The following is a 56,242-nucleotide window of genomic DNA, read 5'->3' as shown; positions in this document are numbered from 1 at the left end:
GGGCCCGCCAGCGCCACCCCCCCAAACCCCCCCCGCCGGGGGGGGGGGGGGCGGGGGCGGGGGGGGGGGGGGCTCCCGGGGGGGGGCCCCCCACCCCGCCCACGAGCGCGCAGACGAGTCGACGGATCATGATGATGGTGCCCCCTGACGTAGACATCCTCGATTTACGCCCAATAGTCGCACTCGGTCAACGTCACGACGCCCAGGCGAGCAGATCGCGACGTTCCCGCAACCGTTTGAGCGCCTGCTTCTCCAGCTGGCGGATCCGCTCCCGGGTCAGCCCCAGGCACTCGGCGATCTCCCGGTAGGTCTGCGTCTCCCGCCCCGCCAGCCCGTAGCGGGCCCGCAGGATGAACGACTCCCGCGGCGGCAGCAGCTCGATCATCCGGCGGAGCTGGTCGCCGAAGACCTGCCGCTCCAGGAACTCCTGCACCCGCAGGCCCTCGTCCTCGACGATCAGGTCGCCGATCCGGCCCTCGCCGTTCGCCCCGACGGGCAGGTCGAGGCTGATCGTCTCCTGGCCCACCGCCCGCAGGTCGGCGATCTGCTCGACGGTACGGCCGGCCGCCTCGGCGAGTTCCTCGACCTCGGGCTCGCGTCCCAGGTCCACCAGCAGCCGCCGCTCCAGCCGGGTGAGCCGGGCGACCTCCTCGGCCACGTGCACCGGCAGCCGCACGGTCCGGGCCTTGTCGTTGACCCCGCGCTCGATGGCCTGCCGGATCCACCACATCGCGTAGGTCGAGAACTTGTAGCCGCGGGCGTAGTCGAACTTCTCCACCGCCCGCATGAGCCCCAGGTTGCCTTCCTGGATCAGGTCCAGCAGGGGCAGCCCGCGGTGCACGTATCGTTTGGCGGCCGCGACGACCAGCCGCAGGTTGGCGCGGATGAGCTGCTCCTTGGCCTCTGCTCCGTCGAGCGCCACGCGGTGCAGTTCGGCGCTCTGCTTCCCGGCGGCCAGCAGATGCCGGGCGTAGAGCCCGGCCTCGATCCGGCGGGCGAGGTCGACCTCGTCGCCGGCGGTGAGCAGGCGCGTCCGGCCGATCTCCCGGAGGTAGGCACCCAGCGCGTCGGACATGCCTCGCCGCTACCCGGCAAATGGCGGAGAATGCCCCGAATCGCTAAGTTCTGCGATCGCCAGTTCGGCGGTCGGCCGCAGGTCGAAGAAACGGTCGAGCGCGGTCAGCTCGAACAGGTGCTTGACCCGTCCGTGCAGCCCGGCCAGCAGCAGCCGCCCGCCCGAGGCGGTGACGGCCTTGTGCAGGTAGACCAGCACGGACAGGCCCGAGGAGTCGCAGACGTCGACGGCCTGCAGGTCGACGACGAGCAGCGGCGGCTGGGTGAGGTCGAGCGCCTGGGTGACGCGCTCACGCACTTCCGCGGCCGAGGTGAAGTCGAAGTCTCCGGAGAGTCTGACGATCACGCTGGGTCCCTGCAGACCCAGACTGATCGACAAGGTCTGTTGCTCCGAAGTCACCGGCCCCTCCAGGAAAACGTCGGTCAGGCGAAGTAGCGTCTCGGGGTGGCCACCAGCATCTGCTCGATCTGCGCGTCGCTCACGCCCGCGACGCGAAGTGCGGGTAGCACGTCGTCGTGTATGTGATCGTAGCGCCAGTTCGGCGCCGCGGTCTGGACTGCCTGGTCCCAGGCGCCACCGAAGTAGTCCATGAAGCAGGCCGAGTCATGACTCAGCACCATACGGTCTGCGTACCCGCGCTCGCAAAGGGCGGCGACGGTCTCGACCCGCTGCGCCATGGGGTTGTAGAGGTCCAGGCCGAAGCGGTCCATGCCCAGGATCGCGCCCTGGTCTGCCAGTCGCATCAGGTAGTCGAGATCGTTGCTGTCCCCGGCGTGTCCCACCACGACCTTGGTCAGATCGACGCCCTCCTTGGCGAACAGGTCGAGCGCGAGCAGCCCGCTGCGGGTGCCGGAGTTGGTGTGCACGGTGATCGGCGCGCCGGTGAGCACGTGCGCGCGGGCCGCCGCGCGGCAGATGCGCTCGACGCCCGGCGTCAGGCCCTTCTGCTCGACGACGCACTTGATGAACGCGGCCTTGACCCCGGTGTCGGCGATGCCCTCGGTCAGGTCGCGCACGAAGTCGTCCACGATCGGGTCGGGGATGTCGAAGAGCAGGCCGGGGCCGCGGTGCTCGTACTGGTGCGGGATCTCGTCGTAGCTGTAGAGCCCGGTGGCGGGGATGATGTTCAGCCCGGGCACCTGCTCGGCGATCCGCTGGATGCGCGGGATGTAGCGGCCCAGGCCCCAGACGGTCGGGTCGGCGATCGTGCTCACCCCCTTGGCCACCAGCGCGTTCAGCTTGGTGATCGCGTCGGCGACCCGGTGCTCCTCGTCCCACCAGGAGCCCCGGCCGTAGTTGTCCAGGTGCTCGGTGGCCAGGACGAAGACGTGTTCGTGCATCAGGGTCTGGCCCAGGTCCTCGACGTCCACGGGGCCGCGGATGGTGTTCACGGTGGGCATGGCAACCTCCATACCGGCTGGTCGGCTCGTCACACCGTACGCCCGCCGACCAGCCTCGGGAAGAGCGGTTCGGGCCGCGCCAGCCGTACCCCGTGCACCTGAGCGGCCACCCGCGCCGCCGCGCCCGGCAGGAACGGCGCCAACTGCTCGGCGAGCGTACGGCAGGCGTGCAGCAGAGTTCCGAGGGAGGCGGCCGGGTCGGCCTGCTTCCACGGCTGCGTCCGCTCGATGTAGGCGTTGGCCTCGGTCACGATCTCCCAGACCGCCCCCGCCGCCCGCCGGAAGTCGAAGGCGTCCAGCGCCTCCCCCACCCGCTCGGCGACCGTCAGGCAGGCCGGCAGCACCTCGGCCGGTTCGGGCGCGTGCCCGTCGAGCCGGCGGCCGATCAGCGTGAGCACGCGGCTGACCAGGTTGCCCAGCCCGTTGGCGAGGTCCTCGTCGTGCCGCGCGGCCAGCCGTTCCTCGGTGAAGTCCACGTCGCCCACCCGCGGCACCTCGCGCAGCAGCCACCAGCGCAGCGCGTCGCCGCCGTAGACCGCGGCCAGCTCGGCGGGGTCGGCCGTGGCGCCGCCCGACTTGCTGATCTTGCGCCCGCCGATGGTGAGGTAGTCGTGCACGAACAGCTCGGTGGGCAGCGGCCGGCCCGCCGACAGCAGCATGGCCGGCCAGTAGACGGCGTGGAAGCGGATGACGCCCTTGCCCAGCAGGTGCGTACGGCGGGGCTCGCGCACCCACCAGCGCTCGTAGTCCTCCAGCGCGGTGACGTAGTTGGCCAGCGCGTCCCACCACACGTAGATCACCTGCGTGGGGTCGCCGGGCACCGGGATGCCCCAGCCCCTGGCCCGCTCGGCGCTGCGCGAGATCGAGATGTCCTCGACGCCCGCGCGCAGGAAGGCGAGCACCTCGTTGCGCCGGGCGGCCGGTTCGATCCGCAGCTCGCCGCGCTCGATGAGCTCGATCAGCCGGTCCTGGTAGCGCGAGAGCCGGAAGAACCAGTTGCGCTCGGCGACCCGCTGGAGCGGCCCCGCGTGCCCGTCGGGACAGTGGTCGTCGGGGTAGAACTGCTCGCAGCCCACGCAGTACAGGCCCTCATAGTGCTTCTGGTAGACGTCGTGCGCGGTCGCCGCCCACAGCTCCTCGACCCCGGCGCGGTGGCCCGGGTCGGCGCTGGTGCGGACGAAGGCGTCGAAGGACAGCTCCAGCGGCCCGCGCAGGGCGTGGAAGGCCTCGGAGTTGCGGGCCACCAGGTCGCGCACCGGCACCCCGGCGGCCTCGGCGGCCAGCACGTTCTTCAGCGAGTTGTCGTCGGTCCCGGTCTGGAAGCGCACCTGCTCGCCGAGCCGCCGGTGGTGGCGGGCCAGCACGTCGGCCTGCACGATCTCCAGCGCGAAGCCGAGGTGCGGGCGCGCGTTGACGTAGGGGATGGTGGTGGTGATGTACATCGGGTGCCTCCCGTGGGGCCCCGGACATGACAAGAGGCCCCGGTTCGCAGGGCCTCTTCAGCGGACGACGCGGTGAGCCCCTAGGAGGCCATCATCACCACGGTCGTCGTCATGGGAGAAACATACCTCACGACTCGGGGCCGGGCACCACCAGCACCGGCCGCTTGGCGTGGTGCAGCACGCGGTCGGAGGTGCTGCCCAGCAGCAGCGAGCGCATCCCGCCCAGGCCGCGGGTCCCGGTGACGATCAGCTCGGCGTCGATCTCCTCGGCCACGTCCACGATCGTCGACCAGACCGCCACCGAGTTGTCGTCGTAGCGCGCGCTCGCCTCCAGCCCGGCCTGCCGGGCCAGTTCCGCGCCCCGCTCCGCCAGCTCGCGCATCGCCTCCCGCACCGCCTCGTCCTCGACGGTGGTGTCGGGCATCGGCATCATCCCGATCGCGGTGCGCATCGAGGCGGCCGACAGCCGCTCCCACACCGTCAGGACCACCACCGAGCTGCCCTTGGCCAATCGGCCGAGAAAGGTAATGGCCGCCTGGGAATCTTCTGAACCGTCATAAGCCACGAGGATCGTCATAGCCCTCCCCTACCCGGGCAGGAACCCGGCATGACTGTCGTTCCGTTTCAAGATCTGCCCTTGGCCGACCGCGACCGCGCCTGGGACCGCGACGAGGCCGACCGCCGGGTCCGCGAGTGGGCGGGCACCGACGGCCGGCCGAACACCAAGTACAAGGAGGCCCACGTCTGGTACGACTCCGACGAGGGCGACGAGTGGGGCGCCTACAAGCTCCCCATCGCCGACGTCGTCGACGGCAGGTTGATGGCCGTGCCGCACGCGATCTTCGCGGCCGGCGGGGTCATGGACGGCGCCAGGGGCGGGGTCAAGATCCCCGACGACGAGCGTGAGCGGGTCAAGAAGCACCTGGCCAAGTACTACGCCAAGCTCGGCGAGACGCCGCCCTGGGAGCGCTGAGAGCCGCGCAGCAGGGACAGGCCGGCCAGCGCCAGCACGCCGAGCTCGGTCACCACGACCACCCGCTGGGTCACCCCGGCCGGGATGTCGGCGTTGGTGAGCGGCACCCCGAACATCCTGATCACGTACGGGAGCACGACCGCCACCAGCGCGACCAGGGCCACCGTGCTCAGCAGGCGTACGGCTCGCGCGTACCGGATGCGCGCCCGGGCGAGCAGGAATCCGGCCACCGGCATCACCAGGAAGGCCACGAAGGCCGCGTAGCGGTGGATGCCGCCGGACAACGACAGCGGCACGCCCGGGCGGTCGGTCGGGAAGGCGCCGATGAGGAACATCGACACGCCCCACGCCACCACCAGCAGCACCACCCGCCGGTCGGCGCCGGCCCGCCCCAATGCCCCCGCGATCAGGGCGGAACCGACGGCGAACAGCGTGAGGGAGGCCGGCAACAACCATCCGACCGACTGGAAGGCGTACTCACTGATGACGCTGTGCACGGGGTCGAGTCCCGCCCCCGCGTGCAGGGCGAGCATCGCGCCGCTTCCGAGACCGATGGTGGTGAATCCGCTGACGAGCAATCCCTTCATGCTTCAAAGCTCGGGCAAACCGGGCTTCGGCAGTATCGGAGATCAGCCCTGAAAGTCCCCGGTCGAACCCCTACGACCTTCGTCGGACGCACCGCCATGACCTGCGCGAAGACCGACCCTGGTAGGGCGCTCCCCCTCAGGGTCGGGGGGCCTCCAGGGGACGGCCGGCCCCACCGTCGGCGCGCTCGATTCCGGCGGGCAGCAGGCCCAGCGGGAGGTCGAAGTAGGTGCGGATGGTGGTCAGGCCCTCACGGGTGTGGATGCGGACCAGGTCGCTCAGCAGGTTCACGATCAGCAGGCCGCGCGAGCCCGCCTTGCGCGGGTCCACGGGCCGGCGGCCGGCCAGCGGGTCGCTGATGTGGCCGGTGTCGGCGATCTCGCAGACCAGCCGGCCGTCCTCGGTCCAGACGCGCAGCTCGCCCGAGCCGCCGCCGTGGTCGATGCTGTTGGCGCCCAGCTCGGTGACGACCAGCCGCAGGTCGTCGAGGCGCGCGGCGGCGAAGCCGAACCCCGCGGCCTGCTCGGAGGCCAGCACGCGCACCTCGCCGAGGTTCGTGCGGTCGAAGCGCAGGCGGACGGCGTGCGCCGGGATGTCCAGCGGGCGGTTGTGCCCGCTGACCACCTCCCCGGGGGCGTAGGCGTGCGTCCGGTCGCGGCCCTGCAGCACTGGGTGGGTGCGTTCGGCCTCGGCCAGCACCTCCGGGGTCAGCGCCTCGGCGTCGTAGGGGCACAGGATGGTGACCCGGCGGCCGTCGAAGGCGAAGTTGATCAGCGCTTCGTGCTGGGCGCAGGCCGGGTACTCCGACGCGCTGCGCCCGGCCCAGATGGGTTCGCCGATGATGCGCACGTGCCGGTCGGGGTGCCGGTCGGCGAAATCGCGCAGCACCGCCGGGATGATCCGGCCGGGATTGCGCCCGGCCAGCGTCATGTCCAGCATGTGCACCGCGTCGGCGTCCGCGCCCAGCTCGGCGCGGATCAGCTTGAGGTTGCCCGGCGGCACCGCGACGGCGACCGGCTCGCCGGCTTCCAGCCCGTCCCGGAGGAACCGGGTCATGGTAAGCGCGTAGTCCCGGTCGTCTCGGTAGAAGTACGCCGGGTGAACAAACGGATTCGCCGCCATCACTGCCACGTTACCCGTCCTGACCGTTGGAAAGGGTGTGACATTCATCGAATGTGCCCGGGTATACAGGTCTTAGTCCCTCGAGCGGATCCACCAGAAAGGATCCAAGCGTGAAAAAAGTTCAGGTCGTCCAGCGCCCCCGCCCTCCGCGGCGGCCGGTACCGCTCGACTTGCGCACCCCCTCGGGGAAAGCACTTCCCTTCTAGCCCGCCAGCCGTTCGCCGACCCACCGATGGAAGGCCGAGATGTGGTGCTCGCTCGGCACCAGCACGCCTCCGCCGTCGTAGGCGCGTGAGGACATGCCGGGCTGCGTGCGTTCGCAGGCCTCGAAGTCCTGTTCGTTGACCAGGTGGAAGAGCTCCACCGACTTGGAGATGTCCGCCCCGCCCGCGACCACGTCCGGGTGGTACAACCAGTCGCACTCCACCACGGTGCGATCCGCGGCCAGCGGGAACATGCGGTGCAGGATCACGTGGTCGGGCACCAGGTTGATGAAGACCTGCGGCTTGACGGTGATCGCGTAGTAGCGCCGGTCCTGCTCGGCCGAGACGTCCGGCAGCTTGGCGAAGCCCTTCGACCCGTCCACCGTGAACCCCTCCGCCCGCTCGGCGAACAGCGCCCCGTGGCCCACGTAGTACTGCGCCGCGTATCCCCCGGCGAACTCCGGCAGCACGGCCGTGAGCTCCGGGTGGATGGTCGCGCAGTGGTAGCACTCCATGAAGTTCTCGACGATCAGCTTCCAGTTCGCCCGGACGTCGTAGACGATGCGCCGGCCGAGGGCGAGCTTGTCCACGTGGTAGCGGTCGATCGAGGCCAGGTCGCCCAGCCGCTCGGTCGCCGCGCCCATCACCGTCTCCTCGAAGCTGGGCGGCTCCCGTTCCAGGCACAACCACGCGTATCCCAGCCATTCCCGCAGGTGTACGGCCAGCATGCCGTACTCCTCGCGGTCCACGTCGGGCATCTTGACCAGGTTCGGCGCGGCGGCCAGCCGCCCGTCCAGGTCGTAGGCCCACGCGTGGTAGGAGCACTTGATCGTGCGCTTGACCCGCCCCTCCGGCTCGACGCACAGCCGCGCGCCGCGGTGCCGGCAGACGTTGAGGAAGGCGCGCAGCATCCTGTCGCGCCCGCGCACGACGATCACGCTCTCGCGGCCGATCTGGACGGTCTTGAAGGCTCCCGGCTCGGCCAGCTCGTCGCTGCGGACGGCACAGTGCCACAGGGATTCGAAGATCTTGCGTTGTTCCTCGGCGAAGATCGCGGGGTCGGTGTAGGAGCGGCCAGGGAGGGTGGGGATCAGGCTCGGCACAGGCACCCCAAGCGTCAGTTTGTTGCGCAATGCGCATTGTGTTGCTCTATATGCGACTTTCTGGAACGTTGCCCAATATGCGGCGCTGCTCCGGCGTCGTCAAGAGGTAGCCGCTGAACGCCCGCAGCAGCCGGGCGAACAGGCCGGTCACCAGCGCGCTCGGCATCGGGGGCTGCGGGCGGCTGGTCATCTCGAACCCGGCCAGCACCGCCGGCCGGCGCACGACCTTGGCCCTGCCGCGCTCGTAGGCCCGCAGGTCCTCCAGCGAGCCCCGCAGCGCCCAGGCGTCCTCGATCCCCTGGTTGGCGCCCTGGGCCAGCGCCGGAGGCATGGTGTGCGCGGAGTCCCCGGCCAGCGTGACCGCGCCCCGGCCCCAGACCTCGGGCACCGCGTGCCGGTAGTGCGGGAAGAACTGGGCGTCGCCGAGCTGGGGCCACAACCACTGCAGGGGCCCCGCCCGCCAGCTCCCGAACCGCTCACGCAACGCCGCGACGGGGTCGGGCTCGTCCTCCCAGAGCCGGCTGCCGGGCGCGGCGCGCGTGTCGAACCACCACAACAGCCGGTCGCCGCCGGCGGGGGCGAGGCTGAACAGGCCCTGGCGGCCGGTGGCCATCCGGATGACGCCGGAATCGGGCTCGGAGACGAAGCCCTGCCAGGTCACCCAGCCGCTGAGCCGGGCCGGGTCCTGCTCCCACAGCGCGCCCCGCACGACCGAGCGGCGGCCGTCGGCGCCCACCAGCACGTCGCCGCCGATCGTCCGGCCGTCGGCGAGCGTGGCCTCCGCCCGGTCGGGATCGACCGCCGCCACCTCGGCGCCGTAGGTGATCGGGACGCCCTCGGCGAGCAGTTCCACCAGGTCGCGGCGGACGATGTGCACCGACGGGCGGCCGAGGCGGCGCTCGATGTCGGCCAGGTCCACGGTGAACAGCCGGCGCCCTCGCGTGGTGTAGGACTCCATCGCGCTCAACCGGCTGCCGCGGGCGGCCGGGTCGACGCCCAGCTCCCGCAGGATCCCGGTGGCGCCGGGCCAGAGGGTGACCGAACCGCCCGTGGCGCGCAGCTCGGGGGCCGCCTCGTAGACCTCGACCTCGTGGCCGTCGGCGAGCAGGGCCCGCGCCGTGGCGAGTCCCGCGATTCCGGCGCCGATGACGACTACCCTCTTCTTTCTGATACGCATGGTATCTGATACTAGGAGTCTCACATCGTGCCCCGTCATCCGGACCCCACCGTCGACCTCCGCATCCGGGAGGCGACCACGTCCTTGCTGCTCACCAAGGGCTTCGACTTCACGATGGACGAGGTCGCCGCCGCAGCGGGGGTCGGGCGGGCCAGCGTCTTCCGCCGCCACGCCAGCAAGCGCGAGCTCCTGCTCGACACGCTGGCCACCTTCATCGACGCCGGCGTCGCCATCCCCGACACCGGCTCGCTCCGCGGCGACCTTCAGGTCGTCGTCACCGAGACGATCGGCTTCTGGACGCACATGCGGCTGATCGCCAAGCAGACCTTCGCCGAGGCGGGGCGTGACCCCGGCCTCGGCGAGATCATCAGGACCGCGATGCGCAAGCGCATCGACCGCTCGTGGGCCATCTTCGACCGCGCCGTCGCCCGGGGCGAACTGCGCGCCGACCGCGACCCGCGGCTGCTCGCCGACCTGCTCAGCGGCCTGGTCACCTATCGCGGGCTGCTGGACCTCGACTTCCCGCCCGCCGAGGAGATCGTCGAGGTGCTCCTGCACGGCTACGCGCCCCGCTGAGGCATCAGTCCGTGATCCGGGTCGGGTCGATCTTGGTGACCTTGCCCACGAAGAACCAGTTGATCAGCCACAACACCACCCCGACGCCGACCAGGATGGCCGCCCGCAGGTAGACGTCGGCCGAGCGGCCGGTGATCGGCAGGGCCAGGAACAGGCAGACCACCACGCCCAGCACCGGAGCCCAGGTCGGCGCCCGGTAGTGCTCCTGCTCGACCTGCTCCCGGCGCAACACCAGCACGCAGACGTTGACCAGCGCGAACACGCACAGCAGGAGCAGCACCGTGGTGTCGGCCAGCGGGGCGATGTCGTCGGTCGTCGAGACCAGCACCGCCGCGATGCCGATGGTGAACAGGATCGCGATCCACGGCGTGGAGCGGGTGGGATGCACCGCGCCGAAGACCGGCGGGATGATCTTCTGGCGGGCCATGCCGTACACCAGCCTGGAGGCCATCAACATGTTGATCAGGGCCGTGTTGCCGACGGCGAGCAGCGCGATGGCGGCGAAGATCTTCGGCGGGAAGGCCAGGCCCGCCACCTTGACCACCTCCAGCAGCGGGCCGGTGGAACTGACCAGCGTCTTGGTGTCGACCAGCATCGTGGCGGTGAAGGCGACCGCCATGTAGATCAGCGCGGCGACGATCAGGCCGCCGAACAGCGCCCGGGGGTAGTCGCGCTGCGGGTCCTTGGCCTCCTCGGCGAGGTTGACCGAGTCCTCGAAACCGAGCAGCGCGTAGAAGGCCAGCGCGGTGCCGCCCAGCACGCCCATGAAGGCGCCGGTGGCCGGGTTGAACTCGATCGCGCGGGCCGGCTCGCCGTCGCCGGTGATCAGCGCCCAGATCCCGATGGCGACGATGACCAGCAGGCCGAACGCCTCGATGACGGTCAGCACCACGTTGACCTTGACCGACTCGGAGATGCCGAGGAAGTTCACCAGGGTCACCAGGCCGAGGAAGATGAACGCGCCGACCAGCACCGGCAGCGTCACGAACTCGGCGAGGTAGCGGCCGCCGAAGGCACGGGCGGCGGCCGAGGCGGAGGTGATCCCGCTCATCATGACGGTGAACGCCACGATAAAGGTAAGAAATGGGATGTTGAACGCTTTATTCGTATAAAGCGCAGCACCCGCGGCGTGGGGGTATTTACCGACCAGTTCGGCGTAGGAGGTCGCGGTGAGCGCGGCCAGCACGAAAGCCACCAGGAAGGGCAGCCACAACATGCCGCCCACATGCCCGGCCACCTTGCCCACCAGCGCGTAGATACCGGCTCCGAGGATGTCGCCGACCACGAAGAGGAGCAGCACCCTCCGGCCGATGACCCGCTTCAATGACGGCTGCTGTGTCTGCTCATGTACCATGCCCCGCTTGTACCCATCAGGGTCATGGCCAATGTTGGTGAGGTGAAAGCGGGCATCAAGTGATGCTCCATACTGTCCATTCGACACAAATCACTACCAAGGACTCACTCCCTATGAGAACCAAGATCGGCTTCGGCTTCGCCACCCTGGCCCTCATCGGCGCCACCGCCGCCTGTGGCGCCGTCGGCCAGGCCGTCGACTGCAACGCGGTGGGCAACGAGGTCACCCAGATCATGACCACGTACTCCAACTCCCTCACCGGCGCGATGAGCAAGCCGGAGGAGATCGCCGCCACCATGGAGAAGAGCGGCCAGGAGGCCGCCGGCAAGCTCAAGGCGCTCGCCGCCAAGCACGACGGCGACCTCGCGGCGGCCGTCAACGACCTGGCCGGCGCGATGGAGTCGATGAAGGTCGACGCCGCCAACCCGACCGCCATGACCGACGGCATGACCAAGATGCAGAGCTTCCAGACGAAGATCGTGAGCGCCTGCTCCTGATGAGCCTGCGGCCGTCGTACCGCCTGCGGGGGGCAGTGCGGTGCGGCGGCCGTGCACTTCGGGGGAAGACCGGGCACGGAAGCCCTGCCTGACAGGGGGCTGTACGGCGGGGCAGCCGTGCTCGCGGGGGAACCAGGCGTGGGGGGGGGGGGGGGGGGGGGGGGGGGGGGGGGGGGGGCGCCCCCCCCCCCCCCCCCCCACGACGTGGTCACGGCTGTGGATACGGCTGCGGCGATGCTGGACGCGCGGCCGGCTCGAAGCCCCGCGCCAGGAGGATGATGCCCGCGGCCAGCACCAGCGGTACGGCGAAGGCCACCCGCAGGCTGGTCAGCTCGGCGACCAGGCCGAGCATCGCGCCCAGGATGAAACCGACGTAGTTGAACAGGTTGACCACCGCGATGGCCACCCCGCTGCCGGTCGGGTCGAGCCGGCCGGCCGCGGAGAACGACTGCGGGGCGACCACGGCCAGGCCGATGCCGGTCAGGCCGAAGGCCACGATGCCGAGGGGCTGGTTCTGGGCCAGGACGATGCCCGCGAAGCCGAGCGTGGCGACCGCGCCGCCGACGCGCACGATCGCCGCCGGGCCGTAGCGCCGCACCGCCAGGTCGCCGCCGAGCCGTACGAGCAGGGTGGTGGCCTGGTAGGCGGCGTAGGCGAGCGGGACGACGGCGGGGGAGGCGAGCAGGACGTCTTCCATGTAGACGGAGTTGAAGTTGGAGATCACCGCGTCGCCGACGTACAGGAAGGCCATGGCCAGGCAGAGCGGGACGATCGCCCGCCACGGGAAGGTGCGCGGGCCGGCGGCGGCCGGCACGGTCTCCTCCTCCGGCGGGCACAGCCGCGGGCCGGCGTAGAGGGAGCCGGCGACGGCCAGGACCATGGGCGCGGCCATGATCACGCCCATCGGCAGGGACTCGGCGGTGGCCGAGACCCACAGCGCGCCGAGCACGCTGGCCAGGCTCCACAGGCAGTGGAAACCGTTGAGCACGGGCCGGGCGTAGCGGCGTTCGACCGCGACGCCCTGCATGTTCATGCCCGCGTCCACCGCGCCGACGCCGAGGCCGAACAGCACCAGGGCGGGCAGCAGGAGCGGGACGTTCGGGGCGAAGCCGGCGCCGGCCACCGCGACGGCGACCAGCGGCTGGGCCAGGCGCAGCACCCGGCGGCTGCCGAGGCGGCCGGCGAGCGAGCCGGCCAGCACGCTGCCCACGCCGGCCAGCACCGGCACGATGAGCAGGAGCAGGGTCAGCTCGCCCTCGGACAGGCCGTGGCGGTTCTGCAGGTTGGCCACCTGGACCAGCAGGGTGGCGAAGGACAGTCCCTGGACGGCGTAGACGACGAAGGTGGCGATACGGGCCTGACGGTCACGCGGAGTCGGCACGGCGGCCTCCTGTGGGGGGAACGTGAGCCCTCGTCAGGTTAGTGCCCGGGCCTCCCGCTTGGCCAGATCCCGCTCCAGGAGCGGCGCGAAGCCCCACCACAGCAAAAGCGTCGTGCCCCCGCCGAGCAGCACGCTCTCGACGGTGTCGGAGAACCAGTGCGCGCCGACGTAGGTGCGGTCCCAGATCATCAGCACGGTGATCACGCCGGTGGCGATGAGCCCCGCCCGGAGCCGGGTGGAGACCAGGACGGCCACGACGACCAGGCAGAAGGCGACGGTCGTGACCACGTGGCCGGAGGGGAAGGAACCGGTGTCCACGGTGACCATCGGGTTCTCCGGCCGGGCGCGGAGCACCAGGTGCTTGACGCCCTGCGCCACCACGGTCGTCGCCAGCGTGGCGGTGAACAGCAGCAGCGCGCCCCAGCGGCGGCCGGTCGGGATCCACCAGGCCAGCAGGGCGAGCATGATGACCAGGCTGGCCGGGCCGCCGGCGAGGTTCAGCACGTGGGAGACGGCGGTGAGGGCCTCGTTGCGCGTGCCGAGCATGGCCTCGCTCCAGGCGGAGTCGAAGCCCTGGGTGATCGGGGCGACCGGGTCGGCGAGCATGAGGGCGGCGAAGGCGGCTCCGGCGGCGAGCAGGCCCAGGCCGTAGAGGAGCATCCATCTCGGGCGGTTCATGGGCCGGAATTTATACGTATAACCAACCGAATGATAGGTATGTGGCCATTCTGTTAGGGTGACCCCCGTGAGTCGCAGGGGATACGCGCGGCGCGAGCGGATCCTCGCCGTCGCGCTGCAGGAGTTCGCCGAGAACGGCTACCGCGGCGCGTCCCTCGCCCGCATCGCCGAGCGCGTCGAGCTGTCCCAGGCCGGGCTGCTGCACCACTTCAAGAGCAAGGAACGGCTGCTCGTGGCCGTGCTCGAATACCGCGACGAGATGGACACCCGGCGCTTCGACCTGGCCTCGCTGCGCGGCGCCGAGGCGCTGCGGCGGCTGGCGGACGTGGTCGACTACAACGCCCGGATGCCCGGTCTGGTGCAGCTCTTCTCCGTGATCAGCGGCGAGGCGGTCACCGGCGACCACCCCGGGCACGCCTGGGCGCTGGAGCGCTACCGGCGGCTGCGGGCGAGCATGGCCGACGCCTTCCGCAGCGGGGTCGAGGCGGGCGAGTTCAGGGCCGGGCTCGACGCGGAGGCGCTGGCCGACCGGCTCATCGCGATGATGGACGGCCTGCAGACGCAGTGGCTGATCGACCCCGAGCAGGTGGACATGGCGACGATCTTCCGCGGCTACGTGGACGACCTGATCGCCGGGCTGCGTCCCTGACTCCGTCCCCGATCGGCTCGCGCCGCGGACCACAGGCCGAGGGCGATCACCGTCGCCACCTCGACCGCCGCGAGCACCCGCTCCACCAGCCCGAGCGGCATCACCTGCCACCACGCCAGCCCGTTGCCCCAGCCGACCGTCATCACCGCCGCGATGCCGAGCACGGTCACGACCGACCCGATGCCCAGCCCGTAGGCCACCGCGGCCCGCCGCCGCCACTCCGGATGCCGCCACGGCCGGGCGATGATCAGCGCGGCCACCGGCAGGCTCAGGAACGCCACGATGCTGCCCCAGCGGTGCACGGTCCCGCTCAGGCTCGGCCCCACGGCCCAGTTGTGCTTGGGAAAGGTGGCCGCGACCAGCAGCCCCGCACTCCAGGCGAGCAGCGCCAGCGTGCCGACCGGCCCCGCGAGCCGCCGCCTGGCCAGGCACGCCGCGATCGCCGCCGACCCCAGCGCGAGCAACGCGACCGCGACCGCGAAGATCCAGCCCTGCGGGCCCAGCCCGTGCTCGGAGATCGTCCGGCGGATCGGGCTCATCTCGTCGAGCCGGGCCAGATCGAGCCCCACCACCACGGCCGACCCCACCCCGACGGCCGCCAGGCCGGCCTGTCCCGCTCGCTGCATGGACTGTTCAACGGAGTGGCAAAGAGGAAGATTCCACCGCCCCACGCGGTACGGCGAAGCCGCCTCGCCTGCTTACCATCACCAGTGAGCGCCCATTCGCGATCTTGGGCGTCGTATGCCGATAAATCGCCGTGGACCGGTTATCGTCAAGAGTGTGAACGACTGGCTCCCACGCCTGTCCGAGGTCGGTGAGCGGCTAGCCGAGGAGTGGAACGCGGCGCGCAACCCACGCAAGGACGGACTACCGCAACCGCACGAGCTCCGAGCCTCCGACGAGGATCGCGAGCGCATCGCCCAGGTCCTGCAAGAGGCCCACGCCGACGGCCGGATCGGTCTCGACGAGCTGGAGGAGCGGCTCGGAGTGCTCTACTCCGCCCGCACCCTCGGCCAGCTCGCCGAGCTCACCGGCGACCTCCTGCCGCCCGAGGAGCAACCACTGGTCCTCGACGGGCGGCCGGTCTCGGCCGTCTTCCGCAAGGAGGCCAGGGGCGGACGCTGGGTGGTGCCCGCCGAACTGGGCGTCAACGCCATGTTCGGCACGACCAAGCTCGACTTCCGCGACGCGATCCTGCAGAACCGGCGCATCGTGATCAACGCCACGCTGGTCTTCGGCGGGCTGGAGATCCACGTGCCGGAGGGCGTCGAGGTCATCCGGGTGGCCAAGGACCGCACCGCACGGCTCACCAAGCAGCCGACCGAGCCGGACGCGCCGGTCATCGAGGTGCGCACGACCAACTTCGTCGGCGAGATCAAGGTGAAGGAGCCACCCCGGCGCAAGCGCCGCAGGTAGCCCCCTCACCCCGGAAGCCGCTGCGGGGGTCAGCCCGCGGTGTCGAAGTTGATGGCGCTGTAGGCGCGCAGCTTCCAGAGCTGGTGCTCCGACTCCACCTTGCGGATCGTTCCCGACCGCCCGCGCATCACCAGCGAGTGCGTCACCGCCACCCCGCTGCGGAACCGCACGCCCTGCATGAGCTCGCCCTGCGTGATGCCGGTGGCGGCGAAGAAGACGTCGTCGGACCGCACCAGGTCGTGCGTGGTGAGCACCCGGTTGAGGTCGTGGCCCGCGTCCAGGGCCTTGCGGCGCTCGGCCTCGTCCCGCGGCCAGAGCTTGCCCTGGATGACGCCGCCCAGGCACTTGAGCGCGCACGCGGCGATGATGCCCTCGGGGGTGCCGCCGATGCCGAGCATCAGGTCGATGCCGGTGCCCTGGCGGGCCGCCATGATCGCGCCGGCCACGTCGCCGTCGGTGATGAACTTGATCCGCGCCCCGGTCTCCCGGATCTCCTTGACGATCTGCTCGTGCCGGGGCCGGTCGAGGACGACCACGGTGACGTCGGCTGGGGAGCAGCCCTTGGAGCGCGCCACGGCCTGGATGTTGGCGGCGACGGGCGCGTTGATGTCCACCACGTCGGCCGCGTCCGGCCCGGTGACCAGCTTCTCCATGTAGAACACGGCCGACGGGTCGTACATCGAGCCGCGCTCGCTCACCGCGATGACGGAGATCGCGTCCGGCATGCCCATCGCGGTCAGCCGGGTGCCGTCGATCGGGTCGACCGCCACGTCGCACTCGGCGCCGGTGCCGTCACCGACCTGCTCGCCGTTGAAGAGCATCGGCGCGTGGTCCTTCTCGCCCTCGCCGATCACCACCACGCCGTTCATCGACACCGTGTTGATCAACTGGCGCATCGCGTTCACCGCGGCGCCGTCGGCGCCGTTCTTGTCGCCGCGACCGACCCAGCGGGCCGCGGACATCGCGGCGGCCTCCGTGACGCGGACCAGCTCCATCGCCAGGTTGCGATCAGGGGCGTGCTCGCCGGTGACGAGCGGCGCGGGAACGGACGACTGATCGGACATGTTGGTGAGCCTTCCCTGTGGGACACGGTCCTCGACATCGATTCCGCCGCTTCCGGGGTGTCCGGGTTCGGCGTCCTCTACGCCCTCGATGGTAGTTGTCCTCCTTTCCCCGGTCAGCGGAGGATAATGTGCGTTGCTATGAGCAGCGAGGCGATGACCCAGGCGACCCCCCGTGGCGCGGCCACCCGGACCGCTCTGCTGGTGGCCGCACGTGACGTGTTCGTCGCCAAGGGATTCGCCGAGGCGGGCGTCACGGACGTGGTGGCCAAGGCCGAGGCGAGCGTCGGCAGCCTCTACCACCACTTCTCCGGCAAGGCCGACCTCTACCTGACCCTCTTCGAGGAGTTCCAGTCCCGCCAGGCGCACCGCACCAAACAGGCCGCGCGGGCGGCGCGGGACGCGGGCGAAAGCGACCCGATGCGCGTCTTCATCAGCTCGGCCCGCGCCTACTTCGACGGCTGCCTCGAAGAGCGCGAGCTCGCCGCGCTCTTCCTGCGCGGCGACGGGCCGCCCGGCTTCGAGGTCGTGATGCGCGAGCGGCTGCGCACCTGGACCAAGCGGAACGCCGCCCTGTTCGAGGGCGACGAGGGCGCGCTGGTGGTCGTCATCACCGGGGCGCTGGCGGCGGCGGTCAACGAGGTCGTCATCACCGGCGACCGCGATCTGGCCGAGGAGGCGCTCGCTCTGATCGGCCAGATCCGCCCGGCCGTTTCGTAGGGCGGGGGCCGGAGCGGGTAACCTCGCGACGTGCGACGGTTCACAGAGGGTTTCTACGGCTACGCGGTGGCCGTGTTCGTCAGCCTCGGTCTGGTGGGGGTGTTCTTCCTCGTCTCGCCGCCGAGTCGCGAGGAGCACATCCCCAAGCGCGAGTACGGCATCACCGTCGCCAACTTCAACCGGGCCGTGCCGTACAAGGTCTGGGCGCCGAGCCAGGACCCGGCCGGCTGGATCAGCAACAGCAACCGCGTCGCCAAGGGCGAGGGCGGGGCGCAGGTGCTGTCGATCGGCTATGCGACGGCGACCCGCGAGCACGCGATGTTCCTGCAGAGCGATGAGCGCCCGGCGGCGGAGTTCGCCAACCGGCTGGCCAACTCCAACCAGGTCGTCGGCAGCCAGGACGTGGCCGGCACGACCTGGGAGCGGCGCTTCCGCGAGGACAAGAAGCAGCGCACGCTCGTGCGCATGTTGCCCGACGTGACCCTGGTGGTCACCGGTACGGCGAGCTGGGAGGAGCTGGGCCAGCTCGCGGCGGCGCTCAAGGAGCTGCCCAAGCCGGCGGCCTAGCCTCGCGGGGTCAGCCGGCGCACGAGATCGTCGAGCCCCGCCTTGACCCGCGCGGTGTCGTACCCGCGCAGGCACAGCAGGTTGGCGTTGAGCGGCGCGAGCAGCACGTCGGCCAGGAAGTGCGCGTCCGCGCCGGGCACGAGCTCGGCCAGCAGGACCGCCAGGTGCGTGTGGTGCACCGAGTACGGGCTGGTGTAGCGCCCGCTGCGCTCCAGCAGGAGGAAGAGCTTCTCCTGCTCGGTGATGCGGTCCACGAGCGCGTGCAGGAACGCCGTGACGCGCTCGGCCGCGCTCGCGCCGCCGCCGGGCCCGAGGGGCGGCGGGCCGGACAGGAAGGACTCCTGGAACCGGCGCTCGCGCTCGTCGATCAGGGCCAGCAGCAGCCCCGAGCGGTCGCCGAAGCGCCGGTAGACCGTGCCGACCCCGACCCCGGCCGCCCGCGCGACCTCGTCGAGGGAGAGCTGCTCGGCGCCGTGCTCGGCCAGCAGGCGGACGGCGGCGTCGATGATCTTCAACCGGTTGCGCGCGGCGTCGGAACGCTCGGGCGGCGCCTGCCCGAGCACCGGTAGGTCGCGACGGTTGCTCACGGGTCGAGCATACGGGCGCTTGTAAACGGAGACTTCTCCGGTTAGGTTGAAAGCGGAGAGTTTTCCGGTTGACTGGGAGCGGATTGATGAGCGACTTCAACGCCAACGTGATCGCCGAGTTCAGGGCCAACGAGGGCCGCGTCGGCGGCATGTTCGAGGGATCGAACCTGGTGCTGCTCACCACCGTGGGGGCGAAGAGCGGGCGCGAGGTCACCTCGCCGGTCATGTACCTGCCGGACGGCGAGCGCATCGTGATCATCGCCTCCAACGCGGGGGCCGACCACCACCCGGCCTGGTACCACAACGCGACCGCCAACCCCACGGTCACCGTCGAGCAGGGCTCCGAGACCTACCGGGCCAAGGCCGTGGAGATCACCGGCCAGGAGCGGGACGAGCTCTACGCCCGGATGGTCGCGGTCGCCCCCGGCTTCGCCGAGTACGAGGCGCGCACCAGCCGCCGCATCCCGGTCGTCGCGCTCTACCGCGACTGATCCCGCGGCCGCTCGTTCGCCAGCCGGGCGGCGAGCGCCGCGCCGAGGCGCTGCACGTGCGCGTCGTCGGCCGGGTCGAGCCCGGTCAGCGCCGCGACCCGCCGCAACCGGTAGTCCACGGTGTTCGGGTGCAGGTGCAACCGCTCGGCGGTGACCCGGCGCGAGCGGCCGTGCCGCAGGTGGGTGCGGAGCGTGCGCAGCAGGTCGGGGTGCGGCTCCAGCGGGTCGAGCAGCGCCGCCAGCTCCGCCGAGGCCGCGGTCGGCCGGGTGAGCTGGTACTCCAGCAGCACGTCGGCGAGCCGGTAGAGCCCCGGGCCGAGCCCGAACCAGCCCACCACCTCCAGGACCTCGCGCGTCTGGCGCACCTGCGCCGGCACCTCCTCGGGCGCCGCGTGGGCCGCCGCCGCGGCGACCGGGGTGCGGGCCGCCTCGGCCAGCCGTACCATCAGGGCTTCGAGCTGCGCCCACGGCCCCGACCAGGGCAGCAGCGCGATCGAGCCGCCGTGGTCGAACAGCGCCCCCGCGGCGAAGGACTCCAGCTCCCGCTCCATCCGGTGTGTCCGCCGCCTGGTCGCGACCGCCGGGCCGTCCTCGATCGCCAGCGACACCACCGTGTACCCAGGGGCGAGCCCGTCCACCCGCACCCCGTTGAGCAGCGCCGACAGCAGCCGGTGCCGCTCGTCGCGCTCCTCGGCCGAGCGGCGGTGCGCCTCCTCGAAGTAGGCGTCGGTGACCACCTCGCTCACCCGCCGCGTGTACGCCATGATCAGCCGGCTGCACTCCAGCACGTCGGCCAGCTCCTCCGGCCGCGCCTGCGCGGTCATCGCCCGCCACGTCTCGGCGAAGGCCAGGTGGTAGGCGTCGATCAGCGCGCTCGGCGGCATCCCCTGCTCCGCGCCCCTGACCGCGGTCTCCACCACCCGCCCGCCGACGTCGGCCGGCACCCGCCGCTCGCGCAGCGCCTCCGCCAGCGCGACCAGGTTCTCCTCGACCACCCGCAGGATGTCGTGCGCCAGCTCGCCGGCCGGCAGGCTGCGGTACTGCTCGTTCTCCGCCAGCAGCCGCGCCACGAGCGCATCGGCCAGCCGCGAACGCTCGTGCAGGAGCCGCCGATGCACGGGCTGCCCGCCGATTTTGAGATCCGTCACAAGAAAACCTGCGAATCTGTCCAATGGATTCCGCTAGAACGTCGTTCAATTATGTAGCGCATGACAACCGCCAGGGTCACGCTCCCCGAGAAGGCGGGCTTCTTCGCCGGGAACGTGGGCAACATCGTCTTCAGCACGACCATCAACTCGTTCCTGCTCATCTACCTGACCGACGAGATCGGCCTGGCCGCCGGAGCCGTCGGCACGCTCTTCCTCGTCGCGCGCATCGTGGACGGCGTCAGCGACCCGGTCATGGGCTACGTCGTGGACCACCTGCCGGTCACCCGCTGGGGCCGCTTCCGCACCTACCTCGCCCTCGGCGGCGTCCTGGGAGCGGTCAGCTTCGTCCTGCTCTTCCTCGCCCCCGCCTGGACACCGGCCCCGCTGGTCACGGTCTGGGTTGTCTACCTGCTGTGGGGCTTCGCCTTCGACCTCATGGACATCCCGCTCAACTCGCTCATCCCGGCGATGGCCACCGACCCGCGCGACCGGCGCGTCCTGTCCGGGCTGAAGGCCTTCTCCTACCTGTTCGGCGGCGCATTGCTCACCGCCGCCGCGCTGCCGCTCGCCGACCGGGTCGGCTGGCCCGTCTTCATCGTCGGCGTCGCCGTCCTGTCGTTGGTGCTCACCGTCTTCGCCGCCACCCGCGTGCGCGAGCGCGTCACCCCGGTGTCCGGCATCCGGTACGGCTGGCGCGACCTGGCCCGGATGGTCTTCACGACCCCCGCGGTCGTCGTGCTCGCCGCCACCGTCGTCGCCCTCACCGCCGCGAACGGCGCCCGCAGCGCGGGCATGGCCTACTACTTCACCTACTACGCCGGCGACCGCTCGCTCATCGGCGTCGCCGCGCTCGCCACGGTGATCCCCACCGCGCTCGGCACGATCGCCTTCCCCTGGCTGGCGCGCTTCCTCAGCTACAAGGCCACCTTCGTCGGGGCGCTCGTCCTGGAGGCGGCGGCCATGGCCACGCTGCTCGCCGTACCGGCCGACTCCGCGCACCTGGCCCTGGTCGCCCTGTCGGTGACCGCCTTCGGGGGCGGCGGCGCGCTCACCATGATCTACGTGGTGGTGGCCGAGCTCGTCGACTTCGTGGAGTGGCGGCACGGCTTCCGCATCGAGGGCGCCATGGCCTCGCTCGGCTCCTTCGCCGCCAAGGCCGGCGGCGGGCTCGGCGCCGCACTGACCGGCTACACCCTCGCGGCCACCGGCTACCTCGCCGGCCAGGCCCAGACCGCCGAGAGCCTGCGCGGCATCGTCCTCGCCCAGTCCCTGCTGCCCGCCGGGCTCGCCCTGCTCGGCGCCCTGTTGTTCGCCTGCTACCCGATCAGCCGCCGGCTCGCCGCCCAGGTCGCCGGCGACCTCGCCGCCCGAAGGGACACCGATGTCGTTCCCGCCCGCTGACCCCTTCCGCCCCGGCCGGTGGACCGGCCACTGGATCTGGGCCCCACGGTTGGAGGGCTCCGACCGCCGGGTGTTGTTCCGCCGGACCCTCACCCTGACCGAGGTGCCGGAACGGGTCCCCTTCCGGATCACCACCGACTCCCGGCACGTCCTGTGCGTCAACGGCGTCGAACTGGCCCGGGGCCCGGTACGGCACGGCCCGCGCTCGCTCTCCTACGACCACGGCGACGCCGCCCCCGCGCTGCGGCCCGGCCTGAACGTGATCACCGTCCTGGCCCGCTTCTACGGCCACCCCACCCCCTGGTGGGAGCCCTCCCCGGCCACCTTCACCCTCGGCCGCGGCAGCATGGCGGCCGAGTTCGTGCTCGGGGACGAGGTGCTCGGCACCGACGCCTCCTGGCGGTGCACCGTCCCGGCGGCCTGGACCCCCGGCCGGCCCAAGCACCAGCTCGTCTCCCAGATCCCCGAAGTGCTCGACGCCCGGCTGCTCGACCCCGCCTGGACGCGGCCCGAGTACGACGACTCCTCCTGGGAGCCGGCCCAGCTCATCGAGGCCCGCGCGGTCGTCGGCGGCGCCCCGGACTCGCGCCCGCCCTCCGACCCGTTCGGCGCCCTCCTGCCCCGCCCGATCCCGCCCCTCACCGCGACGGTACGGCAGGCGGACGTGCAGGCGGGGGCCGCGCCGGGGGAGTTCAGGGCCGACTTCGGCGACGTGGTCAGCGGCACCCTGCGGCTCACCCTGCGCGGCCCCAGCGGCAGCGTGGTGGACGGCGCGCTGGTCGAGGTGGACAGCCCGATCGGCCGGCAGACCGCCAACTCCTTCCGCTACACCCTGCGCGGCGGCGAGGCCGAGTCGTTCGAGACGGCCGACCCGGTGGGCGGCCGGCACGCCGTGCTCTCCGTCACCGGCGCCGCCGAACTCGTCCGGGTCGAGGTCGTCGAACGCCTCCGCCCTCGCCCGCCCGGCCCCTTCTTCGAGTGCTCCGACCAGCGCCTCACCGAGATCTACGCCGCCGGCCTGCGCACGGTGGACCTCACCGCGCACGACGCCTACCTCGACTGCCCCACCCGCGAGCAACGCGCCTGGACCGGCGACTCCGTCGTCCACCAGTCCGTCGACCTGATCGCCAACCCGGACTGGAGCCTCGCCCGCCACCACCCCAAGCTCGCCGCCCAGCCTCGCCCCGACGGGCTGCTCGGCATGGTCGCCGCCGGCGACTTCGCCTCACCCGCGCTCCCGTCCATCCCCGACTGGGCGCTGCACTGGATCCGCTCCGTCCACAACCTCTACCGCTACACCGGCGACCGGGCCCTCGTCGCCGACCTGCTGGCCACCGTGGAAGGCGTCCTGCGCTGGTTCGTGCCCTTCCGCGGCGGCGACGGCCTGCTGCACGACGTGACCGGCTGGGTGCTCATCGACTGGTCGCCCGTCCAGGTCACCGGCGCCAGCGCCGCGCTCAACGCGCTGTGGGCCCGCGCGCTGGCCGACTTCGCCGAGATGGCCGCCTGGCTGGGCGACCTAGGCCGCGCCCACTGGGCCCGTGACCTGCACGCGGGCGTCGCGGCCGGCTTCGAGGCCTTCTGGGACGCCGGCCGGGGCGCCTACCTCGACACCTTGGACATCCGCTCGGTCAGCGAGCACGTCGCCGCCACCGCCGTCTGCGCCGGCCTCGTCCCCGGCCATCGCCGGGCCGAGGTGCTCCGGCTGCTGCTCGACCGGGCCGCCCTGTTCACCCGCAGCCCCATGGGCGCTCGGGGCACCGACCAGGACGGGCCCGTCTCCAGCGAGCCGGTGTCCACCCGCGCGCTGCCCGACTGGGACGTGGAACGGCTCGTGGTCGGCGCCCAGCCGTTCTACCGCTACGTCGTCCACGACGCCCTCGCCCTGCTCGGCGCGGCCGACCGGATCGCCGAGCTGTGCCTGGACTGGGCGCCCATGCGGCACGGGGCCTTCCGCGAGTGCTGGGAGGGCGGCTCGTTCTGCCACGGCTGGTCGGCCACTCCGACCCGGGACCTGGTCACCTACGTCCTCGGCCTCACCCCGGCCGAGCCCGGCTACACCAAGGTGCGGGTCGCCCCCCGCCTGGGCCCGCTCACCTGGGCCCGCGGCGCCGTCCCCACCCCGCACGGGCTGGTCACCGTGGAGGTGCGCGACGGCGACCTCACGGTCGACTCGCCCGTGCCGTACGAGGTGGTGCGCTAGCCGCAGATCGACGTCAGCGGACCAGCCGAAAGAACGCCCGCAACTCCGCCACGAACTGCTCCGGCTGCTCGAACGCCGCGAAATGCCCACCCCGGTCGAGCTCGTTCCAGTGCCGGATGTCGGTGAAGCGCCGCTCCGCCCACCGGCGCGACGGCCGGGGATTCTCCTTCGGAAAGATCGAGCACCCGGCCGGCACCGCCACCACGTCACCGGCCTCCCCGGCGAACAGCCGCTGCACCCATCGGAAGCTCTCCCAGTACAGCCGGGCGGCGGAGGCCCCCGTGCCCGGCAGCCAGTACAGCATCAGGTTGTCCAGCAGCTCATCCCGTGTCAGCGCGTTCTCCGGATGCCCCGCGCAATCCGTCCAGGCCCGGAACTTCTCCACGATCCAGGCGGCCAGCAGTGCCGGTGAGTCCACCAGCCCGTACCCGATCGTCTGCGGCCGGGTGGACTGCTCCAGCGAGTAGCCGTCCTCCCACTCCTGCGCCTGCTCCAGCGCGGCGATCGACGCCCGCTCGGCCTCCGTCAGCGTCCCGAACGTCGCCGGGTCCGGCGGTGCCAGCGGTGGCATCAGGTGGATCCCGACGACCCGCTCCGGCGCCTGCTGCCCGATGCTCGCCGTCACGCTCGTGCCCCAGTCGCCGCCCGCCGCCCCGAACCGCTCGTACCCGAGCCGCCCCATCAACCGGATCCACGCCCCCGCGATCCGCTCCACACCCCACCCCGTTGTCGCCGGCTTGTCACTGAACCCGTAACCCGGCAACGACGGACAGATCACATGAAACGCCTCCCGCTCCTCCCCGCCGTACTTCGGCGGGTCGGTCAGCGGCCCGATCACCTTGAGGAACTCCACCACCGACCCGGGCCACCCGTGCGTCAACACCAACGGCACCGCGTCTTGGTACGGCGAGCGTACGTGCAGGAAGTGCAGGCCCAGCCCGTCCACCGTCGTGCGGAACTGGGGAAACCCGTTGAGCCGTCGCTCCGTCGCCCGCCAGTCGTACTCCTCGGCCCAGTAGCGGCACAGCTCCTTCAGGTACGCCAGCGGCACCCCCTGCGACCAGTCGTCGACCGTCTCCCGCTCCGGCCACCTCGTCCGCCCCAGCCGCTCCCGCAGATCAGCCAGCTCGCCCTCCGCCACCTCAACCCGAAAAGGCAGCACTTCTTCCGCAGGCCAACCCTCTTCCTGGCCGAGCGGCCCCTCCGGGCGTGGCTCCTTCTCGCCGGGGACCGACACCTCTCCAGCCTCCACCTGGCCACCTCGCTTCTCCACCACCCGGCAGCCCGGCTACCCGCCCTCAGCGGCCGGGCCACCTCTCAGCCACCGCCGCCTTCCCAGCCGAAGCCTGGACATACCTGAGAGCCGGGCGTGCCGAAGCGCGGGAGCGTCGCCTAGAAAGGAGCTCCAGGGTCGGGCTCGGTCTTGCGGGCCATCGCCGCCGCCAGCTTGACCCGTGCGCCCTGGAGCCACTCCTCACAGATCGCCGCCAGCTTCTCGCCGCGCTCCCACAACTCGATCGACTGCTCCAGGGTCAGCCCGCCGGCCTCCAGCCGCCGCACCACATCGGTCAGCTCTTCCCTGGCCTGCTCATATGAGGGCGACTTGGTCGCGGATGCATTCTCGTCTGCCACGGGACCCACCTTAGGGTCCACCACCGACAACCGCCCCCAAGCCCGCCGACCACCCCCGGATGTCACCCGTGGGACGGGCCTAGTCCTCTGCCGCCACCTTGGACCCAGCGGCGGCTCCGGACTCCGCCGCATCCGGCGAGTCGGTCACCTCGGTAGGGGCGGGCTCGGGCTTCTTGCGGGGTTTGCGAGCCTTCGGGGCAGGCTTGGCGGCCGGTTCGGCCGACGCCGCCGCAGGATCGGCCGCGCGGCCCCCGGCGGAGCCCTCGAAAGCCTCGGGGTCTTCGGTGCGGACGGCGAGGCGGGCGTCGGTGAGGCGGATGGTGAGGGCCTCGCCCACGCCGATCCCCTTCGCCTGCCGTACCACCTCCCCGGAAGGGAGCTGGACGATGGCATACCCCCGCTCCAGCGTGGCGGCGGGGGAGAGGGCGACGAGGCGGGCGCGCAGGTGGGTGAGGGAGTCCTCGGCCCGGTCGAGGGAGCTGTGGAGGCTACGGCGAGTGCGGTCGCGCAGGGCGTCGACCTGCTCGGCCCGCCGCTCGATCTCCCGCACGGGATCGGCCAGCGAGGGCCGGGAGCGGACGGAGGCCAGCCAGGAACGCTCGCGTTCGAGCCAGCCGCCCACCACCCGCCGCCCACGGTCGCGAAGCTGCCGGACCAGGGTGAGCTGCTCGCCGACGTCGGGCACGACCTTCTTGGCCGCGTCGGTCGGGGTGGAGGCGCGGACGTCGGCGACGAGGTCGAGCAGCGGGCTGTCCTGCTCGTGGCCGATGGCACTGACCACCGGAGTGCGGGCGGCCGAGACGGCGCGCACGAGCGACTCGTCGGAGAAGGGCAGCAGGTCCTCCAGCGAGCCGCCGCCGCGGGCGATGATGATCACATCGACCTCGCGGTCGGCGTCGAGCCGGTGCAGGGCGTCGGTCACCTCGGCCACCGCGTAGGGTCCCTGCACGGCCACCTGCTCGACCTTGAAACGCACCGCGGGCCAGCGGCGCCTGGCGTTCTCCAGGACGTCGCGCTCGGCCGCGGAGTCACGCCCGCAGACCAGGCCCACGGTGCCGGGCAGGAACGGCAGGCGGCGCTTGCGCTCGGCGCCGAACAGGCCTTCTGCGGCCAGGAGCTGGCGGAGCCGTTCGAGCCTGGCGAGCAACTCGCCCACACCGACCGGCCGGATCTCCAGCGCGGTGAAGGCGAACGAACCCCGGTTGACCCAGAAGTCGGGTTTGACGTGCACGACCACGCGGGCGCCGTCGGCCGGGCGGGGGACGGTCGCCTCATACACCCCGCGCGGGGCGGTGACCCGGGCCGAGACGTTGGCGACCGGGTCGCGCAGGGTGAGGAAGACCGTGCCGCCGCGCGCGGTCAGCTCCGTGATCTGCCCCTCGACCCAGACCGTGCCGAGCTTGCCTATCCAGCCCGCCACCATCTGCAGGACGGTGCGGATCGGGAGGGGGGACTCCGGCGAGGTGGTGGCCATGAGGGCAGACTACGGTGTGCGACCGACTATTCCGCGGTCTCCAGCTTGGCCAGGCGGTTCTCGAACATCTTCACCACGTCGGCGCGGGCCGAGGTGGCCTGCTCGTAGGCGAGGAGCTCCCTGAGCTGGTCGGGGGTCTTGCCGCGCATGCGGGCGCGCAGCGAGGCCACCGTGAGCGTGGCGTAACCGGGCAGCGGCTCGGCCAGGTCGGCGGGGACCGGCTTGGGCTCCTCAGTGAGCGTGCTCTCCACCGCGTGTACGGCTGTCGCCAGCTCGCCGCCCTCGGCGGCGGGGGCCGGCTTGGCGGCCTTCGACGCCGCGCTCGCCCGCGGCTTGGCAGGAGCCTTGGCCTTCGCCGCACCCTCCGCCTTCGCACCCTCCGCCTTCGTGGCGGCGGCCTTCGGCTTGGCGGCGGCCTTCGGCTTGGCAACCGGCTTGACCTCGGCCTCAGGCTCGGGCTTCGGCTCGACGGTCTCCACGGGCTCGACGGCCTGGGCCTCGTCGGCCTTCGACACGACCGGCTCGACGGCCTCGGCAGTCTTGGCGGGCTCAACGGGCTCGGCGGGCTTGGCGGGCACGGCCGTGGAAGCCTCGGCCGCAGGGGCCGGGGTCTCAGCAGGGGAGACGGTCGCCGTGGGGGCGGCGGGCTCGGGGGTCTCCTCCTTCTTGGGCGCGGGCGAGAAGATGACCGGCTCGGCCTTCTCCTTGGACCCCGTCCCGTTCGACTCGGCCGCGCCACCGGCCGGCCGGGGAGCGAAGATGACCGGCTCACGCCGAGGCTTGCTCTCCTCGACCTCGAGGACGGTCTCCTCCTGCTCCTCCTCCTTCTGCCCAAGCCCCTTGATGGAGTTCTTCACCCGGTCCACCACCAGCAGCGCCTGACCGGCGGCGCTGAGCGTCCCCTGGATGATCGCGAGTGGGATCTCCTTGACCTTCTCCTTATCGGTGATCGTCTTGGTGATGCTGCGTATGACGTCGCTGAGGGACATGCCGACTCCTTGGGTGTGGACGGCCAGTCTGGCAAAGGCTGTTACCAGTTGCGAGCGGGCCGCTTCGTCGCTCCACGTAGCATAGGAACATGGAGCCTCAGACCCCCACTACCACCCGACGCGTCCTGGTGGCCAAGCCCCGTGGCTACTGCGCTGGAGTCGATCGTGCCGTGGAAGCGGTCGAGCGGGCTCTGGAGCAGTACGGCGCACCGATCTACGTCCGCAAGCAGATCGTGCACAACACGCACGTGGTCCGCACCCTGGAGGCCAAGGGCGCGATCTTCGTGGAGGAGACCGACGAGGTGCCCGAGGGGGAGATCGTGGTCTTCTCCGCGCACGGCGTCTCCCCGGCGGTGCACCAGGAGGCCGCCCAGCGCCGGCTCAAGACCGTCGACGCGACCTGCCCGCTGGTGACGAAGGTGCACAACGAGGCCCGTCGTTTCGCCGGCCAGGACTACGACATCCTGCTCATCGGCCACGAGGGTCACGAGGAGGTCGAGGGCACCGCGGGTGAGGCGCCCGACCACATCCAGCTCGTCGACGGCCTCGACGCGGTCGACGGGATCCAGGTGAAGGACCCGTCCAAGCTGGTGTGGCTGTCGCAGACCACGCTGTCGGTGGACGAGACGACCGAGACGGTCAAGCGGCTGCGCGAGCGCTTCCCGACGCTGCTCGACCCGCCGAGCGACGACATCTGCTACGCCACCCAGAACCGCCAGGTCGCGGTGAAGGAGCTGGCCGAGCAGGCACAGCTCGTCATCGTGGTCGGCTCGGAGAACTCCTCCAACTCCAAGCGCCTGGTCGAGGTGGCCAAGGACTACGGCGCCGACGCCTCCTACCTGGTCGACAACGCCTCCTTCATCCGGGAGGAGTGGCTCGACGGCGTCACCACCGTGGGCCTGACCAGCGGCGCCTCGGTGCCGGACGAGCTGGTCGCCGAGGTGCTGGCCTACCTGGCCGAGCGCGGTTACGGCGACGTCGAGGAGATCGAGTCGGTCAAGGAGAGCATGCGCTTCGCCCTTCCGCACGAGCTGCGCAAGGACCTGCGGGCCAACTAGTCACTCCTCCGAGCCCCGTGCTGTGCCGTACACGCGGGGCTCGAAGTATCCCTCCGGCTCTGGCGCGAAGGCGGACTGCTCGCCGCCGCGCCGCGGCCGGGGCACCTCGCCGGCGGTCCGCAGGTCGTCGCGCAGGTCGCGCACGTTGGCCGGCAGCCCGCGCTTCCACGCGACGCCGAGCACGAGCGCGGAGCCGGCGAACAGCCAGGGCGCGCCCGCCGACAGCGAGGTGTAGAGGCCGAAGCCCAGCGACTGCAGCAGCGAGGGCGAGCCGAGCGCGCGCGCCAGCTCGACCACGAAGGTCGCGACGAAGAACACCAGCGGCGGCGTCACCACGAGGGACAACAGCTCGCGCGGGTTGACGAAGAGCACGCCGAGCAGGCTGCCCACGACGAAGACCGCGCCCACGACGAGTGGTATGCCGGTGGCCGCCGCGGCGACGTATCCGGCCAGCGCGGAGAACAGGGCGAGCGCGATGGCACCGCGGGCGGTCAGCCTGATCGCCGATCGCCTGCCGTAGTCACCACTCACCAGCCCACCCCCTTAATGGCTCAACTTACCGTTGACGTGAGTGATCAGTGATGTGGTTTCCAGCAGTTCGGGGGAGGCGAGCGGCCTGGGCAGGTCGTCGAGCATCCCCGGCTCGTCGAGCGTGCCCTCCACGACGCCCAGATCGTGCAGTTTGCGCGCGGTGACGAGCACGCGGCTCTCCAGGGATCCCACCGTCTTGTTGTACGCCTCGACCGCGCGGGTGAGGGCCTTGCCGAGGCCGTCCACGTTGCGGCCCATCGAGGAGAGCCGCTCGTACAGCTCCTTGCCCAGGTCGAAGACGGCCTTGGCGTTCTCGCTGAGCGCGGCCTGCTGCCAGGCGTACTGGGCGGTGCGGAGCATCGTGATGAGCGTGGTCGGGGTGGCGATGTGCACGCGCCGGTTCATGGCGTGCTCCAGCAGCGCGGGATCGCGCTCCAGCGCGGGGGCGAGGAAGGCCTCGCCGGGGATGAACAGCACCACGAACTCGGGCGTCGGGTGGAAGGACTGCCAGTAGGACTTGGAGGCGAGCTGGTCGACGTGCTGGCGCAGGTGCTTGGCGTGCGCGTCGAGCCGCGCCGAGGCCTGGGCCTCGTCCTCCAGCCCGGCGGCCTCCAGGTAGGCGGCGAGGGAGACCTTGGAGTCGACCACGATGTTCTTGCCGCCGGACAGCCGCACCACCATGTCGGGGCGCTGGGTGCCGTCGGCGGAGACGACCTGCTCGTCGAAGTCGCAGAAGCGCTGCATCCCGGCGATCTCGGCGACCCGGCGGAGCTGGAGCTCGCCCCAGCGGCCCCGGGCCTCGGGGCGCTGCAGGGCCCGCACGAGCGCGCCGGTCTGGGTGCGGAGCTGCTCGTTGCTCTGCCGTACCAGCTCCAGTTCTGTGCGGGCGGCGCGCTGGCCGGCCTGGGCCTCGCGGAGCTGGGCCTCCAGCCGGCCCAGCGCCTCGCGCAGCGGCTCGACGAGGTGCTCGACGGCCTGGCGGCGCTGGTCGAGGTCGCCGCTGGCCTCGGCGCGGCTGGCGGCCAGCCGGGTCTCGGCCAGCTCCAGGAAGCGGAGGTTGTTGACGTCGAGCGCGCGGCTGGACAGCGCCTGGAAGCGCTCGGTGAGCTGTTCCTCGACGTAGGTGAGCTTGTCGGCGGCGGCTTTGGCGCGGGCGTCGGCCTCGGCCACCCGGACCGCCGACCGGGTCCTCGCGATCAGGAATCCGATGGCGAGCCCGACGGCGAGGCCGAGCAGAAGCGAGACGACATCCACTCGATCGATGATTGCATCGTGGGTCGCGCGGGTCGTCCCGACACGCGTGGGGCGGGGAAACTGCGCATTCCGCTTGTGCCGCCGCACTTCTGTCACCCAGAGTACCCATATGGTTACCGGCCAGCGGATGATCCTCTCCATCGTCGCGACCGTCGCCGTCGCCGCCGCGGCGGTCGCCGTCTCCGGAGCGGTCATCGCGAGCCGGGCCGAGGAGCAGCCGCCGCCTCCCGTGCCGCAGTTCACCCTGCGGTGGGCCGAGGGCGCGTGCGTCAGCCGGACGGGGGCGCGCTTCGACCTCGTGCCGTGCAACGGCGGCGACGCCGAGGTGCTCGCCGTCGCCCCCTCGCCGCAGGAGTGCCCCGCGCCGACCGACGTGCTCATGCGCGTCGAGGGCGGGCGTACGGCCTGCGCGCGCAACCACGTCGCGCCGCATCCCGGCGACCCCGGGCGCGGCGGCGGGGTGCTGCGCGCGGGCGACTGCCTGACCCGCGACGGTCGTGAGCGGCCCTGCTCGGCCAAGGGCTGGTACGGCAGAGCCGTCGCGGTCCTGCCGGGCGGGCCCGTGCCGGGCGGCCCCGGCGCGGGCGGCTCCCGGTGTCCAGGCGGCTCGGTGGACTCGATCGAGCTCTCCGCCGCGCTGGTCTGCCTCGGCCGGGGCGGCCAGGTGCCCGGCGCCGGCGACTGCGTCACGCGCCCCAGCCGGGGCCGGGTCGCGGCGGTCGCCTGCCGGTCGCGGCGGGCGTGGGGACGGGTGCTCGGCTTCGCCGCGTCCGCCGAGGGCTGCCCGGCCGCCGCCGACCACGCGCTCACCGGCCCCGGCCGGCCGGCGACCTGCCTGGCGCTCGCCCGCGAGTAACGGTGGTGTCCGGCGGTAAACTTGCCTGCCGTACACACCGCAGCCATCGGCTCATGAGGCCGACGAAGGAGCGCTCGTGAGCCTCAGCATCGGCATTGTCGGCCTGCCCAACGTGGGCAAGTCCACGCTGTTCAACGCCCTGACCAAGAGCGCCAACGCGCTCGCGGCCAACTACCCCTTCGCCACCATCGAGCCCAACGTCGGCATCGTCGGCGTGCCCGACGAGCGGCTGGCCAAGCTCGCCGAGATCTTCGGCTCGGCCCGCATCCTGCCGGCGAAGGTGGAGTTCGTGGACATCGCCGGTCTGGTGCGCGGCGCCTCCGAGGGCCAGGGCCGCGGCAACCAGTTCCTCGCCAACATCCGCAACACCGACGCGATCTGCCAGGTCATCCGGGTCTTCTCCGACCCCGACGTGACCCACGTGGACGGCGACGTCTCCCCGCGCCGCGACATCGAGACCATCAACACCGAGCTGGTCTACGCCGACCTCCAGACCGTGGAGAAGGCCCTGCCGCGGCTGCAGAAGGAAGCGCGGATCAACAAGGACAAGAAGGCCGCGATGGAGGCCGCCGAGGCCGCCAAGGCCGTCCTGGAGACCGGCAAGACCATCTTCGAGAGCGGCCTCGACCAGGAGGAGCTGCGCGAGCTGCACCTGCTGACCGCCAAGCCGTTCCTGTACGTCTTCAACCTCGACGCCGACGAGCTGACCGACGAGGCGCTGCGCAAGCAGCTCGCCGAGCTGGTCGCCCCGGCCGAGGCGGTCTTCCTCGACGCCAAGATCGAGTCGGAGCTGTACGAGCTGTCCGACGAGGAGGCGCTGGAGCTGCTGCAGAGCGTCGGCCAGGAGGAGTCGGGCCTGTCGCAGCTCGCCCGGGTCGGCTTCGAGACCCTCGGCCTGCAGACCTACCTGACCGCCGGGCCGAAGGAGACCCGCGCCTGGACGATTCCCAAGGGCGCGACCGCGCCCGAGGCGGCCGGCGTCATCCACACCGACTTCCAGCGCGGCTTCATCAAGGCCGAGGTCGTGTCCTTCGACGACCTGGTCGCGGCCGGTTCGATCGCCAGCGCCAGGTCCGCGGGCAAGGCGCGCGTCGAGGGCAAGGACTACGTCATGCGCGACGGCGACGTGGTGGAGTTCCGCTTCAACGTCTGACAACCTCACGGGGCTCTGGCGCGTCGAATCGTCACGGCGTTCACGCGCAACCGTGTTCACTCGGAGGGCCCCATGATCCGTCGCATTCTCGGCAAGCGCCGGCCTACCCTGGTCGGCATCAGCCTGGAGGAGGAGCTCGCGCTGCTCCGTGTCGAGCTCATGTACGGCTTGCGCGTGAGCAGGGAGGCCTACCTGCGGCGCAAGATGGACGAGCGCGAGGAGCTCAGCCGCCGCCTGCACGGGCGCGACCCGGAGGAGCTCCTCTCGGAGCTGCGCGGCTGCCTGGAGCGGGTGGTCCACCCCGCGTCCCTGAACAGCGCCCCCGTCCCCGCCCAGTCCGCCGGCAAGGTCGTCGACCTGCGCAGTCACCGCCGGGCCCGGCAGGCGGAGGACCCCGAGCCCGCGTGACTTGTACGAAATGAACAGGTAGCGAGGGTATCTGAGCTATTCGGACAGCATTACCTGACTGTCGGGCTATGGGTTTTCCGGCATATCGCCTGGTCGACTACTCATTTCAGCAAACCGTGCCAGGAGCCGGCACTTCGCCGAGTCATGCACACTCGGTTTGCTCCTGCACGGCGATGCCTGCAGCATGGGCGTGGCTTTCCTGGAAGAATTGCCGCGACCGGTAATGTGACATCTTCAGACCGCGTCCTCCAGTTCGGATGGCGCGAGCGGAGGCGTGATGGCTCGTAGGTCCACCACCCAGAACGATCCCATGATCGCTGGTGACCTCGAGCTTTCGGCACGCCCGGAATCGACCTCCAACTTCGAGGGCCGCAGGTCGGCCCGGCGCGGCTGGTCCGGCGGCGGCGGCCGCTGGCTGGTCGCCACCGGACGGGTGATCGTCTGGGCGCTCATCCTGGTGGTCCTGGCCAACGGCGTCATCGCCATCGTCAGCCGCGTCCGCGAAGGCGCCGTCACCACGCCCGGCGGCGCCACCAGCTCGGCCGCGCCCTTCCCGACCGCGGCCGCCTCCGCCTTCGTGGTGCAGTTCGCCCACCTCTATCTCGACCTCAACCCGGCCGAGCTCTCCATCCGGGCCGCGCGGCTCAAGCCGTACCTGCCGCCGGACGCGGGCGAGCAGTTCGGCTGGGACGGCTACGGCCGCCTCCAGGCCGCCTACATCCAGCCCTACAGCGTCGAGGTCAACCCGGGCGACAACGAGAACGCCGTGGTCACCCTGACCTTCCAGTCGGGCGACCGGCGCTACCTGCTCTCGGTGCCGGTGCACTGGGACGGCGGCGGCAAGTTCGTGGTCTCCGGCCGCCCCGGCGTGCTCCCCGCGCCGGGCCCCGCCGAGCTTCCCCAGGTCGCCGCCGCGGCGACCGACGACGAGACCGCGACCGAGCTCAGGTCGCAGCTCGCCGAGTTCTTCCGCGCCTACGCCTCCGGTGACCAGCTCTCGCGCTACACCGCCAGCGGCACCAGCCTGACCAGTCTCGGCGGCGCGTTCAGCTTCGTCGAGTTGAAGGACATCGTGGTACCTGTGGGGGATACCACCAGCCGTGAGATTCAGGCCGTCGTGGTCTGGGGCGTGCCGTCCGGCGCCGCGCCGACGGCCGAGCCCACGCCGTCCGACCCTGGCGCGATGGCCGGGCGTCTCGAGCAGGGCTACCGGCTCACGGTCGTGAAGCAGGGCGACAAGTGGTACGTCAAGGACATCCGCGGCGCCGGTCGAGCCGTTGGATAACAGCCTGCTGATCGACACCCCCCTGGAGGACGAGAAGTGATCGTGAAGACCATTTTCCTGAACCTGATCGAACTGGCCACGCCGTCCCCCGCACCGACCGGCGTGAACACCGAAGGACTGGCGAACTTCCTCCGCTCGTTCTTCGCCCCGCTGTTCCTGGTCATCGTCTCGGTGGTCGCCCTGTTCTTCCTGTTCACCAGGGAGATCACCAGATTCGTGCAGTTCTTGATCCTGGCGGTGGCGATCGGTGTGATCTTCTACGTGCCGAACATCATCGAGGTGACGGCGAAGGCCATCGCCGGCGCACTGGGCATCAAGTAAGCGGCCACCCGGTTACCTGACGAGCGGACGGAGAGGAGGGACCGCGTGGACCTGCCTACGTATACCAATATCTGGCGAATCGAGAAGCGGCTCTACAAGCTGTACGACCTGCGGCTGCCTATGCCGCTGCCGATCGTGTGGATCGGCGTGTTCGTCGGCGTCGTGGTGCCCTGGTCGCTCCTGCTGTACCTCGTCGGCGTGCCCTTCCAGGCGCCCTGGCACGTCCTCTACCTGGTCCCGCCCGGTGTCGTCACGTGGCTGTCCACCCGGCCGGTCATCGAGAGCAAGCGGCTCACCGAGCTGCTGCAGTCGCAGGCGCGGTATGTCGGCGAGCCCAAGGTGTGGTGCCGGCTGGCGCCTGCCTCCGAGCCGGAGACCGTCTTCTTCACCGCCCGGGTCTGGCGGGCCCTCCCCGCCCGTGCCAAGACCCGCAAGCCCGCCCGCGCCGCCGCCCCGTCCAAGACCCGCAAGCCGTCCCGCGCAACGGCCCAGCCATCCTCCGCCGCCCAGCCATCCCGCGCCGTCGCGCCCGCTGTGGCCGACGTCCCCGCGACCCTCACCCCACCCCCTTCCCGCCGCCCCGCCAACGCCCCCGCCCTCACCGTCCCCACCCAGCCCCCTGTACGGCAGGCCGAGCCGGGTCGCGGGCGCGAGGCCGAGCAGCCGAGCCGGGCCCGCGAGACCGAGCGTGGTCGCGCCCGCGAGACGGAGCGTGGCCGTGCCCGCGGAGACGCCGAGCCACGCAGCACCCGCGCCACCGAGCCCGCTCGTGGCGGCGAGCGCACCCGTGCCACCGAGTCTTCCCGCGGCACCGAGTCCACCCGTAGCGGCCAGTCCTCCCGCCCCACCGAGCCCTCGCGTGCCACCGAGTCCACTCGTGGTGGTGAGCCCGCGCAGGTCCGTGCCCGGGAGACCGAGGCTGGACGTCGGCGGGCCGAGCCGCCTCGCGGGGCCCGTGGTCGGGGTGCGGGTGGGCGTGAGGTCGAGCCCGTTGAGACGGCCCGTCACGCCGAGGGTGCGCCGAGCCGGCCGGTCGAGGAGCGGGGTGCGCGGCGCCCGTTCGACCGTCCGTTGGTGCGCCGGCTGGACGAGCCGCCGGTCGACCAGCCCGTGGGAGAGCCCGGGACGCCTGCCGTACCGGACCAGAAGACCTCAGCCCCAACGGTCGGAAAGCCTGCTGCCGGGGATGCGGCGGCCGGAATGCCCGCCACGACAGGTGCGGCTGCTGGAATCTCCGCCACGACGGGTGCGGCTGCTGAGAAGCCCGCCACCCCGGGTGGCGCTGGCGGAAGGCCTGCCACCACGGGTGCAGCTGCCGGTGGTCCGACTGCTGGGGACAGGCCTTCGGCCGACAAGCCCACTGTGGACAAGCCGGCGACGGACAAGCCCGCGACGGACAAGCCCGCTGCCGGGAAGCCGGTGGTGGGGAAGCCGATCGACACCGAGGCGCTTCGGCGGTTGCGGAAGCTGGCCGCCAGCGCCGAGGCCGACTCACCGCGCCACGAGGCACCGCGTCCTGCCCAGCCGGGGCCCGGCCAGCACGTGCCCATCCCGCCTGGGGATGACGTCGCGCGCACCCAGCACCGCAAGGGGCAGCCGCCCCCGCGCCCGCTCCCGTCGGTCGCCGCCCTGGACGCCCACCGGATGTGGCCCACCTCCTCGGACACCCCGGCCGAGGGGACGCCCACCCCTGCCTCAGCCACCACCGCCCAGCCCGCGAGTCCCGCCGACTCCGGCCAGTCGGAGACTCCTGCCTCCACCTCGGCCGCCTCCGCTCAGCCGTCGGCCTCTGCCGACCTCGGCCACTCGGAGACGTCCGCCGAGGCCGCACGGGCGGTCGCGCGGGACCATGCTGAGGCCACCGCTGGCCCGGTGAGCTCGGCTGGCTCCGTCGAGGAGGCCGGCGTCGTCGGCGGACGTCCGGCCCCCGAGGGTGCCGCCGACGTCACACCGGTGGCAGGGGAGGCTACGGCGGACAGCCCGGCCACCCCGGAACGCCACGGCCCGGTCACCCCGGATCACCCCAGCCCGGTGGCCACCGAACGGGCCGAGGCGTCGGCCGCGGAACGTCCTGAGCCGACCGCCCCCGCGCGACCCGAGTCCGCAAGCCCCGAGCAACCCGAGCCAGCCGTCCCCACACACCCCGAGCAGGCCGCCCCCACACACAGCGAGCAGGCCGCCTCCGCTCGGCCCGAGCCTGGGCGGTCGGAGGGGGCCGAGCCCACGCGGCCGGAGCGGCACGAGACTGCGCGTCCCGAGAAGCTGGAGGGGGAGCGGACGGCGACCGTTCTTCCGCTTGGCGGTCGGGTGGCGGACAAGGCGGTTGCTCCTGAGCCTGAGCGTCCGACCTTCACCCCGCCGCCCGGGCCCCGAAGGCCCGCCCAGAGCCGCCCCGTCCAAGACCGCCCCGTCCAAGACCGGCCCGGCCAAGACCGGCCCATCCAGGACCGGCCGACCCAAGGGCGGCCCATCCAGGACCGGCCCATCCAGGACCGGCCCATCCAGGACCGGCCCACCCAGGACCGGCCCATCCAGGACCGGCCCACCCAAGGTCGGCCCGTCCAAGACCGCCCCGCCGCCCGTGCCCCGGAGAGGAGCCCCCAGCAGGGCGTCCCCACACCGCGCACCGGTGAGGGAAAGGTCCGCAGGGTGGAGTCGGTGGTGGGGCGGGAGAACTCCGGCGGCTGGCGCCGGATCGCCCAGGTGGTCGTGGGCAACACGAACGTGCGCGGCGACGGCTCGGAGGTGGACGAGGCCCGCACCAGGGCGGTGTTCTCCGGCAGCCGCCGCATCGTGGTCCTGGGCTGCACGGGCGGCGCGGGGCAGAGCACGACGGCGCTGATGCTGGGCCAGACGCTGGCGTCGGTGCGCGACGACCGGGTGCTGGCGATCGACGCCAGCACCGGCCCGACCACGCTGACGAGCAGGATCATCGAGGAGTCCCCCGAGACCCTCACCAGCTTCCTGTCCGGCCTGGACGGCATCAGCGGCTACCTGACCATGCGGGCCTTCACCACCAGGACGCCGTCCGGCCTGGAGGTGATCGCGGCGGATTCGGCCGCGGGCGCGGAGCAAAGGCTGGCCGATCGCACGCTGTTCTCCGACCACCGCCTGGGCCAGGCCGTCCACCTGGTGGACCGGCACTACAAGCTGACCGTGATGGACCCGGCGCCGGCGCTGGCGGCGCGCGTCCTGCCGTACGCGGACCAACTCGTGCTGGTGGTCCCGGCGAACGAGGACGGCGCGGACGCGGTGGCGATGACCTACGACTGGCTCGACGGGCACGGCTGCGCGGACCTGCGCCGGCGCGCGGTGCTGGTGGTCAACGGGGTGAGCCGGCGCAGCATGAGCGATGTCGAGCAGGCCGAGGCGATGGCCAGGGGCCGCTGCCGGGCGATCGTCCGGGTGCCGTGGGAGGACGAGCTGGCCGCGGAGGGCGGCGAGCCGATCGCGCTGGAGCAGTTGCGCACCGCGGGACGCCGGGCCTATCTGGCTCTGGCCGGGGTCGTGGTCGCCGGCTTCGCCGCGGCCCAGGCAGCACAGCAGGTGAGCGAGGCGCCGAGTGGAAGGGAGCTGGCCGGTGACCCCCCGGGCACGAGAATCGGTGAGCGCTAGGTGAGCGGGCTTGCGAGTGATCCGGTGATCTCGCCGGCCCTGGTGAAGGAGAGGCTGTGAGCAGGGCCTCGAAGGCGCACAGCCGCCTGGCGGTCCGTTACTTCGACGACCGCATCCTGCTGACGGACACCTGCGCGTGGGCGTATTTCAGGCTGCCCACGGTCAGCTACGAGTTCGTGACGCCCGAGGAGCGGGAGGCGCTGGCGACGAACATCACGATCGCGCTGGCCGCGATCCGCATGCCTGACGCCGAGGTGCACCTGCGGGTGGCGCATCGGGCCTATCCGGCGGCGGAGTGGGCGATGGCGCTCAACGCCACCTCCGACCAGGGGCCGGGCTGGCGCGACTACCTGGAGGAGATGTACGGGCACGTCTGGGCGAAGGACTTCTGGACCAAGGAGGTCTACCTGGGCGTACGGCTCGGCCCGCGCGGCCGGCAGATCGGCCAGGGCGTGCTCAGCCAGTTGTTCGGCTTCTACCAGCGCAGCGAGAAGGCGCTGGGTCTCGACGACGACCACGTGCCGGACGGCGAGATCGCCAAGTGGACCGAGCACGCCGAGCGCCTGGGCCGCGCGCTGGCCTCCAGCGCCCTGTACGCCCGGCACGCCAGTTCGGTGGAGGTCGCCTGGCTGTTCCAGCACGCCGCCGCGGGCAGCGCGGGCGATCCGCCGCCGAGCGCGAGCCCGAAGCGCCGCTGGGGCAGGGGCGAGATCGAGACGCTGGTCGAGGGCCAGATCCACAACGGGCGGGCGGTGCTCCGCATGGTGCAGCCGCAGGGTGAGGCTTATGTGGCCTACCTGTCGTTCGCCCGCTTCCCGGACCTGATGCCCTTCCCGGACGGCGAGCCGTGGATGCACTTCGCCGACCAGTTGCCCTTCCCGGTGGAGGTCTCCTCCAGGATGCGGCTGATCCCGCCGGTCAAGGCGTCGCGGGACGTCGCGCGCAAGCTGGCGCACGCCCGCGACATGGACATCCACATCCGTGAGGCGGGCGCCGAGGCGCCGATCGCGCTGGCCGAGCAGATCGACGCGGCGCGCATGCTGGAGCACGGCATCACCAAGGAGCGGCTGCCGTTCGTCTACGGCTGGCACCGGCTGATCGTCTCCGGCCCGACCGAGGCGCTGTGCCTGCAGCGGGTCGAGGCGGTCATCGAGCACTACCGCGACATGGGCATCGACGTGGTCAACTCGACCGGCGACCAGTTCTCGCTGTTCAAGGAGTCGCTGCCGGGCGAGAAGGTCACGGTCAACGCCTACGCCCAGCGGCAGCCGCTGCGCACGATCGCGGGCGGGATGGCCACCGCTACGGTCGATCTGGGCGACCGGATCGACACCGGTGAGGCCGGCTGGCTCGGGCCGTACATCGGGGAGACCATCGGCCGCGCGCGCAGCATCGTGCACTTCGACCCGCTGGTGGCGGCGACCCGCAACCGGCCGACGGCGATCGCGATCACCGGCGAGCCGGGCGGCGGCAAGACCACGCTGGCGCTGCTGATGATCTACCAGATGGCGCTGCGCGGGGTGACCGTGGCGGTCATCGACCCCAAGGGCGACGCCGAGTCGCTGGTGCGGCTGCTGCAGAAGCGGGAGCGCAAGGCGCGCATCATCCCGCTGGGCTCGGCCGCGCCCGGCCTGCTGGACCCGTTCTCCTTCGGTGACGACATCGCCACCAAGAAGATGATGGCCACCGAGACGTTGCGGCTGCTGCTGCCCCGCATGTCGGAGGAACGCGAGTCAGCGCTGGTGCAGGCGGTCTCGGCGGTCTCGAACAACTCCGACCCGTCGCTGGGCAAGGTGGTCGACTTCCTGGAGCAGGCCGACGACGCCGCGTCGAAGAACCTGGGCGCGGTCCTGCGCTCGATGTCGGAGATGCACCTGGCGCGGCTCTGCTTCGACCCCTCGGGCGGCGACCAGATCGATTCGGAGGGCTGGACCACCGTCTTCACCCTCGCCGGGCTGACGCTGCCCGACGTGGCCACCGGTCGCGACGACTACAGCTACGAGCAGCGGCTCAGCGTGGCCCTGCTCTACCTGGTCTCGCAGTTCGCCCGCAGGCTGATGAACGGCCTGGATCGCCGCGCGCCCAAGGCGATCTTCCTGGACGAGGCGTGGGCGATCACCTCGACCCCGGAGGGGGCCAAGCTGGTGCCCGAGGTCAGCCGCATGGGCCGCTCGCGCAACACCGCCCTGGTGCTCGTCTCGCAGAACGCCGGTGACCTGCTGAACGAGCAGGTGACCAACTGCCTGTCGTCCGTCTTCGCCTTCCGTTCCACCGAGCGCACCGAGGTCGAGCACGTGATGTCGCTGCTCGGCGTCGACCCGTCCGAGGAGCACAAGGCGGTGCTGCGTTCGCTCGGCAACGGCGAATGCATTTTCCGCGATCTGGATGGCCGGGCCGGCCGGATCGGGGTAGACCTGATCTCCGAAGACCTGCTCCGGTGGCTCGACACGAACCCGACGCACGACAAACCCAAAGACAACGGGCATGATCTTCAAGGGGGAGTGGTCCGAGCTCAGGAGGTCCGGTCATGAGACGTCGTCGGCTGTGGATGCTTGTCCTCGTCATGTTCGTCGGACTGCTGGCCATGCCGGGGTCCGCCGTGGCCGACGGGCCATGTGACCTGTCACCTGACCTGACCCCCGAGGTCGTCGGGTCGAGCGTCGACGGGCTGCTCCAGCCGCCCGTGCCGGAGGGCGGCACGGCGCCGGCCGCGACCACCAACTACTCCCGTTTCGGCATGGCCGGGCAGTTCTGGCACACCAATGAGCTGGGCTGCTCCGACATCGCCGCGGTCTTCGGCAACTCGTGGGCCAACACGATCTTCCTGTGGGCCAAGTCCATCGACAAGCTGACGATCAGCACCTACCAGGCGGCGGCCAGCGAGGGCCCGCTCACCGTGATCAAGGACAAGGTCGACGAGATCGTCACCAACCTGTCCAACGCGCTGTACTGGCCTTACCTGACGCCGATCATCCTGCTGGCCGCGATCTGGCTGGCGTGGTACGGCCTGCTGCGCAAGCGGGCCTCGGTCAGCGTCGAGGGCGTGGTCTGGATGGTGCTCGCGGTCACCGTGGCCACCTGGTTCTTCGCCCGCCCGCAGGACTTCACCGGGCTGGGCAAACTGGTCACCGACAAGACCGGCGAGGTGGTCAACTCCGCCTTCTCCGGCCTGCCCGGCGCCGAGGGCACCGACTGCCTCACCGCGCCCGGCGCGGCCGGCTCCTTCGGCAACACCGGCACGCCCGGCGTCGACCAGAACGCCAACGCGTTGTGGTCCACGCTGGTCTGCAAGCCGTGGCTGGTCGGCCTGTTCGGCACCTCCGACCCGACCGCGCCGGTCGTGCGCGACTACGGCCTGACCATGCTGGAGACGCAGTCGGTCGACGCCACCGAGCTGGCGGTGCCGCCGAACAGCAGCGCCCACCAGGCGAAGTACGAGGAGATCGCCAACAAGCTCAAGGGCGACTACCGCTACGCCATCTTCCAGGGCAAGGACTGGACCAACCGGCTCGGCGTCGCCATCGGCGCCCTGCTCGCCGCGCTGGTCGCCGGCCTGCTGATCTTCCTGGTCGCGGTCTCGCTGCTCGTGCTCAAGGTCGGCTTCCTGCTCCTGCTGATCCTCGGCCCGGTCTTCCTGCTCATCGGCGTGCATCCGGGCAGTGGCCGGATCATCGCGATGCGCTGGGTGGAGATGCTGGTCGGCACCCTGCTTCGGCAGGCGGTGCTCGCGCTGGTGTTGTCGATCCTGGTGTACGGCTACGCCCTGATCATGTCGACGGGCATGTCGTGGGGCCTGCAGATCCTGTTCATGGCGTTGCTGACCATCGCCGTCTTCTTCTACCGCAGGCCGTTCCAGCACCTGTTCGCCTCGATGAGCGGGCACACGATCACCACCCGCATGCTCGGCGAGGCGGCCAGCTCCCCGGTGCTGGAGCGCTCGGCCGTCGCGCTGCCGCCGGTGGCCGCGGCGCGGGTGGGCAAGTGGGGCCTGCGCAAGGCCGAGCCGCTCATCGCGGCGACCGCCGCGGGCAGCACGGCCGGTGTCGCCGCGGCCGCGGCCTCGGCGACCGCTCAGGGCCGGGCCCGGGGCGAGGAGGGCGCGTCCCCGTCGGGCACGCGCGTTCCCGCCGGCGCGGCTCCGCTCAACACCGACCAGCCGGGCAAGGCCGGCGCCCGGCCGGTCCCGGCGACCCGCACCGGCTCCGCGCCGCCGCTCAACCTGGGCGGCACCCCGGTCCGTGGCGGGCGGGCCACCGGCGCGGCCACTCCCGCCGCCGCCTCCGGCTCCGCCCCCGCCGGTACGGCAGGCAGCTCGTCCGGTACGGCGGGCGGCACCCGCAGCGGCTGGTTCGGCGGCCGCTCCGGCGGTGGCTGGGCCTCGCGCAGCTCGTCAGGCGGTTCAGGCGGTTCGGGCGGCGGGTCCCGCAGCTCGCGCGGCTCGTCGGGCGGCGGCCTGTTCGGCGGCGGTTCGCGCAGCTCGCGCGGCTCGTCCGGCGGCTCCTCCGGAGGGTCCTCCGGTGGCGGCCTGTTCGGCGGCGGCTCCCGCGGCTCCTCCGGCGGCGGCTCCCGGCGCGCCCCCTCCAGCAGTTCCTCAGGCTCCTCCTCCGGTGGCAGCATCTTCGGCGGCGGCGGAAGCGGCGGCGGTTCCCGGCACGCCGACGTGCCCCAGGCCCGCTCCTCGTCCGAGCCGCCGCCCCTGTGGCTGCCCACCCGCCGGGAGAGCGGCGGCGGCCGGAGCGGCGAGGAACCGCCGGTGCCGTTCTGGCTCAAGCCCAACCGATCCGACAAGGACTAGTCCCGCAGCGGGACCTCCCCCCAACAGAAGGACGAGAAGGTGAGCGACAGGCGCGTCGGGCTCTTCGTGGGCGTGGTGGCCGTCATGGCGGCCGTGGGGATCTACCTCACGCTCCGGGGGCCCGGCTCCGAGGCGCAGGAAGCACCGGCGGCCGGCCGTACCTCCACCGCCGTGACGGCGCCCGGCCCGAACCGGCCGCTGGCGACGGCCAGCAACGAGCCGTTCGACATCTACGCCTACCTGCCGGTGAGCAAGCCGCAACTGGCGGCGGCGGCCGACCTGGCCGAACGGTTCACCGCCGCCTACGGGACCTTCCGCTACGACGAGGACCCGGCCGTCTACGCCGAGCGGGTCAAGATCTTCACCACCGGCGGCCTGGGCGACGTCCTGACCCGGACGCTCACCTCGCCCGGCACCGTGGAGCAGAACCGCGAGCAGCAGCTCGTCTCCTCGGGGACCGGCCGGCTCAAGGGCATCAGGCAGGTGGAGCAGACCTCGGTGGTGTTCATCATCACCGGCACGCAGCAGCTCTCGACCAAGGGCGTGCCCAGCGCGCGCACCGCCGACTACGCGGTCACCGTGACGCAGGTGGGTTCCGACTGGCGGGTGTTCGATCTCCAGCCCGCCGGTGAGGGCCAGGACGGGGACAGCCAAGGGTGAGAAGCTCCCCCTCCAAGGTCTCCCTGGCGATCGGCGTCGCCGCCATCCTCCTCATCGGCGTGGTGATCATGTCGCCGATGATGATGACCAGCGTGCCCTCCTTCTTCGGCGGCGGGGGCGACCCGGTCGACTGCCGGCCCGGCGCGGTCCAGGGCGAGGAGGTCTCCGACAGCGGCGCCTCCGACATCCCGCCCAAGTTCCTGGAGCTGTACAAGAAGCACGGCGAGAAGATCGGCGTGCAGTGGAACGTGCTGGCCGCCGTCGGCAAGCGCGAGACCGACCACGGGCGCTCCGACCTGCCCGGCGTCAAGAGCGGCACCAACTACGCCGGGGCCGCCGGGCCGATGCAGTTCCTGATCAGCACCTGGGGCGGCAAGGCGCAGATCCCGGTCGACTCCGAGTACAACGGCTACGCCTCCGACGGCGACGGCGACGGCATCGGGGACGTCTACAACCCGGCCGACGCCATCCTCGGCGCGGCCAAGATGCTCAAGCGCAACGGCGCCCCGGAGAACGTGCGCCGCGCGCTGTTCGTCTACAACCGGGCCTGGTGGTACGTCGACCAGGTCATGGTCATCGCCGGCAAGTACGCGAAGAGCGGGCAGGTCAAGGTGCCGCCGCAGGCCGAGCCGCTCTGCGACGAGCCGCTGATCGAGGCCGCGCCCACCGACGTGGTGCGGCGCATCCTCGACTACGCCCTCGCCCAGCGCGGCAAGCCGTACCTGTGGGGTGGCACCGGACCCGACGCCTACGACTGCTCGGGGATCATCTACATGGCCTACCAGAGCGTCGGCCTGTCCATCCCGCGCACCACCTTCGGCCAGTGGCCCTTCGGCGTGCGGGTCAGCCCCGGCGAGGAGCAGGCCGGCGACCTGGTCTTCTTCAACGCCGGACCGGGCACCGGGCCCGACAATCCCGGCCACGTGGGCCTGGTCGTGTCGAAGGGCAAGATGGTCGAGGCCCGCTGCCGCCTGTGCGGGCCGATCAAGGTCACCACCTACGACGACCGTACGAGCCTCATGGGCTTCACCCGGCCGCTGCAGAATCCCGCGGTCCTGGAGCAGCTCAAGAAGTTGCAGAATACGCTCTGATCACATGAAACGAGTCGTGGTCGCCGCGGCGATCGTCTCCGCCGACGGCCGGATGCTGGCAGCCCAACGAGCCGAACCTCCCGAGCTGGCCGGCGGCTGGGAGTTCCCCGGCGGCAAGGTCGACCCCGGTGAGGGCGAGGCCGAGGCCCTGGTGCGCGAGTGCCGGGAGGAGCTCGGCGTCGAGATCGCCGTGGGGCGGCGCGTGGGCGGCGACTGGCCGCTGGGCTCCGAGTACGTCATGCGGGTCTTCCTGGCCACCCTCGTCGCCGGGGAGCCCGAACCCAAGGAGCACCTCGCCCTGCGGTGGCTGGCGCCGGACGAGTACGACTCCGTGCCGTGGCTCGCGGCCGACCTTCCGGTGATCGCGGTGGTCAAGGATCTGCTCCGCGAGGGTTAAGCCTTCCCCCTGGGTGACATATTAACTACTGAGTGTGATGTGTCATGCGTCCGGGTCGGGGGGAAACGGCATGACCCAATGGGTGAACCGGCGGCTGCCGGGCTTTGCCATGGCCGGGGCTTTGGCCCTGGCCGTCGTCCTGCCCGCCGGCGGTGCTGCTGCCGCCGCCGGCTCTCGGGATCCGGGGCTCGGGCTTTCGGTGGACCGCCTCGACGACCCCAAGGGCGTGCAGTGGATCCGTACGGGGGACGTGCTCCGCTTCCGCATCCGCCTGGAAGGCACCGCCCGTTCCGCCCGCCTGTCGGTCGCCGCCAGCCCTGCCGGCGCGCTCTCCTCCGTGTCCTGCCCCGAGAGGCGGGCCCGGGTGACTTCCGGAGCGCCACGGCAGGAGGCCGGAGGGGCTTCGGCTGGAGTACGGCAGGCGTCCGATGGGGCCTCGGTGTGCTTGCTGGGGGATGTCTCGGGGGCGCGGTCGGTCGATGTGCGGCTTGTCGTCCCGGACGGTGCGGAGCGGGTCGTCCTTGCGGCTGTGGCGCAGCGGCTGGCGGCCTCTGGCGAGACGGTCGAGACGGTCCGTGCCACCGCCACCACCGTCGTCGGCAAGCCACCCTCCTCTGACCCGTCGGAGGCTCAGCCGGTCTCCCCGCTCAAGGCCCCCGCGGTGACGGAGGCTGCCCGTCCTTCCGAGGACCAGGCCGTGTCCGGGGGACGGGCCGAGCCCCGCGACACAGCCGACCGCAGCGAACCCCGCACCCGCTCCGGCGACTCGGACCCCGCCCACACCCGCCCGGACAGCAACCGGGGTGACCGGGGTGATCTGCCCGTGGACCGTGGCGGCCAGGGTGACCGTGGGGCCTCGCGTGGGGACGAGCCCGGTGAGCGGGCGTCCTCGGACAAGGACGTTCCGGGGGAGCGGGCGGGCTCGGGTGAGCGGGTGGTGCGGGGCCGGGAGGGGCGCCGTGGGGGACGGGCGGCGGACCGGGATGACCGGCGCGGGTCGGATCGGCATCACCGGTGGGAGCCGGATGGAGATGGCCGGTGGGCGGCGAGGGGTGAGCGGGGGGCTGGAGACGGCCCTGGGAGCCGGAACCGCCCTCACGGGGAAGGGCCGCGGCTGTCGGCCATGCCCGCTGGAGACGCCCCCGCCTGGAGCGGCCGGGAAGACGGGAGGTCCGCGGTGGACCCCCGCGCGTTCGAGCGGCCTGCGGCGGATGGGCCGGGGACGTCCTGGGCCGGGCCGCAGGGCCTCGACTCGCAAGGGCTCGCGGCGGAGGGGGGCATGCCGCCTGGGGCCGCAGCGGGTGGGGCGGGGTCCTCACGGGCGGACGGGGTGCTCGCGCAGGACGGCCGGTTCGCGCAGGACGGGCAGCTCGCTCAGGACCCCCTGTTCGCGCAGGATCCCCTGCTCGCGCAGGGCGGCACCGGAGGTGTTCCCGGGGTCGCCGGGCCGGCCAAGGGTGCGTGGCCGTTCCACAACGGGGGGCGGGCCGATGGGGAAGGGCCGGTCGGGGAAGGCGGGTTGTGGGGGGAGCCGGGGCTGAGGTTGCCGAAGGCGGCGCCTCTGGCCGTGGACGTGCTGCCCGCGCCCGTAGCGGCAGGGGCGCCGTTGCCGAGGGAGGTGGCGGTGAGCGGCAGGAAGGCGGCTGCCGAGACCCCCGTAGAAGGGTTCGAGGGAGCTCGCGGGTTGCCTCTGACCGGGGGCGGGATCGCGGTGTTGCTGGCCGGGCTGTGGGGGATCTCGCGAGCTCAATCTCGCCGCAGTACCCGCCAGTCGTAACCTGTATTCCAATCCGGACTTTACTGTTACTTTTACCGGACTAGGATGCCCTACGACCCAGGTATCGGATCTGCGGAGGGCTCAGGTGGCTTCCAGGCGACTGACGGCCGTGTCCGCCGTGCTCCTGACGATCGGGCTCAGCGGCGCGGCCGCCGTCCCGTTCCTGACTCAGGGGGCGAGTGCCGCCGTGGTGGGCGCGCTCGATCCGGGCACCGAAGAGGGTTGCGTCGACTGGGTGGAGACGTGCAGCACGCCGGGGCCGACCGAGGTGACCACCACGATCACCACGACGCTCCCGCAGCCGACGCCGACCGAGGTGACGGTCACCCAGACGGTGACCGCGACGCCGACGAAGACCAAGGCGCCGAAGACGAAGCCGCCGACCCCCACGCCCACGCCGACGCCGCAGGTGGCCCAGACGACCCAGCCGCCGGTCGCGCAGATCCCGCCGCCGGTGCTGTCGTCCTCGCCCGCGCCGTCGACCGCCGAGCCCGAGGTGTCGTTGCCGGCGCTGGCCGACGATCCGACGCCGAGCCCGGGGACGATCGCGCCGGTGGAGTCGTCGGAGCAGAACCCGCTGGAGCTGAAGAACGCCCAGCCCGAGGTCGACCAGTACGGCATGACGCAGAAGCTGGCCATTCCGGCGCTGGTGCTGGTGTTGCTGGCGCTGTTCGGGGTGCTGGTGTTCGAGGGGCGGCTGCGGCGGATGGCGCATGCGGCAGCCGTACGCAAGGCTGGGCCGCAGGTCCGGGCCGAGCAGGCCTACCCGGTGGGGCAGGGGTTCGCGGGCGGGCCTCAGCAGGCGGGGTATCCGGGGAACACGGCCTATGCGCCGATCATCAGCCTGGTGCCGGTGCAGACCTATCCGACGGTGCACATGCCGTACGGGCCGGTTTACCAGGACCCGTATGGTCAGCAGGCTGTCTTCCAGCAGCCGCAGCATCATCCGGGGGACCCAGCGGCGGGGTACCAGCAGACGGCGCCTTACTCGTATCCGCAGCAGCCGGTGCATCATGAGCAGCCGCATTTCCCGGAGGCTGAGGCGCACTTCCCGGAGGAGCCGCCGTACGTCCCGCCGGTTGAGGAGGAGCGGCCTCGGGAGGAGTACCGGGATCTGTTCGAGCCTGCGGTGCCGGCTTCCGTGGAGATCCCGCCCGGTGGGGATGCGCCCTATCGGGAGCCGCATGCTCCGGCGCTGGGGGCTGAGCATGGCGATCCGTTGCCGTGGGAGGCTGCTGGGGATGAGGGCACGGTGATTTATCCGTTGCCTGGTGGGGTTGAGGACGAGACGGTTGAGCGGCGGAGGCCTGAGCCGCCTGCTGGGGAGCAGCGGGGCTGAGGCCCTGGTGTTCGACGGCTCGGTTCGCCGTACAGGATCATGCACCGCCGTACGGGCTGGGCGCCGCATAGATGCTGCCGGGGGGTGCCCATAGGACGGGGCCTGCCGTACCGGGACAAAAGGTACGGCAGGCCCCGTTCGTGGGTCAGTGGGAGGTGCGCTTGAAGATCTTGTTGCCCAGCCACACCAGCGGGTCGTACTTGCGGTCGACGACGCGTTCCTTCATGGGGATGAGCGCGTTGTCGGTGATCTTGATGTGTTCGGGGCAGACCTCGGTGCAGCACTTGGTGATGTTGCAGTAGCCCAGCCCGTGCTGCTCCTGCGCGGCCACCTGGCGGTCGGCCACGTCGTAGGGGTGCATGTCGAGTTCGGCGATGCGCATCAGGAAGCGGGGCCCGGAGAAGGCCGGCTTGTTCTCCTCGTGGTCACGGATGACGTGGCAGACGTTGTTGCACATGAAGCACTCGATGCACTTGCGGAACTCCTGCGAGCGCTCGACGTCCACCTGCTGCATGCGGTACTCGCCGGGGCGCACGCCGGCGGGCGGGGTGAAGGAGGGGACCTCGCGCGCCTTGTCGTAGTTGAAGGACACGTCGCAGACGAGGTCCTTGATCACCGGGAAGGTGCGCATGGGGGTGACCGTGATGACCTCGTCCTCCTCGAAGGTGGACATCCGGGTCATGCAGCCCAGGCGCGGCTTGCCGTTGATCTCCATCGAGCAGGAGCCGCACTTGCCGGCCTTGCAGTTCCACCGCACGGCCAGGTCGGGGGCCTGGGTGGCCTGGAGGCGGTGGATGATGTCGAGGACGACCTCGCCCTCGTTGACCTCGACGGTGAAGTCCTCGAGCTTGCCCTCGCCGCCCTCACCGCGCCAGACGCGGAACTTCGCCTTGTAGCTCATCGATCCATCTCTTCCTCGGTGAGGTACTTCTTCAGCTCGCCACGGTCGAACAGCTCGAACAGGTCCTGCCGCATCGCGGGCTGCTCCTGCTCGACGACGTCGATCGAGGTGCCGTCGGTGGTGGAGCAGACCAGGAGCTTGCGGCGCCACTCGGCGGACATGCCGGGGAAGTCGTCGCGGGTGTGGCCGCCACGGCTCTCCTCGCGCAGCAGCGCGGCCTTGGCCACGCACTCGGAGACGAGCAGCATGTTGCGCAGGTCGAGCGCCAGGTGCCAGCCGGGGTTGTAGATCCGGCCGCCGGCCGCGCCGACGAGCTGCGCGCGCTCCTTGAGCTTCTCGACCACGCCGAGCGCCTCCTGCACCTCCTCGGCCTTGCGGATGATGCCGACCAGGTCGTTCATCGAGCGCTGGAGCTCCTGGTGCACCTCGTACGGGTTCTCGCCGGTGCGCTCCAGGGGCGCGAGGGCCTCCTTGCGGGCCGCCTCGACGACCGCGTCCTTGACGGCCGGCCGTACGGGGAGGGCGTCGACGTAGGCGGCGGCGCCCAGGCCCGCGCGGCGGCCGAAGACCAGCAGGTCGGACAGGGAGTTGCCGCCGAGCCGGTTGGAGCCGTGCATGCCGCCGGAGACCTCGCCCGCGGCGAACAGGCCGGGCACGTCCGCGGCGCCGGTGTCGGCGTCGACCTCCACGCCGCCCATGATGTAGTGGCAGGTCGGGCCGACCTGCATGGGCTCGGCGGTGATGTCGACGTCGGCCAGCTCCTTGAACTGGTGGTGCATCGACGGCAGCCGGCGCTTGATCTCCTCGGCGGGCAGCCGGGAGGAGACGTCGAGGAAGACGCCGCCCTGGGGTGAGCCGCGGCCCGCCTTGACCTCGGAGTTGATCGCGCGGGCGACCTCGTCACGGGGGAGCAGCTCCGGGGGACGCCGGTTGTTGGCCTGGTCGGTGTACCAGCGGTCGGCTTCCTCGGCGGTGGTGGCGTACTTGTCCTTGAACACCTCGGGGATGTAGTTGAACATGAACCGCTCGCCGTCCTTGTTCATCAGGACGCCGCCGTCGCCACGCACCGACTCGGTGACGAGGATGCCGCGCACGGAGGGCGGCCAGACCATCCCGGTGGGGTGGAACTGGATGAACTCCATGTTGATCAGCTTCGCGCCGGCCAGCAGGGCCAGGGCGTGCCCGTCTCCGGTGTACTCCCAGGAGTTGGAGGTGACGACGTACGACTTGCCGATGCCGCCCGTCGCCAGCACGACCGCCGGGGCGTCGAAGACGATGAAGTTGCCGGTCTCGCGCCAGTAGCCGAAGGCGCCGGAGATCGCGCCGTCGTCCTTGAGCAGCCGGGTGACCGTGCACTCGGCGAAGACCTTGATGTAGGCCTCGTAGTCGCCGTGCGTCTCGTAGTCCTCCTGCTGGAGGGCCACGACGCGCTGCTGCAGGGTGCGGATCAGCTCCAGGCCGGTACGGTCACCCACATGGGCCAGGCGCGGGTACTCGTGGCCGCCGAAGTTGCGCTGGCTGATCTTGCCGTCCTTGGTGCGGTCGAAGAGCGCGCCCCAGGCCTCCAGCTCCCAGACGCGGTCGGCAGCCTCCTTGGCATGGAGCTCGGCCATCCGCCAGTTGTTGAGGAACTTGCCGCCGCGCATGGTGTCGCGGAAGTGCACCATCCAGTTGTCGTCGGGGTTGACGTTGCCCATGGCCGCGGCCGCGCCGCCTTCTGCCATGACCGTGTGCGCCTTGCCGAACAGGGACTTGCAGACGATCGCGGTGCGCTTGCCCTGCTGCCGGGCCTCGATCGCGGCCCGGAGCCCGGCGCCGCCGGCTCCGATGACGACGACGTCGTAGTCGTGACGTTCGATTTCCACTGCAAACAGTCCTTTAGGCGTACGGGAAGGCGATGATGCCCTTGGCGACGAGGCGCACGTAGAGGTCGGCGATCATCACGGAGAACATGGAGGCCCAGGCGAGGGGCTGGTGCTTGGCGTTGAGCTTGGAGACGAGCTGCCACATCTTGTAGCGGACCGGGTGGCGGGAGAAGTGGTTGAGCCGGCCGCCGGTGATGCTCCGGCAGGAGTGGCAGCCGAGCGTGTAGCCCCAGATCAGCACCGCGTTGAAGAGCAGGATGTAGCTGCCGAGGCCGAGCGGCTTGTGGACGAGGGCGAGGATCGCGTCGTAGGTGAGGATCGCGCCGACCACGATGGCCGCGTAGAAGAAGTAGCGGTGCAGGTTCTGCAGGATCAGCGGGAAGCGGGTCTCACCGCTGTACTTGCCGTGCGGCTCCTGGACGGCGCACGCCGCGGGCGACAGCCAGAAGGAGCGGTAGTACGACTTCCGGTAGTAGTAACAGGTGAAACGGAACCCGGCGGGGAAGGCCAGGATCAACAGGGCGGGAGACAGGGTGTACCAGTCGCCGAAGGGGGTGAATCCGAAGAACGTCGCCCCTGGCGGACACGACGTGGCGAGACACGGCGAGTCGAAGGGGGCGATGTACGGCTCCGCGAAGTAACTGCGGTCGAAAAGGGCCCAGAAGCTGTATACAAGGAAGGAAGCCAGCCCCAGGAAGGTCAGCAGGGGGGTCAGCCACCATCGGTCGGTCCGGAAGGTGCGCACTTTCACATTCGCGCGCTGCCTACGGACCGGGCTTTCTGGCGTCGTTTGGGTCATCACAGACCTCTCCACCAAGTGTTGGCGCGTCTATCGGTGGGGATACGTTACGCCCGACTACCCATGTTGGTGTGAGAAGAGTCACGCGAGAATTCCCAAGTTGGGATGTGATTGTGGTCACTCTCGCGGGGCCGGTCCGGTGGAGGATCGGGCCACCAGCTCGGGCAGGTACATGAACTCGCCTCGTGGTGAGGGCAGCCCGCGCACCTCGTCGAGCAGGCCGCGGACGGCCGCGGTGCCCATCGCCAGCACCGGCTGGCGGAGGGTGGTGAGGGCGGGCTCGGAGTAGGCGATCACCGGGGCGTCGTCGTAGCCGACCACCGAGAGGTCGTCGGGCACCCGCAGGCCGTGGGCGCGGGCGGCGCGCATCGCGCCGAAGGCCATGAGGTCGGAGCCGCAGACGATGGCGGTGGCGCCCTGCTTGATCAGCCGGGCCGCGGCGACCTGGCCGCCCTCGACGGTGAAGGTCGTGTACTCCACCAGGTCGCTGACCTCGCGGAAGGCGCGCACCTTGCGGATCACCGGGGTGTAGCGCTCGGGGCCGACGGCCAGGCCGATCCGGGTGTGCCCGAGCGCGGTGAGGTGGCTGAGCGCCAGGCGCATGGCCGCGTCGTCGTCGTTGGAGATGGAGAGCACCTCCAGGTCGGGGATGTGCCCGTTGACCAGGACGATCGGCACGCCCTTGCCGATCAGGCGCTGGTAGCGCGCCGGATCGGCGTGGGTGTCGGCGTGCATGCCGGAGACGAAGACGATGCCGGAGGGCTCGCGTTCGAGCAGCATCTCGACGTACTCGTCCTCGCTGACCCCGCCGGCCACCTGGGTGCACAACACCGGCGTGTAGCGCTGCTGCGCCAGGAGCGTGCAGATGACCTGGGCGAAGGCGGGGAAGATGGGGTTGTCGAGCTCGGGGACCACCAGGCCGACGATCCCCTCGCTGCGGCGCTGGGGCTCGGGCCTGACGGTCCGCTCGTAGCCGAGTGCCTCGACGGCGGCCAGGACGGCCTCCCGGGTGTCGTCGGCGACGCCGGCCTTGCCGTTGAGGACGCGGCTGACCGTCGCCTCGCTGACGCCCGCCTGCGTGGCGACTGCCGTCAAGGTCACTTTCATGCTGAAATCCTAGCCTCCCTTTCAGCAAAAGTTTCTAGGGGGTCCAGGTGTAGACCGGAGTGTCCGCCGTGCCCTGGACGTCGCTCGGCGTGGCGAAGGAGCGGTTGCCGCCGCCTTCCCACTGCTCGGGCTGGCCCGCCTTCTTCTTGATGAACTTGAACTGCACGGTCGTCCCGGCCGGCACCGAGACGGGCAGGAACCAGACCGGGTGGTTCGGGTTGAGCATGGCCTCGGGCGCCTTGGCGGCGTCCCAGGAGCCGAGTTCGGGGATGTTGCCGACGACGTGCACGTTCCAGCCGGGGTCGGTGGACGCGTTGACCTTGAAGATCACCTGGACCTGGTCCCCGGAGAGCACCTCGTAGCGGAAGGGGTTGCTGACGTTGGCGCCCTTGGTGACGGTGATGTCCTGCGCCCCCGCGACCGCGCCGGCCGGGACGGTGGTCTTGATCAGCGTGTCGGTGGCCGAGGTGACCGCGGCCGTGGTCGCGCCGAACTTGACCGTGGGCGTCCCGCCGAGGCCGGTGCCGTAGACGTACACCTGGTTGCCCGCCCGTCCCGAGGTCGAGACCACGTCGCCGATGCGCGGGACGGTCGTGCCCAGCGAGGGGTTGTGCGACCACACGCTCACCTCGCCGCCGCTCAGCGCGAAGGCCGGGAGCTGGCCGGAGGCGACCGTGGCGGACGCCCCGCCGAGCAGGCCGGCGAGCGTGTCGGTGTAGGTCCCGGCGGGCAGCGTGGTGGCCAGCGCGGGCACGTTCACGGTGACCGCGGGCTGGCGGTTGACCGCGACGATGACCTGCTTGTCGTAGAACTGCCGCTTGAAGACGAGCGCGTCGTTGTTGCTCCACAGCACCTGCGTCGTGCCGTACGCCAGGGCGTCGTTGGACTTGCGCAGCGCGGCGAGGGACTGGATGACCTTGTAGGCCGTGGTGGTCTGGCTGAAGGCCGAGGAGGTCTGCAGGAACTTGCGCCCGGCCACGTCGGAGGCGTCGGCGGAGCTGACGTACTGCTCGGTGCCGTAGTAGATGTTCGGGGTGCCGCGGGCGGTGAGCAGGGTGGCCAGGGCCGCGTGGTACGGCTTGTCGTTCGGCTGGATGTACCGGAAGCGCGTGACGTCGTGGTTGTCGAGGAAGGTCACGGCCTGGTTCTCGTAGACGTAGTCCGCCGAGGTCTGGGTGAGCATGGAGCCGAAGGCGGTCATGGTCTCGGAGAAGCTGCCGAAGGCGTTGGTCGAGGCGCGGAAGTACTCGAAGTCCAGGTTGTTGATCCCGGTCCGGTCGGGGAAGGTGCGGTACTCGTCGTACTTCGGGTCCGGGCGGCCGATGAAGAACTCGCCGAAGTGCGAGACCGGCCCGCCCGGCGCGGAGTCGACGGCGTCCTTGACGCCCTTGGCGAAGGCCGGGTTCATGTGCAGCGTGGCGTCGTGCCGGAAGCCGTCGACGCCTTCGGCCTTCCAGAACAGCGCGGCCTTCTCCAGGTGCTTGACGACCTGGGCGTTCTCCTGGCTGAGGTCGGCCAGCGAGCCGAGGTCCTTGTGCCGGAAGCCGAAGCGGCTGGAGTCGGCGCCGCGGTCGCCCAGGCCGTGGAACCAGCCGTTGGTGTCGGCGTGCGGGTTGGCCAGCAGTTGCTCGCCGGTGGGCTCGCCGTTGGCGTCGAAGACGTAGTTGCCGGAGCCGTCCTTGAGCGGCTCGTAGAGCTTGCCGTCCTCGGGGGAGAAACCGCTCGTCGGGTTCTGCCAGCGGCTGGTGTGGTTGGTGACGAAGTCGATGACCAGCTTGATGCCCTGGCCGTGCAGGGCGTCGCGCAGCGCCCTGAACTCCTGGAGCGTTCCGAGGTGCTTGTTCGTGGCGAAGTAGTTGCGCACGTGGTAGCCGTGGAAGCTGGTCCAGCGGTCGACGCCGCCGCCCGGCTTGTGGTCCTCGATGACGGTGTCGCGGTTGCGGTAGGGCGCCGAGACCCACACCGCGCTGATGCCCATGTTCTTGAGGTAGGGGATCTTGGCGATGATGCCGTCGAAGTCGCCGCCCTGGTAGAGCTTGAGGTCGGCGCCGTTGCCGACGTTGTTGGCGTCGGGGTCGTCGAACAGGGTGGGGTCGAAGCCGGCGGGCTTGTTGTTGGCGCCGTCACCGTCGAAGAACCTGTCGGTGATGATCTGGTAGACGACGTCCTTGGGAGTGATCGGGCCGATCGGTGTCCCAGCGGCGTGCGCTGGGCTCTGGGCAGGCAGCAGGGCGAGGACTAAAGCGCTCGCCACGACCGGAGCAAGCCGTCTCATGGCCCGGACGGTATCAATCAGGTTGCAATATGTCAGCAACAATCTAGAAACTTGCCGAAACCCATGGTTATCTTGCGGAAAGTACGATCCTTCCCCCAAGGAGCCATCCATGCGCCGTCCCGCATTGGCTTTGGGCCTCGTCTTGCTGGCAGCCGCCTGCGGTTCCCAGGCCCCCGAGCAGGCACAGCCGCCCAGCCCCAGCGCCTCCGCCACGAGCCCGGCCGCGAAGGGTGAGGCGACGACGATCGTCGAGCCGACCGACGGCCCGATCAAGCGGGCCGCCGCCGCCGACCTGGTGATCTGGGCCGACGACACCCGCTCGCCGATCATCCAGAAGATCGCCGAGAAGTTCGCCGCCGACAAGGGGGTGAAGGTCGCCGTCCAGCAGCTCGAATTCGGCGACATCCGCGACAACCTGGTCACCCAGGGGCCGGCCGGCGAGGGGCCCGACGTCGTCATCGGTGCGCACGACTGGCTCGGCAAGCTGGTCACCAACGGCGCGGTCGCGCCGCTCGAACTGGGCGACAAGCTCGGCCAGTTCAAGGAGGTGGCGATCAAGGCCTTCAGCTACGACGGCCAGGTGTACGGCCTGCCGTACGCGATCGAGAACATCGCGTTGTTCCGCAACACCGAGCTGGCGCCGGAGACGCCCAAGTCGTTCGACGAGCTGATGAAGGTCGGGCTCGACCTGGTCAAGCAGAAGAAGGCCACGCTGCCGCTGGCGCTCCAGGTGGGCCCGGAGGGCGACCCGTACCACTTCTTCCCGATCGCCAGCTCCTTCGGCAGCGGCGTCTTCGACGTCAAGGCGGACGGCGGCTACGACCCCGCCAAGCTGCTGATCGACAACGAGG

The 56,242-nt window shown here is 71.3% G+C and carries 53 protein-coding genes (1 of these 53 cut by a window edge); 24 read left to right on the top strand and 29 right to left on the bottom strand.

Annotated features, from left to right (window positions below; translation table 11 throughout):
* Nucleotides 1-193: 193 nt before the first annotated feature.
* The 5 genes from ACIBG7_RS39925 to ACIBG7_RS39905 form a co-directional block, all read right to left on the bottom strand.
* Entirely contained in the window at nt 194-1,075 is an 882-nt protein-coding gene (locus ACIBG7_RS39925) for a sigma-70 family RNA polymerase sigma factor (protein ID WP_357935501.1), read from the bottom strand.
* A gap of 9 nt (nt 1,076-1,084) precedes the next feature.
* Entirely contained in the window at nt 1,085-1,474 is a 390-nt protein-coding gene (locus tag ACIBG7_RS39920) for an STAS domain-containing protein (RefSeq protein ID WP_357935498.1), read from the bottom strand.
* A 23-nt stretch (nt 1,475-1,497) separates the two neighbouring features.
* Nucleotides 1,498-2,475 carry a phosphotriesterase-related protein gene (locus tag ACIBG7_RS39915; RefSeq protein WP_357935495.1) on the bottom strand — a complete coding sequence of 326 codons (978 nt, stop codon included), beginning with the start codon at nt 2,473-2,475 and terminating at the stop codon, nt 1,498-1,500.
* A 29-nt stretch (nt 2,476-2,504) separates the two neighbouring features.
* On the bottom strand, nt 2,505-3,917 hold the full coding sequence (locus ACIBG7_RS39910) for a methionine--tRNA ligase (RefSeq protein ID WP_357935492.1): 1,413 nt from the start codon (nt 3,915-3,917) through the stop codon (nt 2,505-2,507).
* A gap of 127 nt (nt 3,918-4,044) precedes the next feature.
* A complete protein-coding gene (locus ACIBG7_RS39905; RefSeq protein ID WP_357935490.1) occupies nt 4,045-4,494 on the bottom strand; it encodes a universal stress protein in 450 nt (149 codons plus the stop codon).
* Nucleotides 4,495-4,524: 30 nt separating this feature from the next.
* Between ACIBG7_RS39905 and ACIBG7_RS39900 the strand changes: the two genes are divergently transcribed.
* The gene (locus ACIBG7_RS39900; RefSeq protein ID WP_397339618.1) at nt 4,525-4,890 is read left to right on the top strand and encodes a hypothetical protein; all 366 of its coding nucleotides are present in this window, start codon (nt 4,525-4,527) and stop codon (nt 4,888-4,890) included.
* Here ACIBG7_RS39900 and ACIBG7_RS39895 read toward each other — a convergent pair.
* The 4 genes from ACIBG7_RS39895 to ACIBG7_RS39880 all read right to left on the bottom strand — a co-directional run bounded on the left by ACIBG7_RS39895 (nt 4,851) and on the right by ACIBG7_RS39880 (nt 9,080).
* Nucleotides 4,851-5,477, bottom strand: a complete 627-nt coding sequence (locus tag ACIBG7_RS39895; protein WP_397339617.1) for a DUF998 domain-containing protein — start codon at nt 5,475-5,477, stop codon at nt 4,851-4,853. The two genes, ACIBG7_RS39900 and ACIBG7_RS39895, sit on opposite strands and share 40 nt — an antisense overlap.
* A gap of 136 nt (nt 5,478-5,613) precedes the next feature.
* Nucleotides 5,614-6,597 (bottom strand): anti-sigma factor RsbA family regulatory protein, encoded by a 984-nt coding sequence (locus ACIBG7_RS39890; RefSeq protein WP_397339616.1) that lies wholly within the window; start codon nt 6,595-6,597, stop codon nt 5,614-5,616.
* Nucleotides 6,598-6,799: 202 nt separating this feature from the next.
* The gene (locus tag ACIBG7_RS39885; protein ID WP_397339615.1) at nt 6,800-7,903 is read right to left on the bottom strand and encodes an aromatic ring-hydroxylating dioxygenase subunit alpha; all 1,104 of its coding nucleotides are present in this window, start codon (nt 7,901-7,903) and stop codon (nt 6,800-6,802) included.
* Nucleotides 7,904-7,949: 46 nt separating this feature from the next.
* Complete coding sequence (locus ACIBG7_RS39880) at nt 7,950-9,080, bottom strand: FAD-dependent oxidoreductase (RefSeq protein ID WP_397339614.1); 1,131 nt, start codon at nt 9,078-9,080, stop codon at nt 7,950-7,952.
* Between the two features lie 27 nt (nt 9,081-9,107).
* Here ACIBG7_RS39880 and ACIBG7_RS39875 point away from each other — a divergent pair, with 27 nt between their 5' ends.
* Nucleotides 9,108-9,656 (top strand): TetR-like C-terminal domain-containing protein, encoded by a 549-nt coding sequence (locus tag ACIBG7_RS39875; protein ID WP_397339613.1) that lies wholly within the window; start codon nt 9,108-9,110, stop codon nt 9,654-9,656.
* Nucleotides 9,657-9,660: 4 nt separating this feature from the next.
* Here ACIBG7_RS39875 and ACIBG7_RS39870 read toward each other — a convergent pair whose 3' ends face one another.
* Nucleotides 9,661-10,980, bottom strand: coding sequence for an APC family permease (locus ACIBG7_RS39870; protein ID WP_397339612.1), 1,320 nt, complete (start codon nt 10,978-10,980; stop codon nt 9,661-9,663).
* Between the two features lie 143 nt (nt 10,981-11,123).
* On the opposite strand from ACIBG7_RS39870, the gene ACIBG7_RS39865 reads away from it, so the two are divergent.
* On the top strand, nt 11,124-11,507 hold the full coding sequence (locus tag ACIBG7_RS39865) for a hypothetical protein (RefSeq protein ID WP_357935469.1): 384 nt from the start codon (nt 11,124-11,126) through the stop codon (nt 11,505-11,507).
* Between the two features lie 208 nt (nt 11,508-11,715).
* Here the strand turns inward: ACIBG7_RS39865 and ACIBG7_RS39860 are convergent, their stop codons facing one another.
* Entirely contained in the window at nt 11,716-12,888 is a 1,173-nt protein-coding gene (locus ACIBG7_RS39860) for an MFS transporter (protein ID WP_397339611.1), read from the bottom strand.
* 33 nt (nt 12,889-12,921) lie between these two features.
* On the bottom strand, nt 12,922-13,566 hold the full coding sequence (locus tag ACIBG7_RS39855; RefSeq protein ID WP_357934594.1) for a phosphatase PAP2 family protein: 645 nt from the start codon (nt 13,564-13,566) through the stop codon (nt 12,922-12,924).
* A gap of 67 nt (nt 13,567-13,633) precedes the next feature.
* On the opposite strand from ACIBG7_RS39855, the gene ACIBG7_RS39850 reads away from it, so the two are divergent.
* Nucleotides 13,634-14,215, top strand: a complete 582-nt coding sequence (locus ACIBG7_RS39850) for a TetR family transcriptional regulator (RefSeq protein WP_357934591.1) — start codon at nt 13,634-13,636, stop codon at nt 14,213-14,215.
* On the opposite strand, the gene ACIBG7_RS39845 is transcribed toward ACIBG7_RS39850, so the two are convergent.
* Nucleotides 14,179-14,841 (bottom strand): DUF998 domain-containing protein, encoded by a 663-nt coding sequence (locus tag ACIBG7_RS39845; protein ID WP_357934588.1) that lies wholly within the window; start codon nt 14,839-14,841, stop codon nt 14,179-14,181. The two genes, ACIBG7_RS39850 and ACIBG7_RS39845, sit on opposite strands and share 37 nt — an antisense overlap.
* 154 nt (nt 14,842-14,995) lie before the next feature.
* Here ACIBG7_RS39845 and ACIBG7_RS39840 point away from each other — a divergent pair, with 154 nt between their 5' ends.
* Nucleotides 14,996-15,631: a DUF1707 domain-containing protein gene (locus ACIBG7_RS39840; RefSeq protein WP_357934585.1), complete on the top strand. Its 636-nt coding sequence runs from the start codon at nt 14,996-14,998 to the stop codon at nt 15,629-15,631.
* 29 nt (nt 15,632-15,660) lie between these two features.
* Here ACIBG7_RS39840 and glpX read toward each other — a convergent pair whose 3' ends face one another.
* Nucleotides 15,661-16,695, bottom strand: coding sequence for a class II fructose-bisphosphatase (gene glpX, locus ACIBG7_RS39835; RefSeq protein WP_357934582.1), 1,035 nt, complete (start codon nt 16,693-16,695; stop codon nt 15,661-15,663).
* Between the two features lie 138 nt (nt 16,696-16,833).
* Between glpX and ACIBG7_RS39830 the strand changes: the two genes are divergently transcribed.
* Together ACIBG7_RS39830 and ACIBG7_RS39825 are read left to right on the top strand one after the other, a co-directional pair.
* Nucleotides 16,834-17,412, top strand: a complete 579-nt coding sequence (locus ACIBG7_RS39830) for a TetR/AcrR family transcriptional regulator (protein ID WP_357934579.1) — start codon at nt 16,834-16,836, stop codon at nt 17,410-17,412.
* 30 nt (nt 17,413-17,442) lie between these two features.
* Nucleotides 17,443-17,979: a DUF4245 domain-containing protein gene (locus ACIBG7_RS39825; RefSeq protein WP_397339610.1), complete on the top strand. Its 537-nt coding sequence runs from the start codon at nt 17,443-17,445 to the stop codon at nt 17,977-17,979.
* Here ACIBG7_RS39825 and ACIBG7_RS39820 read toward each other — a convergent pair.
* Nucleotides 17,976-18,566 (bottom strand): helix-turn-helix domain-containing protein, encoded by a 591-nt coding sequence (locus tag ACIBG7_RS39820; RefSeq protein ID WP_357934573.1) that lies wholly within the window; start codon nt 18,564-18,566, stop codon nt 17,976-17,978. The genes ACIBG7_RS39825 and ACIBG7_RS39820 overlap by 4 nt on opposite strands.
* A gap of 86 nt (nt 18,567-18,652) precedes the next feature.
* Here ACIBG7_RS39820 and ACIBG7_RS39815 point away from each other — a divergent pair, with 86 nt between their 5' ends.
* A complete protein-coding gene (locus ACIBG7_RS39815) occupies nt 18,653-19,057 on the top strand; it encodes a nitroreductase family deazaflavin-dependent oxidoreductase (protein WP_357934571.1) in 405 nt (134 codons plus the stop codon).
* Here the strand turns inward: ACIBG7_RS39815 and ACIBG7_RS39810 are convergent.
* Nucleotides 19,045-20,205: a helix-turn-helix domain-containing protein gene (locus ACIBG7_RS39810; RefSeq protein WP_357934568.1), complete on the bottom strand. Its 1,161-nt coding sequence runs from the start codon at nt 20,203-20,205 to the stop codon at nt 19,045-19,047. The genes ACIBG7_RS39815 and ACIBG7_RS39810 overlap by 13 nt on opposite strands.
* A gap of 60 nt (nt 20,206-20,265) precedes the next feature.
* Here ACIBG7_RS39810 and ACIBG7_RS39805 point away from each other — a divergent pair, with 60 nt between their 5' ends.
* Both ACIBG7_RS39805 and ACIBG7_RS39800 read left to right on the top strand, forming a co-directional pair.
* Complete coding sequence (locus ACIBG7_RS39805; RefSeq protein WP_397339609.1) at nt 20,266-21,606, top strand: MFS transporter; 1,341 nt, start codon at nt 20,266-20,268, stop codon at nt 21,604-21,606.
* Nucleotides 21,587-23,809 (top strand): alpha-L-rhamnosidase C-terminal domain-containing protein, encoded by a 2,223-nt coding sequence (locus tag ACIBG7_RS39800; RefSeq protein WP_397339608.1) that lies wholly within the window; start codon nt 21,587-21,589, stop codon nt 23,807-23,809. The genes ACIBG7_RS39805 and ACIBG7_RS39800 overlap by 20 nt, the downstream gene beginning before the upstream one ends.
* Before the next feature lie 13 nt (nt 23,810-23,822).
* Here ACIBG7_RS39800 and ACIBG7_RS39795 read toward each other — a convergent pair whose 3' ends face one another.
* From ACIBG7_RS39795 to ACIBG7_RS39780, 4 genes are all read right to left on the bottom strand, one after another.
* Complete coding sequence (locus tag ACIBG7_RS39795; RefSeq protein WP_397339607.1) at nt 23,823-24,971, bottom strand: epoxide hydrolase family protein; 1,149 nt, start codon at nt 24,969-24,971, stop codon at nt 23,823-23,825.
* 230 nt (nt 24,972-25,201) lie between these two features.
* Complete coding sequence (locus ACIBG7_RS39790; RefSeq protein ID WP_357934556.1) at nt 25,202-25,441, bottom strand: exodeoxyribonuclease VII small subunit; 240 nt, start codon at nt 25,439-25,441, stop codon at nt 25,202-25,204.
* 79 nt (nt 25,442-25,520) lie between these two features.
* Nucleotides 25,521-26,915, bottom strand: coding sequence for an exodeoxyribonuclease VII large subunit (xseA, locus tag ACIBG7_RS39785; protein WP_397339606.1), 1,395 nt, complete (start codon nt 26,913-26,915; stop codon nt 25,521-25,523).
* A 26-nt stretch (nt 26,916-26,941) separates the two neighbouring features.
* Nucleotides 26,942-27,904 (bottom strand): hypothetical protein, encoded by a 963-nt coding sequence (locus ACIBG7_RS39780; protein WP_397339605.1) that lies wholly within the window; start codon nt 27,902-27,904, stop codon nt 26,942-26,944.
* An 89-nt stretch (nt 27,905-27,993) separates the two neighbouring features.
* Between ACIBG7_RS39780 and ACIBG7_RS39775 the strand changes: the two genes are divergently transcribed.
* Nucleotides 27,994-28,962 carry a 4-hydroxy-3-methylbut-2-enyl diphosphate reductase gene (locus ACIBG7_RS39775; RefSeq protein WP_357934547.1) on the top strand — a complete coding sequence of 323 codons (969 nt, stop codon included), beginning with the start codon at nt 27,994-27,996 and terminating at the stop codon, nt 28,960-28,962.
* Here ACIBG7_RS39775 and ACIBG7_RS39770 read toward each other — a convergent pair whose 3' ends face one another.
* On the bottom strand, nt 28,963-29,493 hold the full coding sequence (locus tag ACIBG7_RS39770) for a DUF6542 domain-containing protein (protein WP_357934544.1): 531 nt from the start codon (nt 29,491-29,493) through the stop codon (nt 28,963-28,965).
* Nucleotides 29,494-29,505: 12 nt separating this feature from the next.
* A complete protein-coding gene (locus tag ACIBG7_RS39765; RefSeq protein WP_357934737.1) occupies nt 29,506-30,756 on the bottom strand; it encodes a DNA recombination protein RmuC in 1,251 nt (416 codons plus the stop codon).
* 100 nt (nt 30,757-30,856) lie between these two features.
* Between ACIBG7_RS39765 and ACIBG7_RS39760 the strand changes: the two genes are divergently transcribed.
* The 11 genes from ACIBG7_RS39760 to ACIBG7_RS39710 all read left to right on the top strand — a co-directional run bounded on the left by ACIBG7_RS39760 (nt 30,857) and on the right by ACIBG7_RS39710 (nt 45,328).
* Nucleotides 30,857-31,603 (top strand): hypothetical protein, encoded by a 747-nt coding sequence (locus tag ACIBG7_RS39760; protein ID WP_357934541.1) that lies wholly within the window; start codon nt 30,857-30,859, stop codon nt 31,601-31,603.
* A 76-nt stretch (nt 31,604-31,679) separates the two neighbouring features.
* Entirely contained in the window at nt 31,680-32,756 is a 1,077-nt protein-coding gene (ychF, locus tag ACIBG7_RS39755; RefSeq protein WP_397339604.1) for a redox-regulated ATPase YchF, read from the top strand.
* A 72-nt stretch (nt 32,757-32,828) separates the two neighbouring features.
* Nucleotides 32,829-33,164: a hypothetical protein gene (locus ACIBG7_RS39750; protein ID WP_357934535.1), complete on the top strand. Its 336-nt coding sequence runs from the start codon at nt 32,829-32,831 to the stop codon at nt 33,162-33,164.
* A 310-nt stretch (nt 33,165-33,474) separates the two neighbouring features.
* Entirely contained in the window at nt 33,475-34,449 is a 975-nt protein-coding gene (locus tag ACIBG7_RS39745; RefSeq protein WP_397339603.1) for a conjugal transfer protein, read from the top strand.
* 51 nt (nt 34,450-34,500) lie between these two features.
* On the top strand, nt 34,501-34,770 hold the full coding sequence (locus ACIBG7_RS39740; RefSeq protein ID WP_357934734.1) for a hypothetical protein: 270 nt from the start codon (nt 34,501-34,503) through the stop codon (nt 34,768-34,770).
* 45 nt (nt 34,771-34,815) lie between these two features.
* Nucleotides 34,816-38,385 carry a TcpE family conjugal transfer membrane protein gene (locus tag ACIBG7_RS39735; protein ID WP_397339602.1) on the top strand — a complete coding sequence of 1,190 codons (3,570 nt, stop codon included), beginning with the start codon at nt 34,816-34,818 and terminating at the stop codon, nt 38,383-38,385.
* A 56-nt stretch (nt 38,386-38,441) separates the two neighbouring features.
* The gene (locus tag ACIBG7_RS39730; RefSeq protein ID WP_397339600.1) at nt 38,442-40,916 is read left to right on the top strand and encodes an ATP-binding protein; all 2,475 of its coding nucleotides are present in this window, start codon (nt 38,442-38,444) and stop codon (nt 40,914-40,916) included.
* The gene (locus tag ACIBG7_RS39725; RefSeq protein ID WP_397339599.1) at nt 40,913-43,180 is read left to right on the top strand and encodes a type IV secretion system protein; all 2,268 of its coding nucleotides are present in this window, start codon (nt 40,913-40,915) and stop codon (nt 43,178-43,180) included. Before ACIBG7_RS39730 ends, ACIBG7_RS39725 begins: the two co-directional genes overlap by 4 nt.
* 39 nt (nt 43,181-43,219) lie before the next feature.
* Complete coding sequence (locus ACIBG7_RS39720) at nt 43,220-43,840, top strand: hypothetical protein (RefSeq protein WP_357930826.1); 621 nt, start codon at nt 43,220-43,222, stop codon at nt 43,838-43,840.
* Complete coding sequence (locus ACIBG7_RS39715) at nt 43,837-44,931, top strand: NlpC/P60 family protein (RefSeq protein WP_397339598.1); 1,095 nt, start codon at nt 43,837-43,839, stop codon at nt 44,929-44,931. The genes ACIBG7_RS39720 and ACIBG7_RS39715 overlap by 4 nt, the downstream gene beginning before the upstream one ends.
* A gap of 4 nt (nt 44,932-44,935) precedes the next feature.
* Complete coding sequence (locus ACIBG7_RS39710) at nt 44,936-45,328, top strand: (deoxy)nucleoside triphosphate pyrophosphohydrolase (protein WP_357930820.1); 393 nt, start codon at nt 44,936-44,938, stop codon at nt 45,326-45,328.
* Between the two features lie 1,315 nt (nt 45,329-46,643).
* Here ACIBG7_RS39710 and ACIBG7_RS39705 read toward each other — a convergent pair.
* Both ACIBG7_RS39705 and ACIBG7_RS39700 read right to left on the bottom strand, forming a co-directional pair.
* On the bottom strand, nt 46,644-46,802 hold the full coding sequence (locus ACIBG7_RS39705; protein ID WP_397339597.1) for a hypothetical protein: 159 nt from the start codon (nt 46,800-46,802) through the stop codon (nt 46,644-46,646).
* Between the two features lie 471 nt (nt 46,803-47,273).
* Complete coding sequence (locus ACIBG7_RS39700; protein ID WP_397339596.1) at nt 47,274-47,726, bottom strand: hypothetical protein; 453 nt, start codon at nt 47,724-47,726, stop codon at nt 47,274-47,276.
* On the opposite strand from ACIBG7_RS39700, the gene ACIBG7_RS39695 reads away from it, so the two are divergent.
* Nucleotides 47,725-48,444, top strand: coding sequence for a hypothetical protein (locus ACIBG7_RS39695; protein ID WP_397339595.1), 720 nt, complete (start codon nt 47,725-47,727; stop codon nt 48,442-48,444). The genes ACIBG7_RS39700 and ACIBG7_RS39695 overlap by 2 nt on opposite strands.
* A gap of 145 nt (nt 48,445-48,589) precedes the next feature.
* Here ACIBG7_RS39695 and ACIBG7_RS39690 read toward each other — a convergent pair whose 3' ends face one another.
* From ACIBG7_RS39690 to ACIBG7_RS39670, 5 genes are all read right to left on the bottom strand, one after another.
* Nucleotides 48,590-49,345, bottom strand: coding sequence for a succinate dehydrogenase/fumarate reductase iron-sulfur subunit (locus tag ACIBG7_RS39690; RefSeq protein ID WP_397339594.1), 756 nt, complete (start codon nt 49,343-49,345; stop codon nt 48,590-48,592).
* Nucleotides 49,342-51,210, bottom strand: coding sequence for a fumarate reductase/succinate dehydrogenase flavoprotein subunit (locus ACIBG7_RS39685; protein WP_357930811.1), 1,869 nt, complete (start codon nt 51,208-51,210; stop codon nt 49,342-49,344). Before ACIBG7_RS39685 ends, ACIBG7_RS39690 begins: the two co-directional genes overlap by 4 nt.
* 13 nt (nt 51,211-51,223) lie before the next feature.
* Nucleotides 51,224-52,009, bottom strand: a complete 786-nt coding sequence (locus ACIBG7_RS39680) for a hypothetical protein (protein WP_397339593.1) — start codon at nt 52,007-52,009, stop codon at nt 51,224-51,226.
* A gap of 117 nt (nt 52,010-52,126) precedes the next feature.
* On the bottom strand, nt 52,127-53,116 hold the full coding sequence (locus ACIBG7_RS39675; RefSeq protein ID WP_357930806.1) for a LacI family DNA-binding transcriptional regulator: 990 nt from the start codon (nt 53,114-53,116) through the stop codon (nt 52,127-52,129).
* Nucleotides 53,117-53,150: 34 nt separating this feature from the next.
* Nucleotides 53,151-55,391 (bottom strand): alpha-amylase family glycosyl hydrolase, encoded by a 2,241-nt coding sequence (locus ACIBG7_RS39670; protein ID WP_397339592.1) that lies wholly within the window; start codon nt 55,389-55,391, stop codon nt 53,151-53,153.
* Nucleotides 55,392-55,500: 109 nt separating this feature from the next.
* On the opposite strand from ACIBG7_RS39670, the gene ACIBG7_RS39665 reads away from it, so the two are divergent.
* On the top strand, nt 55,501-56,242 hold the 5' portion of the coding sequence (locus ACIBG7_RS39665) for a maltose ABC transporter substrate-binding protein (RefSeq protein ID WP_357930801.1). Its footprint extends 563 nt past the window's final position; only the first 742 of its 1,305 coding nucleotides appear in the window; its start codon is at nt 55,501-55,503; its stop codon lies beyond the right edge, outside the window.

The sequence above is a fragment of the Nonomuraea sp. NPDC050328 genome (genome assembly GCF_044459405.1).
Classification (GTDB): Bacteria; Actinomycetota; Actinomycetes; order Streptosporangiales; family Streptosporangiaceae; genus Nonomuraea.
Note: the sequence above shows the minus strand (reverse complement) of the source record. Positions and strands in the feature narration are given on the sequence as shown.

What these genes read in the sequence shown, in the direction of transcription:
- ACIBG7_RS39925 (WP_357935501.1), bottom strand. Translation starts at nt 1,075, where the DNA reads ATGTCCGACGCGCTGGGTGCCTACCTCCGGGAGATCGGCCGGACGCGC.
- ACIBG7_RS39915 (WP_357935495.1), bottom strand. Translation starts at nt 2,475, where the DNA reads ATGCCCACCGTGAACACCATCCGCGGCCCCGTGGACGTCGAGGACCTG.
- ACIBG7_RS39910 (WP_357935492.1), bottom strand. Translation starts at nt 3,917, where the DNA reads ATGTACATCACCACCACCATCCCCTACGTCAACGCGCGCCCGCACCTC.
- ACIBG7_RS39905 (WP_357935490.1), bottom strand. Translation starts at nt 4,494, where the DNA reads ATGACGATCCTCGTGGCTTATGACGGTTCAGAAGATTCCCAGGCGGCC.
- ACIBG7_RS39900 (WP_397339618.1), top strand. Translation starts at nt 4,525, where the DNA reads ATGACTGTCGTTCCGTTTCAAGATCTGCCCTTGGCCGACCGCGACCGC.
- ACIBG7_RS39895 (WP_397339617.1), bottom strand. Translation starts at nt 5,477, where the DNA reads ATGAAGGGATTGCTCGTCAGCGGATTCACCACCATCGGTCTCGGAAGC.
- ACIBG7_RS39890 (WP_397339616.1), bottom strand. Translation starts at nt 6,597, where the DNA reads ATGGCGGCGAATCCGTTTGTTCACCCGGCGTACTTCTACCGAGACGAC.
- ACIBG7_RS39880 (WP_397339614.1), bottom strand. Translation starts at nt 9,080, where the DNA reads ATGCGTATCAGAAAGAAGAGGGTAGTCGTCATCGGCGCCGGAATCGCG.
- ACIBG7_RS39865 (WP_357935469.1), top strand. Translation starts at nt 11,124, where the DNA reads ATGAGAACCAAGATCGGCTTCGGCTTCGCCACCCTGGCCCTCATCGGC.
- ACIBG7_RS39855 (WP_357934594.1), bottom strand. Translation starts at nt 13,566, where the DNA reads ATGAACCGCCCGAGATGGATGCTCCTCTACGGCCTGGGCCTGCTCGCC.
- ACIBG7_RS39845 (WP_357934588.1), bottom strand. Translation starts at nt 14,841, where the DNA reads ATGCAGCGAGCGGGACAGGCCGGCCTGGCGGCCGTCGGGGTGGGGTCG.
- glpX (WP_357934582.1), bottom strand. Translation starts at nt 16,695, where the DNA reads ATGTCCGATCAGTCGTCCGTTCCCGCGCCGCTCGTCACCGGCGAGCAC.
- ACIBG7_RS39830 (WP_357934579.1), top strand. Translation starts at nt 16,834, where the DNA reads ATGAGCAGCGAGGCGATGACCCAGGCGACCCCCCGTGGCGCGGCCACC.
- ACIBG7_RS39815 (WP_357934571.1), top strand. Translation starts at nt 18,653, where the DNA reads ATGAGCGACTTCAACGCCAACGTGATCGCCGAGTTCAGGGCCAACGAG.
- ACIBG7_RS39805 (WP_397339609.1), top strand. Translation starts at nt 20,266, where the DNA reads ATGACAACCGCCAGGGTCACGCTCCCCGAGAAGGCGGGCTTCTTCGCC.
- ACIBG7_RS39800 (WP_397339608.1), top strand. Translation starts at nt 21,587, where the DNA reads ATGTCGTTCCCGCCCGCTGACCCCTTCCGCCCCGGCCGGTGGACCGGC.
- xseA (WP_397339606.1), bottom strand. Translation starts at nt 26,915, where the DNA reads ATGGCCACCACCTCGCCGGAGTCCCCCCTCCCGATCCGCACCGTCCTG.
- ACIBG7_RS39780 (WP_397339605.1), bottom strand. Translation starts at nt 27,904, where the DNA reads ATGTCCCTCAGCGACGTCATACGCAGCATCACCAAGACGATCACCGAT.
- ACIBG7_RS39775 (WP_357934547.1), top strand. Translation starts at nt 27,994, where the DNA reads ATGGAGCCTCAGACCCCCACTACCACCCGACGCGTCCTGGTGGCCAAG.
- ACIBG7_RS39760 (WP_357934541.1), top strand. Translation starts at nt 30,857, where the DNA reads ATGGTTACCGGCCAGCGGATGATCCTCTCCATCGTCGCGACCGTCGCC.
- ACIBG7_RS39750 (WP_357934535.1), top strand. Translation starts at nt 32,829, where the DNA reads ATGATCCGTCGCATTCTCGGCAAGCGCCGGCCTACCCTGGTCGGCATC.
- ACIBG7_RS39745 (WP_397339603.1), top strand. Translation starts at nt 33,475, where the DNA reads ATGATCGCTGGTGACCTCGAGCTTTCGGCACGCCCGGAATCGACCTCC.
- ACIBG7_RS39725 (WP_397339599.1), top strand. Translation starts at nt 40,913, where the DNA reads ATGAGACGTCGTCGGCTGTGGATGCTTGTCCTCGTCATGTTCGTCGGA.
- ACIBG7_RS39710 (WP_357930820.1), top strand. Translation starts at nt 44,936, where the DNA reads ATGAAACGAGTCGTGGTCGCCGCGGCGATCGTCTCCGCCGACGGCCGG.
- ACIBG7_RS39695 (WP_397339595.1), top strand. Translation starts at nt 47,725, where the DNA reads ATGACGCAGAAGCTGGCCATTCCGGCGCTGGTGCTGGTGTTGCTGGCG.
- ACIBG7_RS39700 (WP_397339596.1), bottom strand. Translation starts at nt 47,726, where the DNA reads ATGCCGTACTGGTCGACCTCGGGCTGGGCGTTCTTCAGCTCCAGCGGG.
- ACIBG7_RS39690 (WP_397339594.1), bottom strand. Translation starts at nt 49,345, where the DNA reads ATGAGCTACAAGGCGAAGTTCCGCGTCTGGCGCGGTGAGGGCGGCGAG.
- ACIBG7_RS39680 (WP_397339593.1), bottom strand. Translation starts at nt 52,009, where the DNA reads ATGACCCAAACGACGCCAGAAAGCCCGGTCCGTAGGCAGCGCGCGAAT.
- ACIBG7_RS39675 (WP_357930806.1), bottom strand. Translation starts at nt 53,116, where the DNA reads ATGAAAGTGACCTTGACGGCAGTCGCCACGCAGGCGGGCGTCAGCGAG.
- ACIBG7_RS39670 (WP_397339592.1), bottom strand. Translation starts at nt 55,391, where the DNA reads ATGAGACGGCTTGCTCCGGTCGTGGCGAGCGCTTTAGTCCTCGCCCTG.